54 protein-coding genes and 4 pseudogenes (1 of these 58 only partly in view) are annotated in these 55713 nt (G+C 69.2%); 27 read left to right on the top strand and 31 right to left on the bottom strand.

The window, feature by feature from the left end:
* The 4 genes and pseudogenes from RM423_RS26265 to RM423_RS14825 all read right to left on the bottom strand — a co-directional run.
* Positions 1-126: pseudogene (locus RM423_RS26265) on the bottom strand (IS982 family transposase); the annotation flags it as partial.
* 110 nt (positions 127-236) lie between these two features.
* Positions 237-1535 carry a phenylacetate--CoA ligase PaaK gene (gene paaK / locus RM423_RS14815; RefSeq protein WP_311423814.1) on the bottom strand — a complete coding sequence of 433 codons (1299 nt, stop codon included), beginning with the start codon at positions 1533-1535 and terminating at the stop codon, positions 237-239.
* A 37-nt stretch (positions 1536-1572) separates the two neighbouring features.
* Positions 1573-2553 carry a Sir2 family NAD-dependent protein deacetylase gene (locus tag RM423_RS14820; RefSeq protein WP_311423815.1) on the bottom strand — a complete coding sequence of 327 codons (981 nt, stop codon included), beginning with the start codon at positions 2551-2553 and terminating at the stop codon, positions 1573-1575.
* Positions 2554-2592: 39 nt separating this feature from the next.
* Complete coding sequence (locus tag RM423_RS14825; protein ID WP_311423816.1) at positions 2593-3333, bottom strand: pirin family protein; 741 nt, start codon at positions 3331-3333, stop codon at positions 2593-2595.
* Between the two features lie 53 nt (positions 3334-3386).
* On the opposite strand from RM423_RS14825, the gene RM423_RS14830 reads away from it, so the two are divergent.
* The 5 genes from RM423_RS14830 (at position 3387) to RM423_RS14850 (ending at position 8524) form a co-directional block, all read left to right on the top strand.
* On the top strand, positions 3387-4616 hold the full coding sequence (locus RM423_RS14830) for a PucR family transcriptional regulator (RefSeq protein WP_311423817.1): 1230 nt from the start codon (positions 3387-3389) through the stop codon (positions 4614-4616).
* Positions 4617-4714: 98 nt separating this feature from the next.
* Positions 4715-5878 carry an ACP S-malonyltransferase gene (locus RM423_RS14835; RefSeq protein WP_311423818.1) on the top strand — a complete coding sequence of 388 codons (1164 nt, stop codon included), beginning with the start codon at positions 4715-4717 and terminating at the stop codon, positions 5876-5878.
* A complete protein-coding gene (locus RM423_RS14840; protein ID WP_311423819.1) occupies positions 5875-6843 on the top strand; it encodes a beta-ketoacyl-ACP synthase III in 969 nt (322 codons plus the stop codon). The genes RM423_RS14835 and RM423_RS14840 overlap by 4 nt, the downstream gene beginning before the upstream one ends.
* A gap of 111 nt (positions 6844-6954) precedes the next feature.
* Positions 6955-7200: an acyl carrier protein gene (locus tag RM423_RS14845; protein WP_311423820.1), complete on the top strand. Its 246-nt coding sequence runs from the start codon at positions 6955-6957 to the stop codon at positions 7198-7200.
* Positions 7201-7270: 70 nt separating this feature from the next.
* Positions 7271-8524 (top strand): beta-ketoacyl-[acyl-carrier-protein] synthase family protein, encoded by a 1254-nt coding sequence (locus RM423_RS14850; RefSeq protein WP_311423821.1) that lies wholly within the window; start codon positions 7271-7273, stop codon positions 8522-8524.
* A gap of 17 nt (positions 8525-8541) precedes the next feature.
* Here the strand turns inward: RM423_RS14850 and RM423_RS14855 are convergent, their stop codons facing one another.
* Together RM423_RS14855 and RM423_RS14860 are read right to left on the bottom strand one after the other, a co-directional pair.
* The gene (locus RM423_RS14855; RefSeq protein ID WP_311423822.1) at positions 8542-9054 is read right to left on the bottom strand and encodes a DUF3145 domain-containing protein; all 513 of its coding nucleotides are present in this window, start codon (positions 9052-9054) and stop codon (positions 8542-8544) included.
* Between the two features lie 128 nt (positions 9055-9182).
* Positions 9183-9392, bottom strand: a complete 210-nt coding sequence (locus RM423_RS14860; protein ID WP_311423823.1) for a DUF5302 domain-containing protein — start codon at positions 9390-9392, stop codon at positions 9183-9185.
* Between the two features lie 159 nt (positions 9393-9551).
* On the opposite strand from RM423_RS14860, the gene RM423_RS14865 reads away from it, so the two are divergent.
* From RM423_RS14865 to RM423_RS14885, 5 genes are all read left to right on the top strand, one after another.
* Entirely contained in the window at positions 9552-11780 is a 2229-nt protein-coding gene (locus tag RM423_RS14865; RefSeq protein WP_311423824.1) for a putative bifunctional diguanylate cyclase/phosphodiesterase, read from the top strand.
* Between the two features lie 196 nt (positions 11781-11976).
* Positions 11977-13455: a glutamate-cysteine ligase family protein gene (locus RM423_RS14870; protein WP_311423825.1), complete on the top strand. Its 1479-nt coding sequence runs from the start codon at positions 11977-11979 to the stop codon at positions 13453-13455.
* Between the two features lie 174 nt (positions 13456-13629).
* Positions 13630-15309, top strand: a complete 1680-nt coding sequence (locus RM423_RS14875; RefSeq protein WP_311423826.1) for a sodium:solute symporter family protein — start codon at positions 13630-13632, stop codon at positions 15307-15309.
* Positions 15310-15318: 9 nt separating this feature from the next.
* Positions 15319-15729 (top strand): hypothetical protein, encoded by a 411-nt coding sequence (locus RM423_RS14880; protein WP_311423827.1) that lies wholly within the window; start codon positions 15319-15321, stop codon positions 15727-15729.
* The gene (locus tag RM423_RS14885; RefSeq protein ID WP_311423828.1) at positions 15726-16145 is read left to right on the top strand and encodes a universal stress protein; all 420 of its coding nucleotides are present in this window, start codon (positions 15726-15728) and stop codon (positions 16143-16145) included. Before RM423_RS14880 ends, RM423_RS14885 begins: the two co-directional genes overlap by 4 nt.
* Positions 16146-16202: 57 nt before the next feature.
* Here RM423_RS14885 and RM423_RS14890 read toward each other — a convergent pair whose 3' ends face one another.
* The 6 genes from RM423_RS14890 to RM423_RS14915 form a co-directional block, all read right to left on the bottom strand.
* Positions 16203-16403, bottom strand: a complete 201-nt coding sequence (locus RM423_RS14890) for a DUF7455 domain-containing protein (RefSeq protein ID WP_311423829.1) — start codon at positions 16401-16403, stop codon at positions 16203-16205.
* Positions 16404-16436: 33 nt separating this feature from the next.
* Positions 16437-17465, bottom strand: a complete 1029-nt coding sequence (locus tag RM423_RS14895; protein WP_311423830.1) for an NADP-dependent oxidoreductase — start codon at positions 17463-17465, stop codon at positions 16437-16439.
* A 75-nt stretch (positions 17466-17540) separates the two neighbouring features.
* Positions 17541-17705: a hypothetical protein gene (locus RM423_RS14900; RefSeq protein ID WP_311423831.1), complete on the bottom strand. Its 165-nt coding sequence runs from the start codon at positions 17703-17705 to the stop codon at positions 17541-17543.
* Between the two features lie 159 nt (positions 17706-17864).
* Complete coding sequence (locus tag RM423_RS14905) at positions 17865-18455, bottom strand: FKBP-type peptidyl-prolyl cis-trans isomerase (protein ID WP_311423832.1); 591 nt, start codon at positions 18453-18455, stop codon at positions 17865-17867.
* Positions 18456-18521: 66 nt separating this feature from the next.
* A complete protein-coding gene (locus RM423_RS14910; protein WP_311423833.1) occupies positions 18522-18929 on the bottom strand; it encodes a hypothetical protein in 408 nt (135 codons plus the stop codon).
* On the bottom strand, positions 18890-19609 hold the full coding sequence (locus tag RM423_RS14915; RefSeq protein ID WP_311423834.1) for a YbdK family carboxylate-amine ligase: 720 nt from the start codon (positions 19607-19609) through the stop codon (positions 18890-18892). The genes RM423_RS14910 and RM423_RS14915 overlap by 40 nt, the downstream gene beginning before the upstream one ends.
* Positions 19610-19732: 123 nt before the next feature.
* On the opposite strand from RM423_RS14915, the pseudogene RM423_RS25675 reads away from it, so the two are divergent.
* From RM423_RS25675 to RM423_RS14935, 3 genes and pseudogenes are all read left to right on the top strand, one after another.
* Positions 19733-21183 (top strand): annotated as a pseudogene (locus tag RM423_RS25675) (purine-cytosine permease family protein).
* Positions 21183-22574: an amidase gene (locus tag RM423_RS14930; RefSeq protein ID WP_311423837.1), complete on the top strand. Its 1392-nt coding sequence runs from the start codon at positions 21183-21185 to the stop codon at positions 22572-22574. Before RM423_RS25675 ends, RM423_RS14930 begins: the two are co-directional and overlap by 1 nt.
* A gap of 85 nt (positions 22575-22659) precedes the next feature.
* Positions 22660-23322 (top strand): DedA family protein, encoded by a 663-nt coding sequence (locus tag RM423_RS14935; RefSeq protein WP_311423838.1) that lies wholly within the window; start codon positions 22660-22662, stop codon positions 23320-23322.
* Here RM423_RS14935 and RM423_RS14940 read toward each other — a convergent pair.
* Positions 23298-24299 (bottom strand): YihY/virulence factor BrkB family protein, encoded by a 1002-nt coding sequence (locus RM423_RS14940; protein ID WP_311423839.1) that lies wholly within the window; start codon positions 24297-24299, stop codon positions 23298-23300. The genes RM423_RS14935 and RM423_RS14940 overlap by 25 nt on opposite strands.
* Positions 24296-25066 (bottom strand): uracil-DNA glycosylase, encoded by a 771-nt coding sequence (locus RM423_RS14945; RefSeq protein ID WP_311423840.1) that lies wholly within the window; start codon positions 25064-25066, stop codon positions 24296-24298. Before RM423_RS14945 ends, RM423_RS14940 begins: the two co-directional genes overlap by 4 nt.
* A 594-nt stretch (positions 25067-25660) precedes the next feature.
* Here RM423_RS14945 and RM423_RS14950 point away from each other — a divergent pair.
* Positions 25661-26158, top strand: coding sequence for a hypothetical protein (locus RM423_RS14950; RefSeq protein WP_311423841.1), 498 nt, complete (start codon positions 25661-25663; stop codon positions 26156-26158).
* Positions 26159-26260: 102 nt separating this feature from the next.
* On the opposite strand, the gene RM423_RS14955 is transcribed toward RM423_RS14950, so the two are convergent.
* Together RM423_RS14955 and RM423_RS14960 are read right to left on the bottom strand one after the other, a co-directional pair.
* A complete protein-coding gene (locus tag RM423_RS14955) occupies positions 26261-26563 on the bottom strand; it encodes a hypothetical protein (protein ID WP_311423842.1) in 303 nt (100 codons plus the stop codon).
* Between the two features lie 54 nt (positions 26564-26617).
* Complete coding sequence (locus RM423_RS14960; RefSeq protein ID WP_311423843.1) at positions 26618-27448, bottom strand: hypothetical protein; 831 nt, start codon at positions 27446-27448, stop codon at positions 26618-26620.
* Positions 27449-27652: 204 nt separating this feature from the next.
* Between RM423_RS14960 and RM423_RS14965 the strand changes: the two genes are divergently transcribed.
* A complete protein-coding gene (locus tag RM423_RS14965; protein WP_311423844.1) occupies positions 27653-28429 on the top strand; it encodes an ANTAR domain-containing protein in 777 nt (258 codons plus the stop codon).
* Here RM423_RS14965 and RM423_RS14970 read toward each other — a convergent pair.
* The 4 genes and pseudogenes from RM423_RS14970 to RM423_RS25680 all read right to left on the bottom strand — a co-directional run.
* Positions 28422-28676: a hypothetical protein gene (locus RM423_RS14970; RefSeq protein ID WP_311423845.1), complete on the bottom strand. Its 255-nt coding sequence runs from the start codon at positions 28674-28676 to the stop codon at positions 28422-28424. The two genes, RM423_RS14965 and RM423_RS14970, sit on opposite strands and share 8 nt — an antisense overlap.
* Positions 28677-28793: 117 nt before the next feature.
* Positions 28794-29540 carry a GAF and ANTAR domain-containing protein gene (locus RM423_RS14975; protein WP_311423846.1) on the bottom strand — a complete coding sequence of 249 codons (747 nt, stop codon included), beginning with the start codon at positions 29538-29540 and terminating at the stop codon, positions 28794-28796.
* 133 nt (positions 29541-29673) lie between these two features.
* Positions 29674-30845: pseudogene (locus tag RM423_RS14980) on the bottom strand (ATP-binding cassette domain-containing protein).
* Positions 30846-31029: 184 nt separating this feature from the next.
* Positions 31030-31434: pseudogene (locus RM423_RS25680) on the bottom strand (ATP-binding cassette domain-containing protein); the annotation flags it as partial.
* A gap of 2 nt (positions 31435-31436) precedes the next feature.
* Here RM423_RS25680 and RM423_RS14985 point away from each other — a divergent pair.
* A complete protein-coding gene (locus RM423_RS14985; RefSeq protein ID WP_311423848.1) occupies positions 31437-32147 on the top strand; it encodes a hypothetical protein in 711 nt (236 codons plus the stop codon).
* A gap of 56 nt (positions 32148-32203) precedes the next feature.
* On the opposite strand, the gene RM423_RS14990 is transcribed toward RM423_RS14985, so the two are convergent.
* Positions 32204-34498, bottom strand: coding sequence for a putative bifunctional diguanylate cyclase/phosphodiesterase (locus RM423_RS14990; RefSeq protein WP_311423849.1), 2295 nt, complete (start codon positions 34496-34498; stop codon positions 32204-32206).
* A gap of 3 nt (positions 34499-34501) precedes the next feature.
* A complete protein-coding gene (locus RM423_RS14995; RefSeq protein WP_311423850.1) occupies positions 34502-36550 on the bottom strand; it encodes a putative bifunctional diguanylate cyclase/phosphodiesterase in 2049 nt (682 codons plus the stop codon).
* Between the two features lie 197 nt (positions 36551-36747).
* On the opposite strand from RM423_RS14995, the gene RM423_RS15000 reads away from it, so the two are divergent.
* Complete coding sequence (locus RM423_RS15000) at positions 36748-36951, top strand: hypothetical protein (RefSeq protein WP_311423851.1); 204 nt, start codon at positions 36748-36750, stop codon at positions 36949-36951.
* Positions 36952-36990: 39 nt separating this feature from the next.
* On the opposite strand, the gene RM423_RS15005 is transcribed toward RM423_RS15000, so the two are convergent.
* The 4 genes from RM423_RS15005 to RM423_RS15020 form a co-directional block, all read right to left on the bottom strand.
* Positions 36991-39573 carry an excinuclease ABC subunit UvrA gene (locus RM423_RS15005; protein ID WP_311423852.1) on the bottom strand — a complete coding sequence of 861 codons (2583 nt, stop codon included), beginning with the start codon at positions 39571-39573 and terminating at the stop codon, positions 36991-36993.
* Positions 39574-39624: 51 nt separating this feature from the next.
* Positions 39625-40563: a LysR family transcriptional regulator gene (locus tag RM423_RS15010; protein ID WP_311423853.1), complete on the bottom strand. Its 939-nt coding sequence runs from the start codon at positions 40561-40563 to the stop codon at positions 39625-39627.
* 93 nt (positions 40564-40656) lie between these two features.
* Positions 40657-43023: a glycoside hydrolase family 65 protein gene (locus RM423_RS15015; RefSeq protein WP_311423854.1), complete on the bottom strand. Its 2367-nt coding sequence runs from the start codon at positions 43021-43023 to the stop codon at positions 40657-40659.
* On the bottom strand, positions 43020-43775 hold the full coding sequence (locus RM423_RS15020; protein ID WP_311423855.1) for a beta-phosphoglucomutase family hydrolase: 756 nt from the start codon (positions 43773-43775) through the stop codon (positions 43020-43022). The genes RM423_RS15015 and RM423_RS15020 overlap by 4 nt, the downstream gene beginning before the upstream one ends.
* A gap of 189 nt (positions 43776-43964) precedes the next feature.
* Here RM423_RS15020 and RM423_RS15025 point away from each other — a divergent pair, with 189 nt between their 5' ends.
* The 5 genes from RM423_RS15025 to RM423_RS15045 all read left to right on the top strand — a co-directional run bounded on the left by RM423_RS15025 (position 43965) and on the right by RM423_RS15045 (position 48615).
* Positions 43965-45131, top strand: a complete 1167-nt coding sequence (locus RM423_RS15025) for a Nickel transporter NicT (RefSeq protein ID WP_311423856.1) — start codon at positions 43965-43967, stop codon at positions 45129-45131.
* A gap of 138 nt (positions 45132-45269) precedes the next feature.
* On the top strand, positions 45270-45563 hold the full coding sequence (locus tag RM423_RS15030; protein ID WP_311423857.1) for a hypothetical protein: 294 nt from the start codon (positions 45270-45272) through the stop codon (positions 45561-45563).
* Between the two features lie 32 nt (positions 45564-45595).
* Entirely contained in the window at positions 45596-46435 is an 840-nt protein-coding gene (locus tag RM423_RS15035) for an SDR family oxidoreductase (protein WP_311423858.1), read from the top strand.
* Between the two features lie 180 nt (positions 46436-46615).
* On the top strand, positions 46616-47584 hold the full coding sequence (locus RM423_RS15040; RefSeq protein WP_311423859.1) for an iron-containing redox enzyme family protein: 969 nt from the start codon (positions 46616-46618) through the stop codon (positions 47582-47584).
* Positions 47554-48615, top strand: a complete 1062-nt coding sequence (locus RM423_RS15045) for a glycosyltransferase (protein ID WP_311423860.1) — start codon at positions 47554-47556, stop codon at positions 48613-48615. Before RM423_RS15040 ends, RM423_RS15045 begins: the two co-directional genes overlap by 31 nt.
* Here RM423_RS15045 and RM423_RS25685 read toward each other — a convergent pair.
* The 3 genes from RM423_RS25685 to RM423_RS15055 form a co-directional block, all read right to left on the bottom strand.
* On the bottom strand, positions 48515-48799 hold the full coding sequence (locus tag RM423_RS25685) for a CDGSH iron-sulfur domain-containing protein (RefSeq protein WP_396327728.1): 285 nt from the start codon (positions 48797-48799) through the stop codon (positions 48515-48517). The two genes, RM423_RS15045 and RM423_RS25685, sit on opposite strands and share 101 nt — an antisense overlap.
* Complete coding sequence (locus RM423_RS15050; RefSeq protein ID WP_311423861.1) at positions 48783-49022, bottom strand: hypothetical protein; 240 nt, start codon at positions 49020-49022, stop codon at positions 48783-48785. The genes RM423_RS25685 and RM423_RS15050 overlap by 17 nt, the downstream gene beginning before the upstream one ends.
* Positions 49023-49137: 115 nt before the next feature.
* Positions 49138-50052 (bottom strand): manganese catalase family protein, encoded by a 915-nt coding sequence (locus RM423_RS15055; protein ID WP_311423862.1) that lies wholly within the window; start codon positions 50050-50052, stop codon positions 49138-49140.
* Positions 50053-50286: 234 nt separating this feature from the next.
* On the opposite strand from RM423_RS15055, the gene RM423_RS15060 reads away from it, so the two are divergent.
* The 3 genes from RM423_RS15060 to RM423_RS15070 are packed head-to-tail and all read left to right on the top strand — an operon-like array spanning position 50287 to position 52772.
* A complete protein-coding gene (locus tag RM423_RS15060; protein ID WP_311423863.1) occupies positions 50287-51231 on the top strand; it encodes an AfsR/SARP family transcriptional regulator in 945 nt (314 codons plus the stop codon).
* Positions 51218-51463, top strand: a complete 246-nt coding sequence (locus RM423_RS15065) for a hypothetical protein (protein ID WP_311423864.1) — start codon at positions 51218-51220, stop codon at positions 51461-51463. Before RM423_RS15060 ends, RM423_RS15065 begins: the two co-directional genes overlap by 14 nt.
* Positions 51464-51467: 4 nt before the next feature.
* Positions 51468-52772, top strand: coding sequence for an Nramp family divalent metal transporter (locus RM423_RS15070; protein ID WP_311423865.1), 1305 nt, complete (start codon positions 51468-51470; stop codon positions 52770-52772).
* Positions 52773-52799: 27 nt separating this feature from the next.
* Here the strand turns inward: RM423_RS15070 and RM423_RS15075 are convergent, their stop codons facing one another.
* Positions 52800-53264, bottom strand: a complete 465-nt coding sequence (locus tag RM423_RS15075) for a hypothetical protein (protein WP_311423866.1) — start codon at positions 53262-53264, stop codon at positions 52800-52802.
* Between the two features lie 147 nt (positions 53265-53411).
* Between RM423_RS15075 and RM423_RS15080 the strand changes: the two genes are divergently transcribed.
* Complete coding sequence (locus RM423_RS15080; RefSeq protein ID WP_311423867.1) at positions 53412-53912, top strand: beta-class carbonic anhydrase; 501 nt, start codon at positions 53412-53414, stop codon at positions 53910-53912.
* Between the two features lie 51 nt (positions 53913-53963).
* Here the strand turns inward: RM423_RS15080 and RM423_RS15085 are convergent, their stop codons facing one another.
* Positions 53964-54779 carry a hypothetical protein gene (locus RM423_RS15085; protein WP_311423868.1) on the bottom strand — a complete coding sequence of 272 codons (816 nt, stop codon included), beginning with the start codon at positions 54777-54779 and terminating at the stop codon, positions 53964-53966.
* Between the two features lie 313 nt (positions 54780-55092).
* Here RM423_RS15085 and RM423_RS15090 point away from each other — a divergent pair, with 313 nt between their 5' ends.
* Positions 55093-55713, top strand: partial view of a GAF and ANTAR domain-containing protein gene (locus tag RM423_RS15090; RefSeq protein ID WP_311423869.1) — the 5' portion only. Its footprint extends 87 nt past the window's final position; only the first 621 of its 708 coding nucleotides appear in the window; it begins with the start codon at positions 55093-55095; the stop codon falls past the right edge of the window.

Here is a 55713-nt window from a genome sequence, read left to right on the forward strand (position 1 = left end):
CTCCGCGTCGGTCAACTCGGGCTTGCGACCAGGCAGATGATCACGACTCCAACCCAGCGCGGGCAAGACACGATCGTCGAGCTCGACGTAGAGTGCGGTCAGGAGGGCGTCCAGGTTATTCGTCACAAAATGATCTTCGACGCCCTCCGCCTACCACCTCCGGCAGCGACACGCGCGTGAGCCGCAAACGGACTCACTCATCTAGGCGGCGGCTCCGACAGTTTGCGCCGGGGCCGTCACCGCCGGTCGATCACCCGGACGGCCTTGCCTTGGGACCGCTCGATGATCCCCGGCTCGAGCACCTCGACCGCCACCGTCACTCCGACCCGGTCCTTGATGAGCTCGACCAGCCGGCCGCCGAGTGTTGAACCGCTCGAGTTCTCGCCCCGGGTCTCGACCCGGACAGTGAGTTCGTCGAGGCGGTCGGGTCGGGTCAGCACGCACTGGAAGTGTGGCGACAGCTCCGGCACCGACAGCAGCAGCTCCTCGACCTGGGTGGGGAACACGTTGACGCCCCGGATGATCATCATGTCGTCCGTGCGTCCGGTGACCTTCTCCATCCGCCGGAACGCCGGATATGCGGTGCCGGGAAGCAGCCGGGTGAGGTCCCTGGTGCGGTACCTCACCACTGGCATCGCCTGCTTGGTCAGCGAGGTGAACACCAGTTCGCCGGGCTCACCGTCCGGCAGTATCGCGCCGGTCACCGGATCGATCACCTCGGGATAGAAGTGGTCCTCCCACAGGTGCAGGCCGTCGGGACTGCTCGCAGCCTCTTGCCCGATGCCCGGCCCCATCACCTCGCTGAGGCCGTAGATGTCGAACGCGGCCAGTCCGGACCGGCGCTGCATCTCCTCCCGCATCGCCTCGGTCCAGGGCTCCGCCCCGAACAGGCCGACCCGCAGCGAGCTTGCCGTCGGGTCCAGGCCCTGCCGCTCCATCTCGTCCAGGATGGACAGGAAGTACGAGGGCGTCACCATGATGACCCGGGGCTTGAAGTCCTCGATGAGCTGCACCTGGCGGGCTGTCATGCCACCGGAGACGGGGATGACCGTGCAGCCCAGCTTTTCCGCTCCGTAATGCGCACCGAGACCGCCGGTGAACAACCCGTAGCCGTAGGCGATGTGGACGAGGTCCCCCGGCCGCGCGCCGGCGGCCCACATCGACCGCGCCAAGACGCCGGCCCACACGTCCAGGTCGGCCGCGGTGTAGCCGACGACGGTGGGCTTGCCGGTCGTGCCGGACGAGGCGTGCACCCGCGATACCTGCTCCCGAGGCACGGCGAACATCCCGAACGGATACTTCCGGCGGAGATCCGCCTTGGCTGTGAAGGGAAACCGGGCCAGGTCCGCCAGCGAGCGCAGGTCGTCCGGATGGACCCCGGCCGCGTCGAAGGCCTGCCGGTAATGGGGGACGTTGTCGTAGGCGTGACGCAGCGACCACGACAGCCGGCGCAGCTGCAGGTCCCGCAGCTCCTCGGGATCGAACCGCTCCAGGTCGGCGAACCCGGCCACGTCGTCCAGCCGCGACGGCTGCATGATGCGCTCCCTGCCTGGGCGACGGCTCCGGCTCAGCTCACAAGGCTGCCGAACGGGTCCTGTCAACGGCTCGAGTCGCACGCTCGGCGACTGCGGGAAGTATCTCGCCCAGCGGCGCGTCGATGGTGAGCTGGGCGTACTGGTCCCCGCGTGTCGCCCCCTGGTTGACGATGACCACGCCGATTCCGCGGGAGGCCGCGCGGCGGACGAAGCGGAACCCGGACGCCACCGTCAGGGACGAGCCGAGCACGAGGGCCAGGCCGCTGGACTCGACCAGGGCGTAGCTCGCGGCGACCCGTTCCGACGGGACGTTCTCACCGAAGAAGACGACGTCGGGCTTCAACGGGCCGCTGCCGCAGTCGAGGCAGTCCACCACCCGGAACGTGGCAACCTCGTCCTCGGACAGGTCCACGTCACCGTCCGGCTTGACCGCCTGGTTGCTCGCGAAGTCGTTGTCGCGGTCGCTACCCGAGTCGTTCTCGCGGTTAAAGTCGTTGCGGTGGTCGTTGTCGTTGTCCAGCTGGAGTTCAGGGTTGGCGGCGGTGAGCCTGGCGTCCAGCTCGTCGCGGTCACTGATGGCGCGGCACGCCAGGCACACCACCCGGTCCAGGCCGCCGTGCAGCTCGATCACCGGGTACGCGCCGCCCTCCTGGTGCAGGCCGTCGACGTTCTGGGTCACCACCCCGCTCAGCAGGCCGGCCTGCTGTAGTCGCGCCACCGCCCGATGCCCCGCGTTCGGCTGCGCGCGGGCGATGGTGCGCCAGCCGCGATGGCTGCGCGCCCAGTACCGCTGCCGGGCCCGCGCGCTGGACGTGAACTCCTGGAACGTCATGGGAGTGGCGGGGCGCAGCCGCCCGGTCGCACCGCGGTAGTCGGGTATTCCGGAGTCGGTGGACAGCCCCGCGCCGGACAGTACGAATACGCCGTCGGAGCGGGCGGCCAACACCAGTTCGGTAAGTCGCTCGGCCTGCTCGGCTGGCTTGCCGGGCTGGGGGGTCAGCTGCAGATCAGGACGCACCCGATCAGCGTACGAGCAAAGAGCACTGAACGAAGATGGTCACAGGGCAGCCGCGTGCATCTCCCACACCAGGACCTCGGCCGGCACATCGGCTCGCAGTTGCCGGCCGTCAGCGCCGGTTATCCGTAAGGCGTCGCCGGGCCCCAGCACCATGCGACCTTCAGCACCGCTGACCTGCACCGTGACCGCGCCGCGGGTGACGAACACGTGCACGAACGGAGCTACCGGCAGCGTCACCGAGCCACCTGCCGGCAGCCGGGCCGCGTGCAGGCCCGCCGCGCGCTGATGGAGCCGGATCACGTCCGCACCGTCGTGCCGCGCCAAACCCGAGGCGATGGGCGCGAGCTCGCCACCGGCCAGCAGTTCGCGAACGTCCCGCTGCTCATAGCTCGGGTCCAGACCGGTGGCATCGGGCAGCACCCACGCCTGTACCAGCCGCACCGGCCGGTCGGCGGAATCATTGCGCTCGGAGTGCCGAACCCCGGTGCCTGCCGTCATCCGCTGCACCTGTCCGGACCGCAACACCCCGCTGGCACCAGCGGAATCCGAGTGCGCCAGCGCTCCCTCGACCACCCAGGTCACAATTTCCAGGTCCCGGTGCGGATGCGGATCGAAGCCCGCCCCGGGCGCCAGCACGTCCTCGTTGTGCGCGAGCAGCACGCCGAAGCTGGTGTTGTCCGGTTCGTAGTGCTGACCGAAAGCGAAGGAGTGCCGCGAGTCCAACCACTCGGTCCGGGTCGACAGCCGGCTCGCCGACGGGCGAAGGTCGAACGCGCTCACGGCGCCACCCTATGCGCCACGCCGCCGGCGCAACCCGCCCTATGCTCGTCCGAATGGAGGGCAACCTGAGCGAGGCGACGATCCGGCGGATCGAGCAGTCCTCCGGCGAGCTGGCCACCCGCAGCGTCGCCCGGATGGATGAGCAGCTGGCGTGGTTCCGCCGACTGCCCGCGGACCAGCGCTCGTGGGTCACCCTGGTGGCCCAAGCCGGCATCGCGTCGTTCGTGGAATGGCTGCGCTCCCCGGGCCAGGCACTGCGCCTCACCGGTGAGGTCTTCGGCACCGCTCCCCGGGAGCTCGCACGGCGGGTGTCCCTGCAGCAGACCGTGGAACTCGTCCGCCAGACCATCGCCGTCGTGGAGGAGCACGTCCCCTCCCTCGCCGGCCCCGGCGAGGAGCAGCAGGTCGCCGACGCAATGCTCCGCTTCTCCCGCGAGATCGCCTTCGCCGCGGCGCGGGTATACGCCAGCGCCGCCGAGACCAGGGGTGCCTGGGACGCTCGGCTGGAGGCTCTGGTCATCGACGGCCTGGTGCGTGGCGTCGGCCCCAGCGAGGAGCGCTCACCGGTCAGCCAACTCGCCGCGCTGGGCTGGCGGGCCGAAGGCGCCGTCACGGCCGTGGTCGGCTTCGCCCGCTCGGACCGGAACCCGACCGAGGCGCTGGACTCTGTGCACCGCGCCGCCCGGCGGGCCGGCCTCGACGTGCTCGCCGGTGTGCACGGCGGCCGCCTCGTCATCGTGCTGGGCGGGGTCGGTGATCCGCTCCAGGCCGCACGAACGGTGCTCGATGAGTTCGCCGACGGCCCGGTCGTCGTCGGCGGTGTGGCCAGTCAGGTCTCGGGTGCCGCCTCCGTCACCGCGCTCGCCCTCAGCGGCCTGCGCGCGGTGGCCGGCTGGCCGGCCGCGCCACGTCCGGTGACAGCCGACGACCTGCTTCCCGAGCGCACCATCGCCGGGGACGCCGACGCCCGGCAACAGCTGATCGACACCGTTTACGAGCCGCTTGCCGAAGCCGGGGACGTCCTGCTGAACACGGTGGTGACCTACCTCGACGGCGGCCGTGCGGTCGAGGCGACCGCCCGGGCGCTGTTCGTGCATACCAACACGGTGCGCTACCGGCTGCGCCGCGCCGCCGAGCTCTGCGGACAGGCACCGACCGAGGCCCGAGGCGCGTTCACGATCCAGCTTGCCCTCGTCTTGGGCAGGTTGAACCGGTTTGGCACGCCCAGCGAGGTTGCGCCGATTGGCGAAACCCCTGCACCGCAACCGCTTACATCGTGGTGATGCACCGCAGCGTTTGTACGGACCTTACAAACAACAGGTAAGAACACTGTCCGCGCCGTGCTCGCCCGAAGGGTCCTCCGCAGGGCAACGTGTACGTAGTGATCGCGATACTCGCCCCCGGTCAAGGGTCCCAGACTCCGGGCATGCTCGCGCCCTGGCTCGAGCTGGACGGGGTCGCTGAGCAGCTGGCGTCGTACTCCGAGCTTGCCGGCCTCGATCTGGCCCGCCTCGGGACCACCGCCGATGCCGACGAGATCCAGGATTCCGCCGTCACCCAGCCGTTGATCGTGGCGGCCGGCTTGATCGCCGCCAGCCGGCTGACCTTCACCGGAGTGGTACTCGCAGGGCACAGCGTGGGCGAGGTGACCGCCGCCGCCCTGGCCGGAGCCCTGACTCCGACCGAAGCCGTGGTCTTCGCCGCTCGCCGGGGCGCCGAGATGGCAGTCGCGTGCGCCGAGACCCCGACGTCGATGGTCGCCGTGCTCGGTGGGAACGAGCAGGACGTGATCGCGGCCGTCATCCAGGCCGGCCTCACCCCTGCGAACCGCAACGGCGCGGGCCAGATCGTGGCTGCCGGGCACGTCGACGACATCGCCAAGCTGGTGGAGCACCCGCCTGCCGGAGCGCGCGTCCGCCCGCTGAAGGTCGCCGGCGCGTTCCACACCCAGTACATGCGCTCCGCCGAACAGCGGCTGCGTGCGATTGCAGCCGAGCTGACGCCTACGGACCCACCCGAGATCCTGCTGTCCAACGCTGATGGCGCCGGAGTCACCGACGGGCGCACCGTGCTGGCCCGGTTGGTGGCACAGGTGACCCGGCCCGTCCGGTGGGACCTCTGCCTCAACACGATGCGGGCGCTCGACATCGGTGCGGCCATCGAGCTGCCACCGGCGAAGGCGCTGACCGGAATCGCCAAGCGCGAACTGCCGGGTGTCGAGTTGCTGGCGATGCGCGGCCCGGACGACCTCGCGAAGGCGCAGCAACTGATCGACAGCCAGGTGGACAGCGCGCCCGGGACCGATGGAACGGTCGTCCTGACGCCGGGCAACGGGATCTTCACCCGTGCGCATGGGCTGGCGGAGGGCGTCCCGGTGGCCGGTGGCACCCGGATCGGAACCGTCCGCACGGACCGGGACGAGCTCGCCATCGTCGCCCCGGCAGCCGGCGTGCTCATAGAGTGGCTCAGATCAAATGGAGACATCGTCGGCGCCGGCTTGCCGGTGGCACGGGTGTCGGCGATGTCAGCGAGGACCGAAGGATGACCGTGCAACTTGCCAGCCAGCCGCACCTGCCCGGCAGCAAGGTGGTGGGCGTGGGCCACTACCAGCCACCGACGGTGATGACCAACGACGACATCGTGGCCCGGGGCGTGGACACCAACGACGAGTGGATCCAGAGCCGGGTGGGCATCGCCGAGCGCCGGTTCGCCACCGACGACTCGATGATCGACATGGCCGAGAAGGCCGCCGTGATGGCGCTGGAAACCTCGGGCATGACGGCCGCGGACGTCGATCTGGTGATCCTGGCGACCTGTACCGGTGAGCAGCAGGTCCCGGGCGGGGCAGCCACCCTGGCCGCCCGCCTCGGCATCAAGTCGCCGGGGGCGTACGACCTCAACGCGGCCTGCGCCGGCTTCGTCTACGCCATCGCCGCCGCGTCCAGCGCGGTGACCAGCGCGCAGGCCCGCACCGTCCTGGTGGTGGGCTCGGAGAAGCTCACCGACTACGTCGACCTCTTCGACCGGAGCACCGGCATCATCTTCGCCGACGGCGCCGGCGCGGCCGTGGTCACCAGCAGCTCCGAGCCCGGCATCGGCCCGGTGGTGTGGGGCTCCGACGGCGACAACGCCGCGGCCATCAGCACCGACCGCGAGACCGCGACCCTGCGCCAGGAGGGCCAGACGGTGTTCCGCTGGGCCACCTCGAACATGGGCACCGCGGCGATCGAGGCCTGCAAGGCCGCTGGCCTCACGCCCAGCGAGCTTGCCGCCTTCGTCCCGCACCAGGCGAACCTGCGGATAATCGAGTTGGTCGCCAAGAAGCTGGGCGCCACCAACGCCGTGATCGCCCGCGACATCGTGACCTCCGGCAACACCTCGTCGGCATCGGTTCCGATCGCGCTGTCGAAGATGCTGCAGAACGGTGAGATCCCCAGCGGCGCTCCCGTCCTGCTGCTTGGCTTCGGTGCCGGTCTGACGTACGCCGGCACGGTCATTCTCGCGCCGTAAGCAGTACGGCGCGAGAATGATTCACCGCGCGCACGCGCACCGCGTTCGCCCCGACCGGGGCCGGACGACAACCACCGGACAGCGTTTCGTCCGATGTAGAAAGGTAAACAAGTGGCATCAAACGAAGAGATCCTGGCCGGTATGGCGGAGATCCTGAACGAGGTCGCCGATGTCAACGAGTCGGACGTGACGGTCGAGAAGTCCTTCACCGACGACCTGGATGTCGACTCGCTGTCGATGGTCGAGGTTGCCATGGCCGCTGAAGAGAAGTTCGGCGTGAAGATCCCGGACGAGGAACTGCCCAAGCTCAAGACCGTCGGCGACGCGGTGACCTACATCGCGGCGAACCCGAGCTGATCCAGCAAGCCAGCCAGTCGAGCACTCCCGGGAAGACCACGATCAGCCCCGAGCGCGAAGGAAGCGAACGATGACCGAGACCCTGACGAACACCAGCGACCCGGTGGTGGTTACCGGGCTCGGTGCGACGACTCCGCTCGGGGGTGACGTGGCCTCGTACTGGTCCGCGCTGCTCGACGGCACCTCCGGCGTGGTTGCCCTGCAACAGGACTGGGCCGCTGACATCGCGGTGCGCATCGCCGCGCCGATGGCCGTCGACCCCGCCGAGATCCTGCCCCGGGTCAAGGCGCGCCGGCTCGACCGGGCGGAGCAGGCGGCGCTCGTCGCCGCGGCTGAGGCGTGGAAGGACGCCGGCTTCACCGGCACCAGTGAAGAGAACGGCCTGGACCCGGCACGGGTTGCGGTCGTGATCGGCACCGGTATCGGCGGCGTGACGAGCCTGATCTTCCAGCACGACGTGATGCTCGCCAAGGGTGCCGGCAAGGTCTCGCCGCTGATGATCCCGATGAACATGCCCAACGGACCGGCCGCGTACGTGGGCCTGCAGGTCGGGGCGCGCTCGGGCGTCCACACCCCGGTGAGCGCCTGTGCGTCCGGCGCGGAGGCGATCTCGTACGGCCTGGACCTGATTCAGCTCGGCCGGGCAGACGTCGTCGTCGTCGGTGGCACCGAGGCCTGCGTCCACCCGCTGACCATCTCCGGGTTCGCCCAGATGCGAGCCATGTCGACCCGCAACGACGAGCCCGAGCGGGCCTCCCGCCCGTACGACAAGGGCCGGGACGGCTTCGTGCTCGGCGAGGGCGCCGGAATCCTGGTGCTGGAGCGGCTCTCCTCGGCGCGGGCGCGTGGCCGCGAGCCGTACGCCGTACTCGGTGGCGCCGGCATCACCGCCGATTCCTATGACATCGTCCAGCCCGACCCGGCGGGCAACGGCCAGGCCCGGGCGGCGAGGATCGCCATCGAGCGCTCCGGCGTCGCGCTGGCCGACGTGGTGCACGTCAATGCCCACGCCACCTCCACCCCAGCGGGTGACATGGCCGAGGCCACCTGGCTGGCCGACATGCTGGGGGAGCAGACGGTCGTCTCGGCGACCAAGTCGATGACCGGTCACCTGCTCGGAGCCTCCGGCGCCATCGAAGCGATCGCCACCGTGCTGAGCGTGGCCAACGACGTGGTGCCGCCGACCATCAACCTCGACGACCCGGAGGACGGCCTGGCCGTGGACGTGCCGACAAAGGCCCGTGAGATGACCGTCACCGCGGCGCTCAACGACTCGTTCGGTTTCGGCGGGCACAACGCCGCCCTACTTTTTCACAAGCTGTAGCCGGCTCGGCAGGCGCGCTACACCACTTTGTGGAGCAGGATCACCGGGGAGCCGTCGCCGGCCGTCCGGTAGGGCTCCAGCTCGGCGTCCCACGACGAGCCGAGGATCTCGTGCAGGCCATGGGCGAACTCGTCTGCCGACTTCGCCCTGGTGAGCAGCCCGCGCAGTCGCTCCTCGCCCACCACGACGTCACCGTTGGCCGACACCGCGCTGCGGTGGAAGCCCCGTCCCGGGACGTAGGCGAGCCGCTCACCATCGGTGGAACTGGTGCCCTCTTCGGTGATCTCGAACCGCAGCATCGGCCAAGCGCGCAGCGAGGCGGAGAGTTTCGCTGCCATCCCGATCGGGCCCACCCAGGTCGCCTCGGCACGCAGCTGACCGGGCGAGGCAGGCTGTGCCGTCCACTCCAGCTTGCAGGGTCGGCCGAGTACGCCCGCGAGCGCCCACTCGACGTGGGGCCCGATCGCGGGCGGGCAGCAGTGGACGAACACCACACCTCTGGTGGGTGACGCCACATGAGCAGCAGACATCGCGCACCTCCGCAACTTCGACGGCAACGTCTTCCCCAAGCGCAGCCGTGCGATTTTGAAGCGTGGTACGTACGTGAAGTGCTGATAATACCTACGCGCGGAGTGTGACGCATGCCGGATGGGAAAAGCTAGCCGCCGCTCTTACGACGGAACTGGCGCTTGCCACCGGCGCGGGAATGCACGTCGTGCACCTTGCCGGAGTTGGGCCCGCCGCCGCCGACGCCGTCCGCGTGCTGGCCGCGCTTGCGTTCCAGTGCCTCGCGGAACTTCGACTTGACGTCGTCCTCAGGCGCGTCCGCGCTTTCGTCTGCTGCTGGATCCTGTTGTTCGGCGGCCATGGCACCTACCCTTTCACGCGGGGGAACCGACAATCAAACACGTTAGGGCTCAGCCGGTGGGATGGCCCGAAGGGCACAGCCGGTCGATAACCATCCCAATGTGGGTCATCAGAGCCCCGCCGGGTGGTTCCTGCGTGCAGCTTGTGTGAAACTTTGCCCATGGGCTCGCCGATAGAGGTCACGAACCTGCGGAGGTCGTGGCTCGAACGGCTCCTCAGTGTGGTGCGTGAGCTGGGCACCAGCGGCGATGTCGACGAGACGCTGAGACGCATCGCCGAGGCGACCGTGGAGTTCCTGCAATTCGGCGCGGCCGCCATCAACGTGCTCGGCGAAGACGGCGTCGTACGGATCCAGGCAGTCGCCGGGCCGCCGGAGGTCCGGCAGCTGCTCGGCCGGTCCAGCCCCTTGCAGTACTGGCTCGACATTCTGGAGGCGGCCGAGCCGTGGAACTCGCTGCGGTTCTTCAGCCACGACCGGGACCAGACCATGATGGACCGGGTGGCGAGCTGGGTGCCGGACGGCTCGGATGGCGCGACGCCCGACGTGGACCACGAACGCTGGCATCCCGAGGACGCCCTGCTGGCGCCGCTGATCGGCCCGGAGGGTGCTCTGCTCGGGGTGCTCAGCGTGGACCAGCCGGCCGGCGGGCGACGGCCCAACCTTGAGCAGCGCACCGTCCTGGAGCTGTTCGCCAACCAGGCTGCCGTCGCCATCGCCGACTCGCGGGCGCGTCAGCAGTCCGAGACCCGGCGGCAGGACGCGGAGAACCGCTGGCAGGTCGCCTTCGAACGCAGCCCCATCGGCGCCGCGATCATCAACCTCGACGGCACGCTGGCCCAGACCAACGACGCGCTCACCGCGATGCTCGGTTACTCGCGCGACCAGCTGCTGGGGACGCGCTTCGCCGACTTCAGCCATCCCGACGACGTCAACGGCGACGCGCCGTACTTCCAGGCGCTGCTGGACGGCAGCGAGGACGGCTACGAGACCGAGAAGCGCTATCTTGATGCCGCCGGCGACGTGGTGTTCGCGCAACTGCACGTCGGCGTGATCCGCAACGCCGAGGGCGTCGTCCAGAGCATCGTCGGCCAGCTCAACGACATCAGCCAGCGCAAGAAGGCCGAGGACCAGCTCGCCTACCGGGCCACCCACGACCCGCTGACCGAGTTGCCCAACCGGATCGAGTTCGAGGACCGGCTTTCGGACTGCCTGGCGTCGGGCCGGCCGGCGGGCGTTCTCTACTGCGACCTGGACCGGTTCAAGACCGTGAACGACAGCCTGGGCCACGAGGCCGGCGACGAGCTGCTGATCCTGGTCGCGAGACGGATGCGCGAGGCGCTGCCGGCCGGCTGCACGCTCGGTCGCGTCGGCGGTGACGAGTTCGTGGCGCTGGTCCCCGGCGAGGACGATGCCGAGGCGCTGCGCGAGTTGGGCAGGCGACTGCTTGCCGCCTTGGACGAGCCGGTGGTGATCCGCGGGCACCTGCACACCATCGGCGCCAGCATCGGAGTGACCGTCGGGACGAGCGCTCACGTCCATCCGGACGAGGTGCTGCGCGAGGCCGACATGGCGCTGCTGCGCGCCAAGCGGCGTGGCCGGGCGCGCGTCGAGGTGTATGACCCGACACAGGACAAGCCGGCCACCCTGCAGGACCTGGAGCTCGAGCGGTCACTGCGCCTCGCGCTCGGCGAGAACCGCGGGCTGGTGCCGTACTTCCAGCCGATCGTCGACCTGTCCGACAACATCCCGGTGGGCTACGAGGCGCTGATCCGCTGGCGGCATCCCGAACACGGCCTGATGGACCCCGGCGAGTTCCTCCCGCTGGCCGAGCGGAGCGGCCTGATCGTCCCGTTCGGCTGGTGGATGCTCAACGCCAGTTGCCGGGCGGCGGCCGATACCCGGCTGACCGGCGGCTGGGCGCGCTGGGTCGCGGTGAACGCCTCCGGCAGCCAGCTGGGTCGCGGGCAGCTCGTGGCCGAGATCAAGCACGACCTCGACGCCTATGGCCTGGCCGCCAGCCGGTTGCACCTCGAGATCACCGAGAGCGCGCTGGTGGATGCCTCCCCCGCCGCGATCAAGGAGGTGTGCGAGGTCGCCGACCTGGGCGTCCAGATCGCCTTGGACGACTTCGGCACCGGCTACTCGTCGCTGTCGCTGCTGCGGGATCTGCCGGTGTCCACGGTGAAGATCGACCGCAGCTTCGTAGCCCCGATCACGGTCGACCGGAGCGCGCGCGCCATCGTCCGCAGCGTCATCACGCTGTGCCAGGAACTCGAGATCACCACGGTCGCCGAGGGCATCGAGACCCAGGAGCAGCTCACCTCGCTGCGCGCGCTGGGCTGCACGCACGGCCAGGGCTACCTGCTCGGCCGGCCGGCACCGCTCTAGCGCCGCCGCGATCAGCCGGCCGGCGGACCACGCACCCGTGCTGAGGTCCAGCTCGGCCCCTCGACGGTGTGCCTGGTATCGAAGCCCACGATCGGGGCCGCACTCCGCGGCTACCCGGCCGCATGTCCACGGCGACGAAACTCTGCCAAGCTGTATCGGAATCCATCAGGCCGGAAGCCATCTGGGAGGTGCTGGCATGGGCGAAGAAGTCGAGAGCACCGAGTTCACACGTCAGGACCGGCAGCAATACCGCGAGAAGGTACGCAAGTGCCTCGACGTGTTCGCGCGCATGCTCGCCGAGGCCAAATTCGACTTCGAGCGGCCGATGACCGGCCTCGAGATCGAGTTCAACCTGATCGACGCCGACCACGACCCGGCCATGCGCAACGCCGACGTGCTGCAGGCGATCGCCAACGAGGACTTCCAGACCGAGCTCGGCCAGTTCAACATCGAGATCAACGTCCCGCCGCGGGGCCTGGCGGGGCGCTCGGCCGAAGAGCTCGAAACCGACCTGCGGGCCAGCCTGAACGACGCCGAGCGGCGCTCCAGCGGCGAGGGCGCCCACATCGTCATGATCGGCATCCTTCCCACGCTCACCGCCGAGGACCTGACCGGTAAGTCGCTCAGCGCCAATGCCCGGTACGAGCTGATCAACGAGCAGATCTTCGCTGCCCGCGGCGAGGACCTGCAGATCGCCATCGACGGACCGGAGCGGCTCTCGACGTTCGCCGATTCCATCGCTCCCGAGGCGGCGTGCACGAGCGTCCAGTTCCACCTGCAGGTCAGCCCCCAGGCGTATGCCAGCAACTGGAACGCCGCTCAGAGCATCGCCGGCGTGCAGCTCGCCCTCGGCGCCAACTCGCCGTTCCTGTTCGGCAAGGAGCTGTGGCGCGAGACCCGCATCGCCCTGTTCGAGCAGGCCACCGACACCCGCCCCGCCGAGCTGAAGTCACAGGGCGTTCGTCCCCGGGTGTGGTTCGGCGAGCGCTGGATCAACTCCATCTTCGATCAGTTCGAAGAGAACGTGACGTACTTTCCGGCCCTGCTGCCGATCTGCGACGACGAGGACCCGGCCGCCGTGCTGGGCCGCGGCGACACTCCGAAGCTGTCCGAGCTGCGGATGCACAACGGCACCATCTACCGCTGGAACCGCCCGGTGTACGACGTCTTCCGCGGCAAGCCGCACCTGCGGGTCGAGAACCGGGTGTTGCCCGCGGGGCCCACCGTCGTCGACATCCTCGCCAACGGCGCCTTCTACTACGGCATGCTGCGCTACCTCGCCGAGGAGGACCGCCCGCTGTGGACCCGGCTGTCGTTCGCCGCAGCCGAGGACAACTTCTACGCCGGGGCCAGGCAGGGCATCAGCTCCCACCTCTACTGGCCCGGACTGGGCGAGGTGCCGGCCACCGAGCTGGTGTTACGCAAGCTGCTGCCGATGGCGTACGAGGGACTGGATCGCTGGAATGTCGATCCGGCGGTCCGGGACCGGCTGCTGGGCATCATCGAGCAGCGCTGCATCAAGCACCTGAACGGCGCCGAGTGGCAGGTGCGCACCTTCCATCAGATCGACAGCGAGAAGCGCCCGCTCGATCGACGTGAGGCACTGCGCGAGATGCTCGGCCGCTACGTCGAGCACATGCACTCGAACGAGCCCGTACACACCTGGCCAATCTGAGGCGACCCTTTGCAAACCGCTTACAGCTGGGTAAATTCCAGCTGACGGCTCAAATCGGTAGCCGGTACGGGACCTCAATGTGCCCGCGGCTGCCGAGGCATCGCCGTACCGTGAGCTGGCCCGTGCACTGCACACAGCCTGCCGGTGAGCCCCGGCCGACGGGAAGGTACACCGGTGCTTCGACTCGATGTGAACCTCTTCGACTACACCATTCTGGCCATCTACTTCATCCTGGTGGTCGGTATCGGGGTGATGGCCAGACGCGCCGTCGCCACCAGCGAGGACTTCCTGTTGTCCGGGCGATCGCTGCCTGCCTGGGTCACCGGGCTGGCCTTCATCTCGGCCAACCTCGGCGCCATCGAGATCCTCGGTATGGCAGCCAACGGCGCCCAGTACGGCATGTCGACCCTGCACTTCTACTGGATCGGCGCCGTGCCGGCCATGGTGTTCCTGGGCATCGTGATGATGCCGTTCTACTACGGCTCCCGGGTCCGCACCGTGCCGGAGTTCCTGCTCCGGCGGTTCAATCCCGCGACGCACCTCTTCAACGCCGGCAGCTTCGCCGCGGCCGCGGTGTTGACCGCGGGCGTCAACCTGTACGCGCTGGCCCTGGTCATCAATGCGCTGATCGGCTGGCCGATCTGGGTATCGGTGCTGGTGTCCGCTCTGTTCGTGCTCGCCTACATCACCCTCGGTGGCCTTTCGGGCGCGATCTACAACGAGGTGCTGCAGTTCTTCGTCATCATCGCGGGCCTCATCCCGCTGGTCGTCATCGGCCTGCACAACGTCGGCGGGTACAGCGGCCTGAAAGAGAAGGTAACCCACACCGCGCTCGGTTCGAACTCGTTCTCCACTTGGTCGGGAACCAACGTCGGACACTGGACGAACCCGCTGGGCGACTGGATCGGCATCGTGATGGGCCTGGGCTTCGTGCTTTCCTTCGGCTACTGGACGACCAACTTCGCCGAGGTCCAGCGGGCGCTGTCGGCCAAGGACCTCTCGGCGGCGCAGCGGACCCCACTGATCGGGTCGTTCCCGAAGATCTTCATTCCGGCCCTGACGATCATCCCGGGCCTGATCGCCCTGGTGCTCATTCCGAACCTGGGCAAGACCAAGGACCTCACCTACAACGACGCGATCCCGCTGCTGATGAACCGGTTCCTGCCCAACGGCACGCTGGGCATCGCGCTGGCCGGCCTGCTGGCGGCCTTCATGGCCGGCATGGCGGCCAACGTGAGCTCGTTCAACACGGTGTTCACCTACGACATCTGGCAGACGTACGTGGTGAAGGGCCGCCGGGACAGCTACTACCTGCAGGTCGGACGCGTCGTCACGGTGCTCGGCATCCTGATCGGCATCGTCACCGCGTTCATCGCCTCGGGCTACAGCAACATCATGAACTACATCCAGTTGCTGTTCTCATACTTCAACGCCCCGCTTTTCGCCACCTTCATCATCGCGATGTTCTGGAAGCGGACGTCGCCATGGGCGGGCTTCTGGGGCCTGGTCGCCGGGACCATCGGAGCCGGCGCCATGCACTTCGGCGGCTACCACATCGCCTACTTCTACAAGGGCGGCGTGTTCGATCCGACCCACTCCACGATCAACGCGCAGATGCTCAACTTCTACGGGGCGATCACGGCGTTCCTCGCCGACGTGGTGGTCACCGTCGCGGTCACGATGGTGACCAAACGCAAGCCGGTGTCCGAACTCGCCGGCCTGGTCTGGGGCGTACACGATCCCAATGCCCCCGATCCCGACAGCGTGCCGAAGCCGGCCTGGTGGGCCTCCCCCAAGCTGCTGGCCACGACCTCGATCGGCATCGTCATCGTCCTGTCCATCATCTTCGCGTAAGGAGCAGCCATGTCTGCACGCAAATCAGGAGCGACGGCGGCCTCTTCCGGGTCACCCCGCAAGCGGACGGCCGCCGGCGGCCAGCCGGCAGCCGGCACTCGCACCGGAAACGACACCGGCACCGGCACCGGCACCGGCACCAGTGATGCCCCGCAGTCGGCGGCGTCCAAGCTTTTCGACATCCGGCTGCTCATCGGCGGGCTGTTCACCCTGTACGGGATAATGCTCACCATCGCCGGCTTCTTCACCTCGGACGCTGACAAGCAGAAGGCCAGCAACATCAACATCAACCTGTGGCTGGGCATCGGCATGCTGATCATGGGCCTGCTGTTCCTGCTCTGGCGCCAGGTCAGCCCGCTCCGGGTCCAGGACCACGCCATCCAGAGCGGCGGCACCACCGGCACGGAGCCCCCGCGATGACGGCCCCCGTCCCCGTGGTGGTGGTCGGAGTCGACGGGTCGTCCTCGAGCGGGGACGCCGTACGTTGGGCGGCCCAGCAGGCCACGCTCACCGGGGCGACGCTGCGCGCCGTAGCCAGCTGGCGGTGGCCCAACTACCTGACCCGGCTGCCGCCCACGGTGCATCTTGCCGAGGACACCGCCCAGATCCTGGACGAAGTCCTCGCCGATGCGCTGGCGGGATTCGAGGACCTCGAGGTCGACAAGCACGTCATCGAGGGCCCACCCGGGCCGGCGCTGCTCACCCAGGCCGAGAATGCCTCGCTGCTCGTCGTCGGTGCTCAGGGCCGGGCGGCGTTCCCCGGCATGTTGCTCGGCTCGGTGGCGGAGTACTGCGTACGTAACGGTCCCTGCCCGGTGGTCGTCGTCCGGCCGTAAGCGCAGCCTGCAGGCTGGGAGCCCGCGCGGCAGCCGGCTACCGCGCGGGTGCTCGGCTCAGTCCTTCCGGCCGTCGGCGACCACGACGGCGCCGCCGGCCGTCAGGGCGGCCTCGTTCTCGTCGTAGTGGTGGGCGCACCAGAGCAGGATGCCCCCGCCGGGCATCAGGGTGCCCACGGCGGCGCGCGCAGAGCAGCGGTCGCAGCGGTCGGTGGCGTTGAGAGAGTACCCGTGTTCTTCTTGCGCAAAAGTCGCCATGAGGGCGCTCCCTTCAGGATCGATCGTCGGTGTTCAGGCCCCGGCCGGGTCGTCGGCGAGGCGAACAACCATCTTGCCAGTGTTTGCGCCGCGCAACATCCCGATGAACGCCGGAACCGCGTTGTCGAGCCCGATTGTGACGGTTTCGCGGGCCACCAGCTTGCCCGAACGCAGCCAGCCGCGGACCGCGCCGGCGAACTCGTCCCGCAGCTGGCCGTGGTCCCCCACCAGGAAACCCCGCAGCGTGAGCCGCTTGCCGATCGCCAGCGCGAGGTTGCGCGGGCCGGGAGCCGGCTCGGTGTCGTTGTAGGACGAGATCGCCCCGCAGAGCGCCGCGCGGCCACGTAACCGGAACGCGCCGATGGCCGCCTCGAGATGCTCGCCGCCGACATTGTCGAAGTAGACGTCGATGCCGTCGGGAGCGGCCTCGCGCAGCAACGTACGAACCGGACCGTCGTGATAGTCGAACGCCGCGTCGAAGCTGAGCTCCTCGGTCAGGTAGCGGACCTTGTCGGCGGAGCCGGCGCTGCCCACGACCCGGCCCGCGCCGCGCAGCCGGGCGAACTGCCCGACCAGGCTCCCGACGGCTCCGGCAGCTCCCGAGACGAACACGGCATCACCGGGCTGGAACGCCCCGACCTCGAACAGACCGGCGTACGCGGTCAGGCCGGGCATGCCGAGTACGCCGAGGTAGCGGGAGGACGACAGGCCCTCCAGCGGCTCCAGCCGCCTGGCCTGAGCGGCCGGGAGCAGCGCGTGCTCACGCCAGCCGAGCCCGTGCAGGACCAGCGAGCCCACCGGCAGTTCCGGTGCCGCCGAGGCGATCACCTCTCCCACCGCTCCCCCGTCGACCGGCTCGCCGAGCTGCCACGGCGGCACGTAGGAGGGCACGTCGTTCATCCGCCCACGCATGTACGGGTCCACCGACATCACCAGATTGCGCACCAGCACCTGTCCCGGCTCCGGGTCGGGAAGCTCGGTGGGCACCAGCCGGAAGTCCGACTCCACCGGCTCTCCGTCCGGCCGGGCGGCGAGCAGGATCTCGCGGCTCTTTACGGGCATGGGCAATCACTCCTCGAACGTGGTTGCCACCAGCATGCCGCACGGCACGCTGCCATCCACGCGCTCAGTACCCGCTTACGCGCTCATCGCCTCGGCCGGCACGTACTCCTCGTCACCGGCCGAGTACGGCATCAGCGCGTCCACCTCCGCGGCGGCGAAGTGATACCCCATGTCGCGCAGCCGCTCAGCCTGTCGACGGGCCATGTCGGCCACCGCGTTCTCGAAGTCGTGCGTTTCCATCGGGTCTCCTGCCATGTGGAGCAACGTGCGTTCCCGACGCCTTTTCGTTGCGGGTACCTCCAGCAGACCAGGCCACTGTGACGACGAGGTTCCGCCCCGGTGGACGGAAGTGGTCCAGTGTACCAACCGTGTTAAGTATTGGCCGCCTAAAATCGGCCGTTATTTCACGCCGACGAGGTCGACCACGAAGACGATCGGCGCGTTCGGCGGAATGCTGCCGTCCTGGGTGCCGGTGCTGCCGTAGCCCAGGGCCGCCGGCAGGATCATCACGCGCCGGCCGCCGACCTTCATCGGTGCGATGCCGGTGGTACCCCCGATGCCGCGGGTGAAACCGGGCACGACCTGCCGCAGCGGGAACCCGACCGCGCCACCGTGGTCCCAGGAGGCGTCGAACTGCTTGCCGTCGGCATACCGGACGCCGACGTACTGCACCGTCACCGTCGAGGTCGGCCTCGCGGGCGCTCCGGTTCCCACCACGAGATCCTTCACCTGCAGCGACGCGGGAGCCGTGCTCGACTTGGACGTCACGGCCGGCTTGGCGGTCAGCTCGGAGCCGCCGGTGACCGTCACGCCGTTGAAGGTGATCGGGGCGGTCGAGGACGGGGCGACCGGCGATGCGGAAAACGTCTCGGACGCCTTCTTGCCGTCGCTGGAACAGCCGCTCAGCCCTGCCGCGAGGGTCACCACCGCAACCGCAATCCCCGCAACCCTGGTGGCTGCGCTCGGGCGGATCGAGGCTGTACTGGTCACAGTCGAACTCCTGATGGTGGTGGGCGGGGCCGGCGTCCATCGTAGTCGAGCGAACTGGCGCAGAATTCAGCTCGACAGCGTCCGTCGGCTGGTGTCTGATACGACATCTTCCAGACTCTGCCGCGGCCCGAATGCCACCCGCTGGCGGTCCGCGCCGGTGCCGTGTTCGCGCAGCCGGGTGAATCCGCCCCGGACCAGGCCCTCGTCGCCGCTGCGTTCCAGGGCGGCGGCGAGCAGCTGGAGCAGGTCCTCCAGCAGCGTCCAGGCAGGTACCGGCGCGCCCGACCGCGGGTCGATCAGCTCCCCGCTCAGCCCCGAACGGGCAGCCCGCCAGGACGCGGCGCGCAGCAGTGCCGTCCGGATCGCCGGGGTCGGCTTACCCGACACCCAGTCGGCACTGGCGGTGTCGACCAGCGCCCGGGCCAGTGCCGCGATCAGGACCGCGTCCTCGACGTCGGTACACACGTCGGCCACCCGGATCTCGATGGTCGGGTAGCGCGCCGACAGCCGGGCGTCGAATAGATCATGCCGTCGTCCATCGCCGCGCCGGAGGCGATCAGCTCGCGAACGGCCTGGTCATAGCCGGCCTCGTCGCCGAACGGGTCGGTCGGGCCGGCGGTCGGCCAGCGACCCCACAGCACGCTTCGGAAGCTGGCGTAATCGGTGTCCTGGCCCTGCCAGAACGGTGAATTGGCCGAGATCGCGGTGAGTACCGGAAGCCAGCCGCGAATCCGGTCCAGGACGGCGACTCCCTCATTCCGGGACGCCACGGCGACGTGCACGTGCTGCCCGCAGGTCAGTTGCTGGCGCGCCAGCAGTCCGAATCGCTCCGTCATCCGGGCATACCGATCGTCCGGTGTGGTCTGCGGCTCGACCTTCCACGGGCTGGTCGCGACGGCGGCGATGGTGGCGCCGCGCGCCTGCGCCGCGCGAGCAGCGGCCGAGCGCAGTTCTCTGAATTCGGCGAGGATTGCCGGAATCGAGGTGCTCGGCCGCGAGCCGATCTCGACCTGCTCCTGTTTGAGCTCGTGCTCCAGTGGGTGGTCGCTTCCCGCCGCCGCCTCGACGACCTCAGGCCCGACAGCGGCCGGCCGGCTGTTTCCGCCGTCGATGAGCAGCAGTTCCTCTTCGACTCCCACGGTGCGTAGTGTCACCGCGTCAGTGTGGCGTCCGCGCGTCAAGCGCAGGAAAACAGGGCCGCTATGCCGCGTTCTGCGCCCGATGTGCTCCTGATGTGCTCCTGGATCTTGACCCTGATCTAGGCCAGAGTGATAAGCATGACAAGTTCTCAGCCGCGGATCAGCGGCGTCGAGGTCCGGTCCATCGACTACGTCCCGCTGGACGAGCGGCACGGCAAGTTGTGGCACCTCGGGCCGCTGTGGTTCATGTCCAACGCCCAGATCGCGACTCTGGCGGTGGGGCTGATCAGCATTACCGGGGGTGGCAACCTGCTCTGGTCCCTGATCTCCATCGTGCTGGGCACGCTACTGGGAACGCTGTTCATGGCGTTCCACTCGGCCCAGGGACCGCAGCTCGGCCTGCCCCAGATGATCCAGTCGCGGCCGCAGTTCGGCTATCTCGGCGCGCTGCTGGTGTGGCTGTTCGCCTACGTCCAGTACGCCGGCTTCAACGTGTTCAACACCATCCTGGCCGGGCAGTCGCTGAGCAAGACGGTGCACGGCGCGACCAAGCTGTGGGTCGTCGTGGTGACGGGAATCGCGTTCGTCATCGCCCTCGTCGGCTATGACCTCATCCACCGTGCCGAGCGGTTCCTGACCTACACCTTCCTGGTGATCTTCGGCCTCTTCACCCTCGTGGTGCTGTTCGCGCTGCACTACCCGGCGGGCTCCTTCGACCTCGGCGGCTTCAGGTGGACACCGTTCCTGGCCCAGTTCGGCGTCGTGGCCGGCTACCAGATCAGCTGGGCGATCTACGTCTCGGACTACTCGCGCTACCTGCCGCCGGACGTCACCGTCCGCAAGACCTTCTACTGGACGTACTGGGGGTCAGCACTCGGCGGGGGCTGGCTGATGTGCTGGGTGCGCTGCTCGCAGCCTGGGCGAACACCCCGAAGTTCGACGCGATCGCCTCGATCAACACCGCCGCGGACAAGCTGTTCCCGGGCTTCGGGCCGATCGTGCTGCTGTTCGCCGCGCTCGGCCTGATCTCGGTGACCGCACTGAACATGTACGGCGGGTCGCTGACGCTGATCAGCGCCATCGACTCCTTCGCCAAGGTCCGGCCCACCACGAGCGTCCGTGCGCTCACCATCGGCATCACAGCGGCGCTGTCGCTGGTCGGCGCGCTGCTGGCCACCGACAACTTCCTGTCCAACTTCAACAACTTCCTGCTGCTGGTGCTCTACCTGTTCATCCCGTGGACAGCGGTGAACCTGGTCGACTACTACATCGTCCGGCGCGGGCACTACGCCATCGCCGAGATCTTCAACCCACGCGGCATCTACGGACGGTGGGGCTGGCGTGGAATCGTCTCCTACCTGGTCGGGTTCGTCGTCATGATCCCGTTCTTCGCGGTGGGCACGCTGTTCACCGGGTTCATCGCCGACGCGCTCGGTGGCGCGGACATCTCGCTGTTCATCGGGCTGCCGGTCGCGGGCATCCTCTACTTCGTGCTCAGCCGCTCGATCGACCTCGATGCCGAGCGGCGAGTGGCCGCGGCGGAGCAGGCGGACCTGGAGAGCGCGGCCGCACAGCACCGGCTCGTGTGATGGACGCCTGGGCGACCGCCACGGCCATAGCGGCCGGCAGGACCTCCGCCGTCCAGACGGTGACGGACGCGCTGGGCCGGATCGAGGAGCGCGACGGCGAGCTCAACGCGTTCACCGTGGTCGTGGCGGATTCGGCCGTGGCGCAGGCGGCGGAAGTGGACTCGGGCAGCCGCGGCGGCCCGCTCGCCGGCGTCCCGATCTCGGTCAAGGACCATGTCTGGGTGCGTGGCTTATCCGCCACCAACGGCTCCCGGGCACTGGCCGACTTCGTGCCGGACGAGACCTGCGCCTGCGTCGAGCGACTGATCAACGCGGGCGCCATCATCGTCGGCAAGACCAACAATCCGGAGTTCTGCTACCGCGGCATCACCGACAACGACCTGTACGGGCTGACCCGCAACCCGCGCCGGCTGGACCGGACGCCCGGTGGCTCCAGCGGCGGGGCGGCGGCCTCGGTCGCCGCGGGCATGGTTCCGCTCGCGGTGGGGACCGACGGCGGTGGCTCGATCCGGATCCCGTCGGCGTTCTGCGGCACGTACGGGCTCAAGCCGACGTTCGGGCTCGTTCCGAAACTTCCGGGGTTCCGCGGCTGGCCGACGCTGTCGGTGACCGGGCCGATCGCGGGCTCGGTCCGCGACCTGGCGCTGGCGCTGTCGGTGATGGCGGGACCGTCGGCGCACGACCGGTTGAGCTATCCCGCACCGGCCGCGGACTACCTGACCGGTGTGTCGGCTCCCGCCGGAGGTTCGAGCGGCGGGTGGGCAGGGCTGCGGGTAGCGGTGTCGGCCGACCTGGGCTTCGCCGAGCTGAACGCCGACGTGCGGGCGTCCTTCGGAGCCGCGATGGACGCCCTCAGCGATGCCGGAGCGGTGCTCACCGAGGCCCGGCCGGAGCCGATCGACCCGTGCGCGCTGTGGGATTCCATCGCGCTACCCGAGGGCTTCGCCTCCGAGGAACCGCTGCTCGACGGCGAGCGAGGGAACCTGGTCGGCAAGGACGCCGCCGCCATCATCCGGGCCGGGGCGCGGCTGAGCGCGGCGGACTACCTCGATGCCCAGCACCTGCGCGAGGGTTACCACACCCGCTGGGCGCGGTTCTTCACCGACTTCGACGTGCTGCTGACACCGACCATGCCGGTGACCGCGTTCGAGGTGGGACGGCTGGCGCCGGCCACGGTCAATGGCGCCCCGGTGCCGGAATCTTTCGATGCCTGGTGCGCGCTGGCGTTGCCGGCCAATCTCGCCGGGCTGCCCGCCGTCTCGATTCCGATCGGCCCCGGCAACGACGGCCTGCCGGTCGGGTTGCAGCTGATGGGCCCGCGGTGGTCCGAGGGCACCCTCCTCCGCGCTGCCACAGCCGCCGACGAGGCGTGCCGAAGCTCGCGCGGCTAATTGGTACAGCCGCCGACGAGGCGTGGGAGAAGCTCGCGCGGCTGAGGCGGCCGGCTCTCAGCACAGGTCCCGTACCGTGTGTGCCATGAGTGTGACCAGCGCGATCGTGGAGCCGGTGCTGAACTTTTCAGGCCTGCCGGCCTACAGCCTGGTCGGTGCGCTCGCCTTCGCCGAAGCGGCCGTGTTCGTGGGATTCGTGCTGCCCGGCGAGACGGCGGTGATCCTGGGCGGCGTGCTCGCCTACCGGCACTCCGTCTCGCTCACCGTGATGGCCATCGTCGTGGTGGCCGCGGCGATCATCGGCGACAGCGTCGGCTACGAGGTCGGCAAGCGCTACGGTTCCCGGCTGCTCGCCAGCCGGATCTTCGCCAAGCATCAGGACGCCATCGCCAAGGGGCAGCGGAGCCTGCGCGAGTCCGGCGGCCGTGCGGTGTTCCTCTCGCGGTTCACGGCGTTTCTGCGGGCGGTGATGCCGGGAATGGCTGGCGCGTCGGGCATGCCGTACCGCAAGTTCCTGACCTTCAACGCCCTCGGCGGCCTGGTCTGGGGACTGGGGTTCACCATGCTGGGATACCTCGCCGGCGCGAGCTACCAGCGACTCGAAAGCTACGCGGGCAAGGTCAGCCAGGTGATCCTGGCGGTGATCGTCCTCGGGGTGGTCGGCTGGGTGATCCGGCGGCGGCGCGCCGAGGGTCAGCGGGCCGACACTCAGCGGGCCGAGGCTCAGCGGTCGGACTCCTCGGACTGACCCTCGTGCTGGTCGAAGTCGACCCGCACGCGCTCGAAACCCTTGTGCTTCTCGGTCACCGGATAGGACCGGTACGCGCGCCGGTCCCCCGCGGTGAGCTGGACGGCGTCGGTGAACGGCGTCAGCAGGCTGCGCGGCCACATGCGCTTCGCGCGCACCGCGTTGTACTCCGCGCAGAGGACCAGGCCGAGAGCGCCGAGGTAGATCCAGGCGATCAGGCCCAGCACCAGTCCGAACACCCCGTACGTGGCACTGGCTCCCTTGAGCTCGTGCCCGACGTAGTACGTCCCTACTTCTTGCAGTCCCTGCCACAGGACGGCCGCGGCGAGCGCCCCCGGCCGCACCTGCTGGATGGTGATGTCGCCGGCGGTCATCACCCGGAAGGCGAGCATGAAGAGCAGGGCGTTGACGGCCACCGCTACCACCGTGGTCAGAACCCGGGACCCGGCGCCCAGGTTGGTGCCGTACGCGCCCGCGCCCGTGGTGAGCGCTGACAGCACGGTCGTCGCGATCACGCCGCCACCGACGATCAGCAGCAACAGCAGGCTGATTCCGCGCGCCTTCAACGGGTTGGGCCGGGCATTGCGCGGCACCGCCCACACCTTGTTCATGGCGTTCTGGCTTGCCTGCGCCACCCCCAGGCCGCCGTACAGGGAGCCGAGGATGCCGACCACCAGCGCGAGCACCTTGCCGTGCAGCTGGTGAATGTTGTTCCGGAGCTGGTCGCCGATCACCGGGAACTGGCTCAGCGCCGAGTTCAGCACCTCGTCCTGCAGCTCGCGGTTGCCGTGCAGCGCGTAGCCCAGGATGGTGACGAGCAACAGCAACAACGGGAACAGCGACACGAAGGCGTAGTACGTGATGAGCGCGGCGAGGTAGTTGCCCTGGTCGTCGAAGAACTTGTACAGCACCGCCAGCGGCAGCCCGGCCCAGCGGTGGCGTTGCTGGAAGCGATCCAGCGTTGAGGTGACGCTCACCGGCGGGGGCCGGAACCCTGCCGAGGTGGCAGGTCGGCCGACTCGGCGGCGCTCCTGAGAACCCGCTCCAGCATCGCTGGCGTGAGCTTGCCGGTGAAGGTGTTCTGCTGGCTGACGTGATAGCAGCCGATCAGGTCGAGGTCCGGCACATCCGGACCGGACAGGGTGCGGCGCGCGCCGTGCCCGAACACCGGTCGGGGGCGCGGGATGACCCAGCCAGCCGCCGCCAGCACCGGAAGCACCGCCTGCCAGGCGAAACCGCCGAGCACCACCATGCTGCGCAGCGTCGGACGGAGCAGCTGCAGTTCGGCCGCGAGCCAGGACCGGCAGGTGTCGCGCTCAGCGGGCGTGGGCTTGTTGGCCGGCGGCGCGCAGTGCACCGGGGCGGTGATGCGGACGCCGTACAGCCGCAGGCCGTCACCGGCCGCGACGGAGGTGGGTTGGGAGGCCAGCCCGACGGCGTGCAGGGCCGCGAAGAGGACGTCTCCGGAGCGGTCACCGGTGAACATCCGGCCGGTGCGGTTGCCGCCGTGCGCGGCCGGGGCCAGGCCGATGATCGCCAGCGCGGCGTCGGCGGGACCGATCCCGGGCACCGGCCGGCCCCAGTAGTCCCAATCCCGGTACGCGCTGCGCTTGACCCGGGCTACCTCTTCACGCCAGGCGACCAGTCGTGGGCAGGCCCGGCACTGGGACAGCGTCGCGTCGAGTTCGGCGATGCTGGAAACCTGCGACGCGCTGACCACACTCGCCGCGTCGGGGATGCCCATGCGGTCGATGGTACGGGCGCCCACGTGGTTCGATCGGTCGCCCGCTGGCCCCATTGACAGCGACCGTCACGCCTTGAGCGACCGTCACACTTCGAGGCAGCGACACCTCAGGCACCGGCGGAACGCGATGGCTGTCTCGCTGCCGCCGGTACGGCTCACCCATCGGTGTCCGACGACGCGGCACGTCATACCGGGCGGCAGCAGCGGCACGGCGCTGCAGCTGGATATCTCGCGCGAGCGAAGGACCGCGTGCCTGTTCGTGGCGGGCGGTGGGTCGGACCATTGACGAGCCATGGGTGGCGCCTCTCACTGCTCTCGGCACGCGTCGCACGCACGAGAGGTCTTAGGTGGCGCACTGCCGAGCCGCTTCTCAGGTTAGCGCATAACGGAAATCTTGCCCCCACTTCACCCAGCAGTAAGCGAACCGTCTAGCTCGTGACCGGTGGCCGGAACACCCGATCGGCTCGCGACCGGCTTCGGGGACACCGACCAGAGGGGAGCGCTCCCACAGCAGGATTCCCCCTCTGAGCAAGGAAGAAGTCGATCACCGTCCGCGACCGCAGTTATGTCGGCTGTCACCTCTATGCTCGCCCGGTGATCGCAACATCCGCGCCGCTGAGCGTGCTCGCCGACTCCGTCGGAGATGGCCCCCTGCTGGCCGCACTCATCTCAGCACTGGTCGCGCTCGTCGTCGCGCTGCTGACGCAGGTTCTGGTTTCTCACCGTGACTCAGTCGCTCGGCGCTACGACCGACGGCGGGCCGCCCTGCTTCTGGGGCAGGACGCGGCACTTGCGCTTCGTGGGCGCCTCATCGATCTGGGGCGGGTTACCCGCCGGGATGCCGGTCAGCCCTCAGCGGAGCTTGCCGAGGCCGAGCGCCGCTTCGATGACGCGCGGGCACTGCTGGATGTCTCGCTCACCAGGATCGATGATCCCGAGGTGGTACGGGCGGCCACCCTGTGGCGCGATCACGCCCAGCAACGCCACATCAGCACCCTGGACGTCACAGAGACGGAAGAAACCGCGAGCTGGATGCAGTTCAACGTGCTGATCGGCAAGGCGCTGACGTCACGGCAGGGACTCAGCGGCTGAACCTCACCACCGCCCAGGACGGCGCCGTTCGTGCTGAGACGCCGGGCAACAAGCTCGGCCGGGCAGGCCGGGCAGGCCGTCGGGCGCGGCTGGCGGCGTGGCTCAGGCGGTGGCCACCGGCACACCGCGCCGCAGCGTCAGCCGCTCGCTCGCTCCGATCGCCTCGGCCGCGCTGCGCAGGTAGCCGGCGAATTCGTCCGGTGCGTCCATCACGATGAGTTGTGCGGCATGACCACCGCCCAGTAGCCGTGACACGAGTTGGGCCGCGAAGGACCCAGTACCACTGAGCAAGCCACTGCCGTCTACCAGCACCGTGTCGCCCGCGACCGGTCCGAGCTTGTCCGCCATGTCATCGGCGAAGTCACGCCCAGCCACCAATCGCGGCAAAACGAGAGTGCGCGTCACGATCTCATCCCCCAACTCGATCGAATTGTCACAGACTCGAACCTCATTGTCGCACTAGTTGACATCACAAGACAGCCTTTGCAGCGCGTGCCGGGATGCCGGAACGCGTCCTTCGAGTAACGTGCCGACCCATCGCGGCTCCGTCTCGGAGTGCCAGACGTCGGTCGCACTGAGCTGCACCGTCGCGGTACCGGAGGCGAGGAACACCGCCCCGCCGAGCGCCGACACCTGCTCGATGGTGTTGGGCAGGCCGCAACCGCGGGTCGCGTCCTCGTCCTTGAGCCGGCTCTCACCAGAGATCGCCAGGCCCAGCGCGGACCTGTCGTCGTACGCCCCGCGGCCGACAAGGGTGCCCAGCAGTCCGACCCCGCAGTCCGCCACGGCGAAACGCAACTGCTCGAGCTGCCCGATCGCCTGAGCGGCCATGAACCCGGTCGCCTGCGCGTGGTCACACACGTTGGCGCCGATCTCGGCAAGCCCGTTGTGCAGTGCCGCGGCGGACCGCGCGTCGAGCGGGTACACCCGGTCATGCACCAGCCCGGCCATCCGCTCGGCGTCGGAGCGGCACGTCAGCTCGGTGATTTCAAGCAGGCTGTCGTGCCGGTCGCGCTCCCGGGTCTTCGGAAGCTCGTGCGAGCCACCGAACTTGTCGATGATGGTTCCCAGCCGCATCCGCGCGGCATAGCTGGCCAACTGCCCCGACGGCCCCAGCAATCGAAACGGAACGCTCGCCCGATGGGACGCGTGCGCCATCGCTGCCACTCCGACGAGATGCAACGGGTCGATCCAGGACACGTCGCGCAGGTCCACCACCCGAACACCGCGCACCCAGCGAGAAGCGAGCGCCTCGAGCTGGCTCGGACCAGCGGATGAGTCAGTGACCACCGGGCGTCCAGCTCCCTTCGACGTTGGAGTGCCCAGCCTAAGGTCGGCCACCGACAGTTTCGACAGACCGCGACTGCTTCCGTCCACATCTGACGCTGTGCTCACGGTCGGCTGAGTATCGTTACGACGGGTTCTAACGGGTCAGCCCGCCGTGGCTCATATGCGGCATCGCAGCACACGCCGCTGACCCAATCAGGAGAACCCATGAGTGTCACTCCGATCCTTCTCGACAACCGCGAGCCGACCATGCAGCTCGAGGACTCCTCACTTTCCGCCGTCCTGCATGTGCTCGGCGCCGTCGAATCGTCGGCAGATCCCAAGACGGTGTTCCTCAGCGTGGCCCGCGCTGCCGTCCCCGTGGTGTGCGACTCAGTCACCGTGATGCTCGAAGCCGACCGGGAGCAGCGCCTGCACTTCAGTCATCCGGCCGGGGCAACTGAGCCCGCTCCGGTCGGCAGCACCCTCGCCGACGGCCTCGGGCGCCATCACCTCACCGGAGACAGTGTGATCACCCCCATCGAGAACCCAGGGGCCGGAGACCAGAAGAGCTATCGTGGCGCATTGATCATGACATACCAGGGGTACCGGCCCTCGTCCGCTCAGGCGCTGATCGGGCACTTGCTCGTGACGCAGGCGAACTCGATCGTGCAGCGTGAGCGGCTCGCCGACAAGGCGGCACACCTCGAACGGGCGCTGGCCAGTAACCGCGAGATCGGCTCGGCAATGGGCATCCTGATGATCAACCACAAGATCACCGGCGACCAGGCCTTCGACCTGCTCCGCCGCACCAGCCAGCACGGGCACCGCAAGCTCAGCGCCGTCGCGTACGAGGTGGTCCAGATGGGCATGCTCGAATTACCCGCGGACGTCTCAGCGTCGGACACCGCGCCGGCCCCCACGCCATCGCGTCGAGCGCGGACTGCCGGCTCCGCGGCTCGTCAGTCGCCGAGGCCTGGAGCACGGCCAGCGTTACCTACCTGATCTTGACAGTGTTCCGGTAACCCACTGAGCAGGGTTCGCCCCGCTCCAGAAGGTGTTCGTTGAGGGCCTGCGCGATCACATTGTGCTGGTGCAGGTCCGGAACGAGCACTCCGAGCACGTACGCCTCCGTCTCCAGCCGGCCTGCCACCCCGCCGACCGAGATTTGGCACAACCACAGCTCCTCATGCGACAGCCCTGACGCGGCGAGGCCGTCGGCAAGGCTCAGGTCGGGCGTACTCGGGTACATCAGTTCGCTCCTACGCGGGCCAGCTGTCGCAAACAGCTCCGAAGACACCAGCGCGCCCATGGAGTGGACCCCGGCTATTACCTGAATATGGCACGGCGCAGGTGAGCCCGGGATAAGTTAGCGGCCGGGCAGGTGTCCGGTTCTGGTCAGATCGTCGGCGATGTCATTCAGCTTGCGGTTGGTGTCCTGGCTGGCCCGCACCAGCAGCCGGAACGCCAGCGCCGGCGGCAACTTGAACCGCTCCATCAGGATTCCCTGGGCCTGCCCGATCGTCTCGCGCGTCCGCACTGCCGCTCGCAGGTCGTGCCGGGCCTGCTCACTGGACATCGCCACCGCCGCGTGGGCCGCGAAAAGCAGCGCGACGTGCTCGGACTCGTCGTCGAAGGCATTCGGCTTCTCGCTGGTGAGGTTCAACGCCCCGAGGCCATCGCCGCTGACGAACAGCTGCACCGCCAACATGCTTCCGACGCCGAGCTCGCGCGCCCGCGTCACGAAATCCGGCCAGCGGGTCTCGACCGTCAGATCCGACAGCCGGACGGTCTCCTGCTGGTAGAGGCTGTCCAGACAGGGGCCCTCGCCGCTGTCGTACTGCGCATGGTCGATCGCGCGCGGCAGCTCGTCCGTCGCGGCCAGCGTCCGCACCTCGCGCCCGCGCCGGATCTGGGAGATGCTGGCGTGCTGGGCTCCGGGCACGGTGTCGACGGCCGCCTCGACGATGCCCTTGAGCGTCTCTTCGACGCCCGCTTCGTGCTCCAACAATCTTGCCAGCTCGCTCAACCGGTCGGCGAGCTCGTCCTGCCCGACCGCGCTGCCGCCATTTTCCGCGGACGGTCGGCCCCGGCCGTCCAGGGGACTCTGTTCCACGCTCATAGGCCTCCCCTCATCGAGGATGGGCCGGGCAAGAATCAACCTGGCGCACCGCGCCGCATTCCCGCGACGACCTCAGTGTGCCCTATCTGAAGCGATTAAGCGCTTACGGTACGTCGCTGTACCGCGCTCACCCCTCGCTGACCACCCCACCGGCCATCGACAGCTGCCGGCTGGTACGTACGGCCGCCAGCATCTGCCGATCGTGGGTCACGAGCAGCACGGTGCCGGTAAAGCAATCCAGCGCCGATTCCAGCTGCTCGATCGCCGGCAGGTCCAGATGGTTGGTCGGCTCATCCAGGACCAGCAGGTTGACGCCTCGAGCCTGCAGCAGCGCCAGCGCGGCCCGGGTGCGCTCCCCCGGCGAGAGGGTGTCGGCCGGCCGCCGCACGTGCTCCGAGCGCAGTCCGAACTTCGCCAGCAGGGTGCGCACCGACGCGTCGTCGAGCTCGGGAAGATGCTCTCCCACAGCCCGGGCCAGCGTGGCGTCGGAGTCGAAGAGGCTGCGCGCCTGGTCGACCTCACCGACCACGACTCCCGCGCCCAGGGTGGCCGTCCCCTCGTCCGGGCTGAGCCGGCCGAGCAGTAGGCCAGCAGGGTGCTCTTGCCCGATCCGTTCGGGCCGGTGATGGCGATCCGGTCCGCCCGGTCGACCCGCAGGTTCACCGGTCCCAGGACGAAGTCGCCGCGTCGCACGACCGCCCCGTTCGCCACGGCCACCACCGCCCCCGACCGCGGCGCCTGCGCGATCTCCATCCGTAGCTGCCACTCCTTGCGCGGCTCGGCGACCTCCTCCAGGCGCTCGAGAAGCCGCTGGGTCTGGCGCGCCTTCGCGGCCTGCTTCTCGGTCGACTCGCTGCGGAACTTGCGACCGATCTTGTCGTTGTCGGTCGCCTTGCGGCGGGCGTTGGCGACCCCCTTGTCCATCCAGGAACGCTGAGTGTGCGCCCGCTGCACCAGGGACTCCCTGCGGTCGGCGTACTCCTCGTAGTTCTCGCGCTCGTGCCGGCGTTCGATCTCGCGCTCCTCCAGATACGCCGCATAGCCACCGGAGACGTGCCTGGTGGCGTGCTGGGCAAGGTCGAGTTCGAGCACGCTCGTCACGGTTCGGGCGAGGAACTCCCGGTCGTGGCTGACCAGCACCGCGCCGACCCGCAGGCCGGTCACGAAGCGCTCCAGCCGGTCCAGCCCGGCGAGGTCCAGGTCGTTCGTGGGCTCGTCGAGCAGCACCGCGTCGAAGCGGCTGAGCAGCAGCGCCACCAGCCCGGCACGGGCCGCCTGGCCGCCGGACAGTGCGGCCATCGGAGCAGCGAGATCGACGCCCAGGCCGACGTCGGCGACCACCGCGGGAGCCCGGTCGTCGAGATCCGCGCCGCCCAGGCCGAGCCACCGCTCGAAGGCCGCGCTGTAGTCCTCGCCAGCGCCGGGCGCCCGCCGCCAGCACGAGCGCCGCCGCGTCCATCCGGGCCCGGGCCTGCCGCACCCCGGTGCGACGGCCGATAAAATCGGACACGCTCTCGCCCTGCCGGGCGCCGCGCTCCTGGGCAAGGTAGCCGACGACCGCGGCGGGCGGGTTCAGGATCACGGTTCCGGCGTCCGGTAGGAGAAGGCCGCCCAGGATCCGCAGCAGGGTGGATTTGCCCGCGCCGTTGACACCGACGAGGCCCACGACGTCCCCGGGCGCGACCACCAGGTCGACATCGCTGAAGAGGACCCGGTCTCCCGATGAGGCCGCCAGACCGGCAGCTACCAGGGTTGCGCTCACGGCCTGCAGGGTACCCGCCACGCCGCGCCGCGCCGGTGTCCGCGAGTCGGTGTGGATTATCGACCTTGTGCACCCGTATGCTCGCCTTCTCGGCGGCGCTGCTGCCGAGGCCGAGGGGAGCGTCACGGGTGGAAACAGCCGCTTTGCTGAGTTTGCACTTCGACCCGCAAGGCGACCTGCTCGCAGCGGCCCGGAACTGTGAGGCCGAGGTCTTTCTGGGCGCGTACGGCAATACCCGGCAGCAGCTCGAGGACGAGTACGGGCCCTACGAGGACGCCTCCGTCTTCATCGCCGTGGCCCATGCCGGTGGCGACGTGCTCGGCACCTGCCGGTTGATCCGGCCGACCGGCGCGGGACTGAAGACGATGCACGACGTGGCGCGAGAGCCGTGGTCCGTCGATGCCGCCCGCGCCGCCCGCGCCGCCCGGCTGGACCTGACCCGGACCTGGGACGTGGCCACGCTCGGTCGCCGACGCGGCCTGAAGGGCCCCGGCAAGCTGGCGGGCGCGGCACTGTTCCACGGCCTGGTGCAGGCCATCCGGGCCAACGACATCCGCTCGACCGTGATGATCATCGACCAGCGGGTCCGCGTCCTACTCGCGGCGGCGGGCATGACCGGGCAGCCACTGCCGGGCACCAGCCCCGCGCCCTATCTCGGCTCGACCGCGAGCACCCCGGTGTACCGGCACTGCGCCGAGGCCTTCGACCAGCAGCGGCTGGCCAACCCGGACGCGCACCGGCTGTTCAACGACGGCATCGGGCTCGACGGCATCACCGTTCCGCCACTGCGGGATTTCGTGTTCCGCCAACCACAGCCGGCACTGGCCACCGCGTCCTGACGGGCAGCCGACCGGCTCAGCTGTTTTCCGAAAGCCTCAGCCCTTTTCCGAAGCGCTCACTGATCCGCGCTGCCGTCGGCCCGCATCGAGGCCATGCCGTCGTCAGCCAGCCGCGACCACTCCCGCACCCAGCCCTCGACCTCGCCGGCGGGCATCGGCCGGGCCACGTGGTAACCCTGCAGGACGTCGACGCCCATGGCGATCAGGTCGGCCGCGGTGGCGGCGTTCTCGACGCCCTCGGCCACCGTCCGCAGGCCCAGCGCGTGCGCCATCTGGAAGGTCGAGGCCACGATCATGCGGCTGCGGCTGTCGGTGCGCATGGTGGAGATGAAGGACCGGTCCATCTTCAGCTCCTGCACCGGCAGGTCGCGCAGGTAGGACAGTGACGAGAACCCGGTTCCGTAGTCATCGATGGCGATCTGCACCTTGTGGTTGCGGATGCCGCGCAGGATCGTCCGCGCGCGCTCGGGCTCGGCGATGAACGAGTCCTCGGTCACCTCGATGACCAGGCTGTCGGGAGGCAGCTCCGCTTCGGCGATGGCCTCGAACAGCCGGGGCAGAAAGGCTCCACTGAGCAGCTCCGGCGGCGCGCAGTTCAGTGACACCCGCGGGTCCAGCCCCTTGTCGCGCCACCGGCGCAGATCGGCCACCACCATCCGGCCGACCGCGTCGGAGAGCTGCAGCATCAGCCCGTCCCGGCGCGCGGCCGGCAGGAAGGCGATCGGCGAGAGCAGTCCCTGCTGCGGGTGCTGCCACCGGACCAACGCCTCCAGGCCGCATACCCGCTGGGTCGCCGCGTCGATCTGCGGCTGGTAATACACGACGAGCTGACCGTCCGGAATGGCCCGCCGCAGGTCCTCGGCGAGCTGCAGCTTGTGCCGGGAGAAGTCGTCACTGTGCGCGTCGTAGATCACCGCACCCGAACGGGTGGACTTGGCCTGGTACATCGCCACGTCCGCGCGGCGCAGCAGCTCGACGCTGGCCACGTCGCTCCCGGTCCGGACGGTCACGCCGATGGACGCGCTGGTGCTGAGCTCGATGCCATCGACCAGCGTCGGCTCCAGCAACACGTCCCGGATGGTCTGGGCCATCTCGAGCAGCTCGATCACGTCGTCGTCGGGAACCACGATCGCGTACTCGTCGCCGCCCAGCCGGCCGATCAGCACCGAACTAGGCAGCGCCTCGCGCATCCGGTGCGCGGCGAGCTGCAGAACCGAGTCGCCGGCCGCGTGCCCGAGGGTGTCGTTGACCTCTTTGAACCCGTCGAGGTCGAGCAGCATGAGCGCCAGCGGCCCGTCGGTGGCCAGCGCTCCCTCGAGTTCGGCGATGACCGAGCGCCGGTTGGGCAGCAGCGTCAGGTCGTCCGTGCGCGAGAGGGCGAATGCCTCGGCCGCGCCGTTGGCCTCGCGCAGTGCCAGCACCAGCCGACCGCCCGCGGCGAGCAGCGTGACCACAGCCGGAACGGTCAGGTACGGACCGAGCCCGCTCTGCGGCCGGAACGCCAGCACGGCGATCGCGGCGGCGGCGGCCACCACCATCAGGCCGGGGCCGGCCCGGCGTGGCAGCGCCTTGTGGACGTGGGTCCGGCTGGAGCACGCGGTCTCGACGACGAGTGCGAAGCCGGCGGCCCACAGCAGACCGTCCAGCACGCCGAAGCCGTACGTTCCCGCCGACACGTGCACCACGAAGCTGAGGTCGGCGACGGCGAACAGCAGCAGTCCCAGGCACAGCATGACGGCCTGCGAGATTCCCCAGCGAATCCGCAGCACGACCTGCGCCACCACCAGCAGGGCCAGGGCGACGTCGATCATCGGGTAGAGCAGCGCGAGCAACGAGGGCACGCCGTCGCTGCCGAGCACGCCGGCGACCGGGGTCATCAGGGTGCTGCCCGCCAGGCAGGCGGTGCCTCCGCACACCACGATCGCCTCCAGCCAGGCGTCCAGAGCGGTGTTCATGCGGTGCGCCGTGTCCAGCACCAGGTAGCCGGCCAGTGCGAGGTACGAGGCGAGGAAGAGCCACTCGCCCGGCGCGGGAAAATGCGTCACGTCCGGGCGGAAGCTGGCGTTGAGCACCGTCGACCCGGCGCCCCACAGCAGCAGCGCCGCGAACAGCACCAGCAGCGAGCGGCGGCGTCTCAGGCCGGCCACGGCGGCCACGGCGACCCGGAGCAGCAGCAGCACGAAGAACACCGCCAACGTCACGACGTGGACGGTCTGGACGCCGGTGCCCGAGCCGGAAACCCCGAGGACGTTTATCAGGAAGCCCGCGGCGATCACCACCCACACCGCGACGCCCAGCAACCGGACGCTCCGCAGCGCCACCGCGGTGCGCGCCGACGATCTGTTCGACATGGTTCAGACCGCTTCGGCTGGTTCGGAAAGGGAGGTGGGCAGGGGTGCCTGGAAGCTGCGCGCCCGCAGCCATTCGGTGGCCTGGCCGGCTGTCATCGGCGCTTGAATGTACCAACCCTGGGCGCCGTCGCAGCCGAGGTCGCGCAGCGCCAGCCACTCCGCCTCGGTCTCGACGCCCTCGGCGATGGCCGGCATGCCCAGGGCGTGGGCCAGGTCCACGATGGCCCGGACGATGCCGATCGCGGCCGGGCCCTCCGACAGCTTCGACACGAACACGCGGTCGATCTTGAGCTCGTCGACGGGGAGCGACTGCAGCCGCAGCAGGGATGAGTAGCCGGTGCCGAAGTCGTCCAGGCTCAGCGTCACGCCCATGGCGTCCAGCCTGCGCAGGCCCGCGTTCAGCCCCTCGGACCCCTGGGCCACCACGCGCTCGGTGATCTCCAGCTGCAGCATTCCCGGCGGCAGGGCGTGCTGGCGCAGGCCGGAGGAGACCAGGTCGCCGAGCCGGTCGCCGAGCAGGTCGGTCAGCGACACGTTCACCGCGACCGGCACCGAGAAACCCTGCGTCCGCCATTGCGCGATCTGAGCAAGCGCGAGCATGACCACCCGGTCGGTGAGCAGATGCATGCTGCCCGAGCGCTCGGCCAGCGGGATGAACTCATCCGGTGGGACGAAGCCGCGTTGCGGGTGCTGCCACCGTACGAGAGCCTCGACTCCCATCAGCGTCGAGTCCCGCAGCGACACCTTGGGCTGGTACTGCAGGGTGAGCAGGTCGTCGTCCAGCGCCTGACGCAACTCGCCCAGCAGGGTCAGCCGGTCGGCGGAGTTGTGATCGCGATACACCGAGTACGTCGCCACCCCGCTGCGCGTCTCCTTCGCCACGTACATCGCGACATCGGACAGGCGCAGCAGGTCTTCGGCGTACAGGGCATGCTCCGGGTGCATGGCGAGTCCGATCGAGGCCTCCACCTCCAGCAGCATGCCCTCGAGCTCGATCGGGCTCAGCAACGAGTTCCGGATGCGCTCGGCGACGCCGCGCACCTCGGCCTCGTCGGCCTCCGGCACAATCACCGCGAACTCGTCACCACCCAGGCGTGCCAGGTGGTCGCCGGCCCGGACGGCCTCGCGCAGCCGGTCGGCGAAGCGGATCAGCAGTTGGTCGCCGACATGGTGGCCCAGGGTGTCATTGACCTCTTTGAAGTGGTCCAGGTCGATGAGGAGCAGCCCGAACGGGCGGCCGTCCCGGCGCGAGCGGTTGAGCTCCGCGGCCAGGGAAGCCTGCAGATGGATGCGGTTGGGCAGCCCGGTGAGTGGATCATGACCGGCTTGATGCTCTTTCTCCAGCGACATCTGGGCCATCTTGTAGACCAGCACGAGTGGAATCAGCAGCAGCGGCAGCAGCTCCCAGGCGGTGCTGGCGACCGCGACGACGAGTGGGGACAGGGCGAGCACCGAGAAGGTGGTGGCAGTGTAATGCGGAAAGTCGTCCAGCAGGAATGCGCGGAACGAGCTGGTCCAGGCCAGCGCACCGGCGACCAGGACCAGGTTGGTGAAGAAGTACACGACACAGGCGCCGAGCATCCAGCCGAGGTCGGTGCCGCTGAGCTCGGTGAGCGGGTGGTCCAGCGAGGGCGTTCGGGAGCTGAGGACCATGACCAGCCAGGCGGCGGCGAGCGAGAGGTTGTACTGGCCGACGTTGAAGGCGACCTTCCACGGGACCTTCCGGGCACGGACGTCGGCCGCGGTCGAGGCGATGCTGATGACCACGACGGCGGGCCAGAGTCCCCAGAGGAACAGGATCGCGCAGGTGAAGGCTGTGGACATCACGACGCCCTGCGGATCGTGGCCGCGGCCCTGTACCAGCGGCCGCAGCTCCAGCACCACCAGCAGCACCGCGGTCATCGCGAGCGGGGCGCCGGCGACACTCAGGGATGAGACGGCCACCGCGTGCACCGCGTAGACCAGCAGGCTCCAGCCGAGAATCACCGACGGATACCAGAAGAGCGTGAACAAGGACGCAGTACGCAGAGATGGACGGCTGTCGCTCGACATGCTCGCCTCCCCTCGGGCGTCTTATCGGCTCGTAATCGACAAAGGTGAGTGTTCCACCAGAGCTCGGAGTATAACTTAACAGCACTCTCACGACCTCTTCAGTGCCGCGAGCCGCCTGGAAGACGCACGGCCAGAGTCGAAAAGCCGGGGCTAGAGTCGAAAGGAGACCGGCGACAACGACGACTGCGGAGGCTGCGATGTCCAACCCCATCGACGAAGAGACGTACGGCGATCGGGCCGAGCACGACCCGAAGGACGTCCAGCACGGCAACCCCGGCAAGCCGCAGTCCTACTACCTCTCCCAGGGCACCGAGGAGACCGAAGCCGACCCGAGCGACTTCGGCGACGACCCGGGCGAGGTCGTGCCGGGGACGGTGCGCCCGACCAGGGACGAGAGCTGAGTTCGTTCGCCTTCGCCGGGCTTGTGAGCTCAGGTCAGCTCAGCTGAGACGGGCGGCCAGATAGGGCGCGGTCCGGCTCACCTGGCTGCCGGCGACCTCGTCGGGACGGCCCGCGGCGACGATGCGGCCACCGTCGGCACCGGCTCCCGGCCCGAGGTCGATCACCCAGTCGGCGCCCGCGACGACACCCATGTCGTGCTCCACCACGACCACCGAGTTGCCCGCGTCGACCAGCCGCCGCAGCTGCCCCATCAGCTGTTCCACATCGGCGGGGTGCAGTCCGGTCGTCGGCTCGTCCAGCAGGTAGAGCGTGGAACCACGGCTGGCCCGCTGCAGCTCGGTGGCGAGCTTGATCCGCTGCGCCTCACCGCCGGAGAGTTCGGTGGCGGGCTGGCCCAGCCGCAGGTAGCCCAGGCCCACCTCGGCCAGCGTGCGCAGGCTGCGCACCGCCGAGGGCAGGTCGGACAGAAAGGCCAGCGCGTCGTCCACCGTCAGGTCGAGTACGTCGGCGATGGTGCGGCCGCGGTAGGTCACCTGCAGGGTCTCGGGGTTGTAGCGCGCGCCATGGCAGGTCGGGCACGGTGCGTACGTGCCTGGCAGGAACATCAGCTCCACCGCGACGAACCCCTCCCCCTGGCAGGTCTCACACCGTCCGGCCTGGACGTTGAAGGAGAACCGGCCGGCGGTGTAGCCGCGCGAGCGGGCCTCGTCCGTGCCGGCGAAGACCTTGCGGACGGCGTCGAACAGACCTGTGTACGTCGCCAGGTTGGAGCGCGGGGTGCGCCCGATCGGTTTCTGGTCCACCCGCACCAGCCGATCGACCAGGGCAAGTCCCTCGGCGTGCCGGCTCACGTGCTCCAGCATCGCCAGCGTCGAGTCGGCGGTGTCCTCCGGATCGGCCACGTCCGGTTCGGCCTCGTCACCGCCGCCCGCGGGATCACCCCGGCCGGCCGCTGCCAGGTGGTGTGCGATCACGTCGCCGAGCACCTTCCCCACCAGGGTCGACTTGCCTGAACCGGAGATGCCGGTGACCGCGGTGAAGACCCCGAGCGGAAAGTCCGCGTCGAGCTTGTCCAGGTTGTGCAGGGTGATTCCGCGCAGCCGGAGCCAGCCGGTCGGCTCCCGGCGCGCCGGGGCCGGCGTCCCACGCTCGTCACCGGACGGGAACAGGAAGCGGCGGGTGACCGACTCCGGCACCTGCCGCAGTCCGGCCACCGGCCCGCTGTAGACGATGCGGCCGCCACCCGCGCCGGCGCCCGGGCCGACGTCGACGATCCATTCCGCCCGCTGGGCGATCTCCATGTCGTGCTCGACGACGAACAGCGAATTCCCCGCCGCTATCAGCCGATCCAGCACCGCGAGCAGCGGTTGGGCGTCGGCCGGGTGCAGGCCCGCGGACGGCTCGTCCAGCACGTACACCACGCCGAACAGGCCGGAGCGGAGCTGGGTGGCCAACCGTAGCCGCTGCAGCTCGCCCGCGGACAGCGTCGGTGTCGCGCGCCCCATGCTCAGGTAGCCCAGCCCCAGCTCGTCCAGCACTTCGACGTGTGCGACCAGATCGCGCGCGATGACGACGGCGACCTCGGCCGCCCCCGCGGCGGCACCGGCTTGGGAGCTCCAGGAGACCCGGTCGAAGGCCCCCGCCTCGGCGAAGGTCGTGGTCGGTCGTAACAGAGTCGCCAGCTCGCGTAAGGGCAATCGGGCCAGCTCGGCGATGTTGTGGCCGGCGAAGGTCACGGCGAGGGCGTCCGGGCGCAGCCTGCCACCGTGGCAGCTGGGGCAGTCTGCCGTCCGGACGAACCGCAGCATCCGCTGCCGCATGGTCGGGCTCTTGGAGTCGGCCAGGGTGTGCAGCACATAGCGCTCGGCGCTGACGTACGTCCCCTCGTACGGCCGCTGGATCCGGTTCGCCTCGCGCACCGGGTGCACCGTGACGACCGGCGTCTCGTCGGTGAACAGGATCCAGCGGCGATCAGCCTCGGGCAGCTCTCGCCACGGCTTGTCGATGTCGTAGCCCAGCGTGGTCAGGATGTCGCGGTAGTTCTTGCCCAGCCACGCGCCCGGCCAGGCCGCGATGGCGTGGTCGCGGATGCTCAGCGACGGGTCCGGGACGAGCGACTCCTCGCTGACCTGGTGGACCCGGCCGAGGCCCTGGCATTCCGGGCACGCACCGACCGCGGTGTTCGGCGAGAAGGTATCGGAATCCAGGCGATGTGCGGTTCCGGCCGGGTAGGAGCCGGCCCGGGAGAACAGCATCCGTAGCAGGTTCGACAGCCCCGTGACGGTTCCGACCGAGGAGCGCGAGGTGGCCGACCCCCGTCGCTGGTTCAGCGCGACCGCGGGCGGCAGTCCGGTGATCTCGTCCACCTTCGGCGCGCCGGCCTGCTGGATCAGCCGGCGGGCGTACGGCGCGACCGATTCGAAGTAGCGCCGCTGCGCCTCGGCGTAGATGGTGGCGAAGGCCAGCGACGACTTGCCCGATCCGGAAACGCCGGTGAACGCCACGAAGGCGTTCCGCGGAACGTCGACATCGACCGAGCGCAGGTTGTGCACCTGCGCCCCGCGTACCCGGACGAACGGATCGGACGGGCCGGGCTGCGCCGGTTGCTGAGAGCTGACCACCGGGCGAGCATCGCAGACTCCCGGATCGGACCGCACCCGGCTGCCGCCGGCTTACCGGTGGCGTCTGCTCACGGCTAGTGCCACCAGCTCGCGCGCGGCTCCCGCCGGCAGTGTCGGGCCGCCTGACCACACCGCCCGCAGTGTCCGGTCCAGCCGCAATCCCTCGGTACGCACCGCCTTCAGCCGCCCCGCGGTGAGGTCGTCGATGACCGCCAGCTCGCTGAGCACCGCCGGCCCGGCACCGGCGATCACGGCTGCCCGGACGGCCGCGGTGGTGGACAGCGACAACGCCGGGGCCGCCGTCTCCGCGCCGTCTCCGAGCACCGCCCGGACCGCGGCGTCCAGCGCGCTCCGGGTGCCCGAGCCCTCTTCGCGGGTGACCAGCGCTGTGCCGGCCAGCTCCCGGGCCGTGACCGGACGCTGGCGGCGCGCCCACGGATGGTCCGGTCGCACCACGATGAGCAGCTCGTCCGTGCCAACGCTGCGGCTGTGCAGTCCCCTGGGCGCGGCGGGCCCCTCGACGAACCCCAGCTCGGCGGCTCCGGATCGCAGGTGCTGCACGACGGTCTCGCTGTTCGTCGCGGTGAGGACAATCTCGGTGGCGGCATGACCTCGCCGCGCGGTGTCGGCATTCATCGCGACGAGCCAACCCGGCAGCAGCTGCTCGGCGATCGTCAGGCTGGCACTCACCCGCAGTCGCCCGAGCCCGTCCCGCCGCAGCGTCGCCAGGCCTGCGTCCATCTCGGCGGCCAGCTCGAGTAGTCGCGCCGCCCACTCGGCCACCACGACGCCGGACGGGGTGAGCGTCGAGCCGCGCGGCGTCCGGGTCACCAGCACCACACCGGTCTGTGCCTCGATGGATCGGATCCGCGCCGACACCGCCTGCTGGCTGACGCCCACCTCAGCGGCGGCGGAGTTCAGGCTGCCGGTTCGGGCGACGGCAAGCAATACCTCGAGCGCGGCCAGATCAGGCAGGTGCGCGCTGAGCATGACGGCCCTTCCGAGGTTACCAACGAGGTTTGTATGCCTGAAACTCTAACCACATCACATCCGATTGGGACGGCTGCGTCGCAGCCCCGGCCGTCACTCCGAGGACAACGCCCGCACCGGCTCACGCCCGGCGGGTTGCCGTGGCGCCGGGCCGGGTGGCTCGAGCGCGGGCACCTTCAGAGTCACCGCGCTTGCCGTGGTCAGCGTGAACTCCTCGCCGTGGTGATGTAGCCGCACGCTGGTGTCCGGACCGTCCTCAAGCGCGTAGGTCGCCTCGTCCCGCCCGATCGTGACGCGCACCTTGCAACCACGCCAGCGGATCGCGAACCGCAGCCGTGACAGCGCCGGCGGCAACCTCGGCGCGAAGGTCAGTTCGCCGTCGTGATCGCGCAGCCCCCCGAACCCGGCGACGAGTGCCAGCCAGGCACCGGCCAGCGACGCGATGTGCAGGCCGTCGCCGGTGTTGTGCTCGATGTCGCGCAAATCCATCAGCGCGGCCTCGGTGAGGTAGTCGTGCGCCAGGTCCAGATAGCCGGTCTCGGCAGCCATCACCGCCTGAGTGCACGCCGACAGCGAGGAGTCGCGGACGGTCAGTGGCTCGTAGTACCGGAAGGCATTCACTTTCTCCTCATGCGTGAACGAGTCCCCACACCAGTGCATCGCCAGCACCAGGTCGGCCTGCTTGGCGACCTGCTTGCGATAAAGGTCGAAGTACGTCTCGTGCAGCAACAGCGGGTAGCGGTTGGCTGCCGCGGTGGCCTCGAAGTCCCAGACCTGGTGGGCGTTGGCGCCCCGGTACTGCTCGGGAATGCCGTGCCTGGCATCGCGCGGGATCGACATCGCCTGGGCAGCGGCCCGCCAGGATGGCGGCTCCTCGCCGGCAACGGTGAGCTTCTCGGCCTCGGCCGGCCAGCGCTCGCACACCTCCGCGGCATAGCGCAGGTTCCTGGCGGCCATCAGGTTGGTGTAGGTGTTGTCGTCCACCAGCGCGCTGTACTCGTCCGGCCCGGTCACGCCGTCGATGTGGAACTCCTCGTCATCGCCGAAGTAACCCAGCGACATCCACAGCCGTGCGGTCTGCACCAGGATCGGCAGCGCCACCGAGCGGTCGAAGGGCTCGTCGCCGGTCCACTGCACGTATCGAGCCGCCGCCACCGCGACATCGGCGTTGACATGGAAGGCGGCCATCCCGGCGGGCCAGTAGGCCGAGGTCTCCTGGCCGCGGATGGTCCGCCAGGGGAACGTCGCCCCGCTGAGATTCAGTGCCCTGGCACGCTCGACCGCCACGTCGAGGGTCGACAGCCGCCAGCGCAACTCGTCGGCCGCCGCGTCCGGCGCCGTCGCGGTGAGCACCGGCAGCACGTAGCTCTCGGTGTCCCAGAACGCGTGCCCGTCGTAGCCGCTGCCGGTCAGGCCCTTGGCCGGGATGGCGCGCTGCTCGGCCCGGGCGCCGGACTGCAGCACCTGGAACAGGCCGAACCGCACCGCCTGCTGGACGGCAGGGTCGCCGTCCACCTCGACGTCCGCGCCGTCCCAGAAGTCCTGGACGTAGCGGTGCTGCTGTTCCCGCAGCTCGTCCCAGCCGGTCTGGGACACCGCCGACAGCGCAGCGTCCACCTGATCGCGCAGGGCCGGCAACGAGCGCTGGCTGGACCAGCCGTACGCCACGAATTTGGTCACCCCCAGGCGCTCTCCCGGATCGAGCTGGGTGCCGATGGTGGTCCGGGCCCAGTCCGGCTCGACATAGGTGTGCGAGCCGACGCGGTGACCACCGTGGACGACGTGGTCCATCGCGGCGGCCATCCGCAGCTTGCTCGCGGCGGTGCTGTGAATCAGCAGGGCACGGTTTCCGCTGGAGCTGTGCTCCTCGGCCTGCAGCGCGTGCTCCAGCGCCGCGGCGATCCGGGGGTCCTTGGACTGCCGGGGAATGTGCTCGTTGGCCACCAGCTCGGACTGCAGCACCACCCGGGTGGGGCGCCCGACGGCCTCCACCTCGTAGTGGATTGCCAGCACGGCGCGCTGGGTGAAGGACACCAGCCGGGTGGAGCGCACCCGGATGACGCGGCCCGAGGGCGACGCCCACTCGACGACGCGGTGCAGCAGGCCGGAGCGGAGGTCGAGGATGCGCTCGTGGTGTCGCAGCTCGCCGTAGCGCAGATCGAAGGGCTCGTCGTCCACCAGCAGCCGGATCAGCTTGCCGTCGGTCACGTTGACGATGGTCTGCCCGTCCTCCGGATAGCCATAGCCGGCCTCGGCGTAGGGCAGCGGACGGGCCTCGTAGAACGAGTTCAGGTACGTACCCGGCAGGCCGCTCGGATCACCCTCGTCGAGGTTGCCGCGCACGCCGATGTGGCCGTTGGACAGCGCGAACACCGACTCCGACTGCGCGAGTTGCGCCAGGTCAAGTCCCAGTTCCCGCAGTGCCCAGGGCTCGACCGGAAAGCGCCGCTGCGGGATCACGCCTGCGCTCCGGACGTCGGCTCGCCGGATAACAGCTCGGCGAGGTCCCGGACGACCACGTCCGCGCCGTGCGCTCGGAGCTGGTCCGCCTGACCGACCCGGTCGACGCCGATCACGAAGCCGAAGTTCCCGGCCCGGCCCGCCGCCACTCCGGCCAGGGCGTCTTCGAAAACCGCCGCCTGGGACGGCTGGACCCCGGCGAGCTTGGCGCCGGCCAGGAAGGAATCCGGCGCCGGCTTTCCGCGCAGGTGCTGCTCGACCAGGGTCACCCCGTCGACGCGTCCCTCGACCAGCTCGGCAAGACCGGTGACCTCGAGCACCTGCCGGGTGTTGGCGCTGGAGGACACCACGATCCGGCGCAGGCCCGCGTCCCGGACGGCCTGCAGGTAGCGCCGCGACCCCTCGTAGACATCGACGCCGTCGGTGAGGATCCGTCGTTGCACCTCGGCGTTCTTGCGGTTGCCCAGGCCGTAGACGGTCGCCTCGTCCGGCCCGTCGTCCGGGCTGCCCTCGGGAAGGTGGATGCCGCGGGAGGCCAGGAAGTCCCGGACGCCATCCTCGCGGGGCTTGCCGTCCACGTACTCGTCGTAGTCGTGCCCCTTGTCGAAGGGCGTGAAGTGCTCCGGGTCCCGCTGCTTCAGGAACTCGTCGAAGGCCTGCTTCCACGCGGCCGCATGCACGGTGGCGGTCCGGGTGAGCACGCCGTCGAGGTCGAACAGGCAGGTCGTCACGTCGTCGGGAAGTCCTAGCAAGGTCGATCTCCTCTGGCCGGGGCCGTCGCCCTGCGCCTGCTGGCGAGGGCGACTCGTGCGAATTCAGGTTAGCGGCGTTGCGGCCGGGATCTTGGTGAAACGGCGGCGCGAACCGCTACCCGCTACTATTGCAAGACATTTGCAGGAAGCCCCTGCGGATGAGGCGGACACCCTGGGAGCGGCGCGACGATGACTGCGGACACCGAGGTCCAGCCCGATCCGTCATCGAGCCCGCCGGGAGCCGCCACGGGGCAGCAGCGGGCCAGGTTCAGCCGGGACGAGATACCCCGGCTCGCGGCACTGTTCGGCTTCGTCGCCGCCCTGCACGTGATCGGGTTCGGCCTCTTCTACTACTACAACTCACAGCCGCGGCTGCACTCCCTCGGCGACGGCAAGGGCAACCTGGTCTTCGCCGGGGCAGCCACCCTGGCGTACGGGTTCGGCCTTCGGCACGCCTTCGACGCCGACCACATCAGCGCCATCGACGACACCACCCGCTTCCTGCTGCAGAAGGGCAAGCGGCCGCTCGGTGTCGGCTTCTTCTTCTCGCTCGGCCACTCCAGCATCGTGTTCGCGCTCTCGGTGGCGATCGCCTTCGCCTCCAAGGCCGCGAGCAGGTTCCAGGCCAGCTTCAGCAATACCGGCGGGATCATCGGCACGGTCGTGTCCGCCACGTTCCTGTATGCGATCGCCGCGCTCAACCTGGCCGTGCTCGTCGGCATCGTGAAGATGTGGCACAAGGCCAAGCGCGGGCAGTACGCGCCGGACGAGCTCGAAACCCTGCTGGCCAACCGCGGCTTTCTGAACCGGATCTTCAAGGGCCGCTACAACAAGTTCATCAACCATTCCTGGCAGATGTACCCGGTCGGCATCCTGTTCGGCCTGGGCTTCGACACCGCCACCGAGGTCGGCTTTCTCGGCCTGTCCGCCACCGCGGCCGTAGCCGGCACGAGCGGCGGCACCACCCTGCCGCCGCTGGCGATCATCTCGCTGCCGGTCATCTTCGCGGCCGGGATGTCGCTGATGGACACCTTCGACGGGGTGTTCATGAGCAAGGCCTACGGCTGGGCATTCGTCACGCCGATCCGCAAGATCTACTACAACATCACCACGACCGGGCTGTCGATCTTCGTGGCGTTCGTGATCGGCTCCATCGAGGTCCTCGGACTGCTGTCGGACAAGCTCGCCCTGCGCGGCCAGCCCTGGGACTTCATCTCCGGCATCGACATCAACACCGCCGGGCGGATCATCGTCGGCGTCTTTCTCGTCGTGTGGATCGGCGCGGTGCTGTACTACAAGGTCCGCAAGATCGACGAGCGCTACGCCGACGTCCTGAACCAGGAGCACTCCGCCTGAGTTTGGTCGTATTTCAACCTGCGTTGTATGGTGAATCTTGGTTCGGCCATGATCCCGCCAGATCGTCCTCGCCCTTAGCGGTATCGCGCAGACAGCGCCGTCGTCGCATCGGCAGGACATGCCTCGAAAGCCGGTTTGATGACGGCACCTCTGTTTCCCTCGTTTCCCGCAGCCGGACCCGAGCTGTTCCCTCCCAGCCCGTTCGACGTCCCGCTCTGCCTCGACCTGGTCGCCGGCCGGCACGCCAATCAGCTGAGCGTCGCGGGCGCCCTCGATGAGCAGTGCGCCGGTCGGCTCGGCATGGTCCTCGATCGCCTCAGCCAGCTCATGCGCCCGACACTCGTCCAGCTCCACCGGGTGCGGAGGGCGGACGAAGACGTCGCGATGCGGCAGTGCTCCGGTGAACGAATTCTGCCTTTCCCAGCAAGCTGAAACGAACCACTACGCACAGAGAGAGCACACCGATGAACCAGCCAGCGCAGCAGCAGGATGTCCCCGGCGTCCAGTCGGAGATGACGCCCCGGCCGGATTGCGGCGAGGAGAGTTACCGGGGTTCCGGCCGGCTCGAGGGTAAGTCCGCCGTCATCACCGGTGGCGACAGCGGCATCGGCCGCGCGGTCGCGATCGCGTTCGCCCGGGAGGGCGCCGATGTCCTGATCAGCTACCTCAACGAGGACGAGGACGCCAAGGACACCGCTCGGCTGGTGGAAGAGGCCGGTCGCAAGGCCGTGCTGGTGGGCGGAGACCTGTCCAAGGCGCAGCACTGCCGGGAGCTGATCGCCAAGGCCGTCAGCGAGTTCGGCAAGGTCGACGTGCTGGTCAGCAATGCCGCGTACCAGATGAGCCACGAGTCGCTCGACGAGATCAGTGAGGAGGAGTGGGACTACACCCTCGACACCAACATCTCGGCGCTGTTCCACCTGGCAAAGGCGGCCGTTCCGCACATGCCCGCCGGCGGGTCGATCATCGGGAGTTCGTCCGTGAACTCCGATATGCCCTCCCCCAGCCTCGCGCCGTACGCGGCCACCAAGGCGGCTATCGCCAACTTCACTGCCAGCCTCGCGCAGATGCTCGGGTCCAAGGGCATCCGCGCCAACAGCGTGGCGCCCGGACCGGTGTGGACCCCGCTCATTCCGGCGACCATGCCCCCGGAGAAGGTCGAGAGCTTCGGCAAGGACGTTCCGCTGGGTCGGCCGGCTCAGCCTGCCGAACTTGCGCCGGTGTACGTGCTGCTGGCCTCGGACGAGGGCAGTTACATCAGCGGTGCCCGAATCGCGGTCACCGGCGGCAACCCGATCCTGTAGAAGTACGACCCCGTAGAACTGCGCTTTCCCGGCGCACCACCGGCCGCACAACCTCGCTGGTGGTGCGCCGTGGTGCGCTGCAGCTATTGTCAGACCTGGGTTCGACCACGCAGCCTTCACCTTGACCGGCAGATGTCACGTGCGGAGGTCCCTTTGATCAAGTCTCAGCAACCGTGCGCCATGCAGCTTCCCGACGGTCGCGGCCAGCTCTCCGACACCGCCCTGACACTGCTGCGGGGCGGGTCCGCGGTGCTGCCGCAGGACTTTGACCAGCAGGTTCTTGACGATTCGGATTTCCAGCTGGCGCTCTGGTGTTGTTACGAGCTGCATTACCGCGGTTTCGACGGCGTGGCTGACGAGCGCGAATGGGACCCTCGGGTGCTCGAATTCCGCGCGCTGCTCGAAGCGCGGTTCCTGAGCGCTCTTCGCGACGCGGTTGAGGTAGAGCCGGTCGAATCGGTCGGTGATATCCCGGCAATGCTGGTCAAACTGGTTGCTGACGACGACGGTCCGCCGCTGTCGCTGTACTTGCAGCGCAGTGCGACGGCCGAGCAGTTCCGCGAGTTCGTCCAGCACCGCTCGCTGTATCACCTCAAAGAGGCCGATCCGCACAGCTGGGCGATTCCCCGCCTGCACGGCCGAGCGAAGGCGGCGCTGATCGAGATCCAGAGTGACGAGTACGGCGGCGGATCACTGGAGCGGATGCACTCGCAACTGTTCCGCCAGACCATGCGCGGCCTGGGGCTGACCGACGGCTACGGCGACTACCTGAACCGGGTCCCTGGCGTGACGCTGGTGATCAGCAACCTGATGTCCATGTTCGGCCTGCACCGGCGCTGGCGCGGGGCAATCGCCGGCCACCTGGCCGTGTTCGAGATGACGTCCTCCATTCCGAACCGGCGGTACGCGCGCGGTATCCGCCGGCTCGGCGGCGACGATTCTACCGCCCGCTTCTACGACGAGCATGTCGAGGCGGACGCGGTGCACGAGCAGATCGCGGCCTACGACCTCTGCGGCTCCCTGGCCGAGGACGAGCCCGCCCTTGCCCAGGACATCGTCTTCGGCGCGGCCGCGGCGCTGTACCTGGACGCCAGCTTCGGCGGGTACCTGCTCGACCGGTGGAGCGCCGCAGCCCCGACGTTGCTGTGAACTCCCCCGCCGCGCCGACATCTCCCGCCGTGCCGCTGTCCTACGTCCTGCCGCTGAAGTGGACCGATGACCGTGAGCTGCCCGAGCTGACCCGGTACCTGCGTTGGCTCAGCACCGTCGCCGAGGTCATCGTGGTGGACGGCTCGGACGAATCGCTCTTCGGCCGCCATCACGCCGACTGGAACGGCATCACCCATGTGCGCCCGGCGCCGTGGGCGCACTGTCTCAACGGCAAGGTCGCCGGGGTGCTCACCGGGGTGAGCGTGGCGCGGCGGGAGAAGGTCGTGGTCGCCGACGACGACGTCCGTTATGACCCCACCGGCCTAGCGCGGGTGGGGCGATTACTCGACACCCACGACCTGATCGTTCCCGAAAATTACTTCGATCCGGCGCCGTGGCATGCCCGATGGGACATGTCGCGCTCGCTCATCAACCGTGCCGTGTTCGGCGGGGATTACCCGGGCACGCTGGCCTTCCGGAAGAGCACGTTCCACTCGGCCGGGGGCTACGACGGCGATGTGCTGTTCGAGAACCTGGAGCTGATGCGGACGCTCACGGCGGTCGGCGCGCGGGCGCGGCGCTGTCCCGACCTGGCGGTGCGCCGGTTGCCGCCGACGACCGCCAAGTTCGTCAGCCAGCGCGTGCGGCAGGCCTACGACAGCACCGCCCAACCCGGGCGCTTGGTGGTGGAGCTCTCGGCGTTGCCGGCGGTGATTGCCCTTGCGGCGGCGCGTGGCCCGCGACAGGCGCTCGCCGTGGCTACCGCTGCCACCATGGCTGTGGCGGTCGCCGGCCGGCTGCGCCGTGGCGGCGACGTGTTCCCGGCCAGCACGCCACTGCTCGCGCCACTGTGGGCGGCCGAGCGCGCCGTCTGCAGCTGGATCGCCCTGGCGCGCTATGTCCGGGGCGGGGTGCGTTACGGCTCCGGCGTCATCCGGATTTCGGCTCATTCGCCGTCGGAGCTGCGGCGTCGGCAGGCGGGACGTCAGAGAACCGGCTCAGCTTGTGTGAGTCATCGCAGTACGGCTTGATCGCGGACAACCCGCACCGGCACAGGGCCACCGTTGCCCGGGTCCGCGGAAGCGGGTTTCCATCGCGTCCGATCATCTCGAAGTCGCCGCGCACCAGCAGCGGCCCGTCCGGATAGAACTTCAGCTGGGCAGCCGGCTCGACGCCGACCGCGTTCAGGGCCGCACCGTCACTGGGTTGCTCCATTCTCCAAAGATATCGTTGCGCCGCCGCCACCGGCAGCACTGGCGCCGTTAATGCCACCGATACCACTGTGAGGACGGCGATGGTGCCGTACGCCGAGCTGGAGTCCCACGATGGCCAGCACCAGCACGGCGGACAGTAGTTGCGGCAGGGTTCCGCGAACAACGGCGGCCACCACCGCGAGCAGGCACAGCAGGTTCATCGGGCGCAGCAGGACAGTACGCATGGCTTGCTCCATCTGGATTATCGAAAGAAGATCGGGTGCCTCGGCGGCGCGAAGTCCGTCCGCGCCGCCGAGGGGAAGGTGCTGGATCTGCCGGTGCTTGCTGCGAGGGGCGCGACTAGCTCAGGGCGTCCTTGACCTTGTTGACCACGTTCTGCGCTCCCTGTAACCGCGCTCCCGCGGCGTCGCCGGGCTTACCCATGCCCTGGCTGCCGTCGTAGGTGGCGAACAGCTTCGGGTCCGGCGGCGGCAGCAGACCGGTGTCGTCGGTGAGCAATACCGGCTCGGCCTGGTAGATGATGTCCTGACCGCCGACCAGGGTCTGCCCCTGCGCCCAGCGACCCTCGCCGGCCTGGCTTCCCTCCGAGAAGCTCCAGAACGTGTGGTTCTGAACCTGGTCCTCGTCCTCGCTGTTGGAGTCCTCGATCAGGTCTGAGAACCCGTCCGCGATGAGTTGCTCGATGCCGAGCAGCCACTGCTGCTGGTGGAAGGTGTCGCGAGCGAGGTTGAACTTCAGCATCTCCTTGACGCCCGAGTCGTCGGTCATGTTGTAGATACGGCTGGTCATCAGCCGGCTCTGGCCCTCGGCCGCGGCGTTGGAGCGGAAGTCGGTGAGCATGTTGCCGCTGGCCACGATGTATCCGGCGTTCCACGGCACTCCGGCCGAGTCGCGCGGCACCGGGCCGCCGCCCGCGACGATGGCGTGCTGCGGGTTCATTCCGCCGATCACGGCGGCCAGCGAGGGGTTGGTGGCGACGGCGTGTTCGGTCACCTCGGACGGGGCGCCCTCGAGCAGCCGGGCCAGCATCGTCGACAGCATCTCGACGTGCCCGATCTCCTCGGTGCCGATGTCCATGATCATGTCCTTGTACTTGCCCGGGACCCGGCAGTTGAACCCCTGGAACATGTACTGCATCATCACCGTCATCTCACCGAACTGACCGCCCAGGATCTCCTGGAACTTGGCCGCGAACAGCGCGTCCGGCTTCTCCGGCTTGGCGGTGAACTGCAATTCTTTGATGTGGCGGTACATAAGCCCTCCCGGGTTCGGCGTGTTTCGACGTGGGCCTTCACCATGGCGAGCGCCCGTCCCGCTGCCGTGACACCGATCGCCACCCGCACGCCACGCCCGCGTCACCGCCGTGTCACCGCGGGTATGGGAACGATCCACAGCATCGATAAAGCCGGTCCGGCGCGGCATGATGAACCGAGAAAGCGCGCGGCGACGTTGACCAAAACGCATCCCACTCGCGCCGGGGTTTCGTCCATGACACAGTCCGCAGTCGCTCAGCGCAGGCCACAGCTATCCGTCCTCGGTGGTTTCGAGCTCACCGTCGGCGATGAGCCGTTGTCGTTGTGCGCGTCGGGTGAGAAGCTCCTCGCCTTCCTCGCCGTCCACGGCCGGTTCCGCCCCGTACGCCGCACGGCGCTGGCCGAACGGCTCTGGTCCGACACCGACCCGGCCAGGGCCTCGGCGAGCCTGCGTTCGGTGCTCTGGCGACTGCCCCGGCCACAGGGCGTGCAGCTGGTACGGACGTCCTCGGCGAGCCTGCACCTGGCCGATGACGTCACGGTCGACCTCTGGCACGCCGAGGACACCGCCCAGGCGATCGCTGCCTCGGCGGTCATGGGCGAGACGGTCACGGGCCAGACGGTCACGGGCCAGACGGTCACGGGCCAGACGGTCACGGGCCAGACGGTCACGGGCGAAACGGACAGCGCGGCGGCTCTCGCGGACCGCGCGGCAGCTCTCGCGGACCGCGCGGCAGCTCTCGCGGACCGCGCGGGCTGTGACCCGGTGACTTCGCTGGGCGGCGACCTGCTTCCGGGCTGGTCCGATGACTGGCTGATCCTCGAGCAGGAGGCTTTCCGGCAGACCCGGCTGCACGCCCTGGAGCAGACCTGCGCACGGTTGCGCCACTGCGGGCACTACGCCGCCGCCCTTCGCGCCGGCTCAGCCGCCGTGCGCTGTGAACCACTTCGCGAGAGCGCGCACCGGCAGTTGATCAAGGTGCACCTGGCGGAGGGCAATCACGCCGAGGCTCTGCGTCAATACCAGAGCTTTCGCCGGCTGCTGGCCTACGAGCTCGGGCTGCCGCCGTCGGCGAGCATCCGGAGTCTGGTCGCCCCACTGCTGGGCAGGCCGATCGACCACCAAGGACGCGAGACCTCTCAGCAGCCGGCACCGGAGGCGACACATGAACGACGCTGACCAAGCTGCCCCGCACAACGCCGGCCTGCTCATCAGGATCTGGGTCGAGCCCACCATGCCGGATCTGGTCAGGGCGCGATTCCTGAGCTTCCACCAGCAGGATCCGCCCACGAGCTGGGCCACGGCCGCGGGCGAGGACGCCTTGATCTCGGCGTTCACGCGGTGGCTGCACGAAGAGGTCGGCTGCCGCGGCGAGCACGTAACACCTGGTTCGACACCGGACCAGGCCTGATGCGATGACCTCGACGATCGAGCCGGCCGTCAGCTCCGGACCACCGCTCGGCGCTGAGGGTCGTACCGGTGGAAGGCCCAGCGGTCGGCTGCACAGCCGGATCCGCTCCGGATTGCCGTTACTGGGCCCGGCATTCGTGGCGGCGATCGCCTACGTCGATCCGGGTAACTTCGCCACCAACTTCTCCGCCGGCTCGCGGTTCGGCTACCTGCTGCTCTGGGTGATCGTAGGTGCCAACGGAACCGCCATGATCATCCAGAGCCTGTCCGCGAAGGTCGGCCTCGCCACCGGGCAGAACCTGCCGCAGCTGAGCCGGGAGCACTTCCCCCGCTCGATCGGACTGTGCCTGTGGGCCCAGGCCGAACTGATCGCCATCGCGACCGACCTCGCTGAGGTGATCGGCGGCGCGCTGGCGCTGCGGTTGCTGTGCGGCTTGCCGCTGCTCTACGGCGGGCTGATCACCGGCGGCGTCGCGTTCGCGCTGCTCGCCCTGCAGAGTCGCGGGGCGCGGCGGTTCGAGGTGGCCATCGCCGGGCTGCTCGCGATCATCCTGGTGGCCTTCCTGATCAACCTCGTCCGGGCCCATCCAGAGCCCGCGGCGGTGGCCGGCGGGCTGCTGCCCCGGCTGGACGGCGGCGACAGCGTCCTGCTGGCAACCGGAATCCTCGGCGCGACCGTGATGCCGCACGTGGTGTACCTGCACTCGGCCCTGACCCAGACCGCGACCAGGTCAGGCGATACCAGGTCAGGCGATGCGGTGCGGCGCCGCCGGCTGCTGCGAGGCCAGCGAGTGGACATCCTGCTTGCTATGGGCCTGGCCGGCATCGTGAACGCCGCGATGCTGGTCATCGCGGCAGCGGTGCTCCCCGGCGCGGGCAACGCCGACACCTTGGAGGGAGTGCACGCCGGGCTGGGCTCAGCCATGGGAAGCGGAGCCGCGCTGCTGTTCGCGGTCGCGCTGCTGGTGTCCGGACTGGCCTCGTCCGGGGTCGGAACGTACGCCGGCCAGATCATGATGGCCGGTTTCCTGCGCAGGCAGATCCCGCTGCTGGCTCGCCGGGGTATCACGCTGGCACCGGCGCTGGGCATCCTCGCGATCGGCGTCGACCCGACCCGCGCACTGGTGATGTCACAGGTCGCGCTGTCCTTCGGTATCCCGTTCGCCCTGGTGCCGTTGATCCTGATCACCCGGACCCGCGCCATCATGGGCGAGCTGGTCAACGGCCGGTTGATGACCGCGACCGCCAGCTCGCTCGCGGCCCTGATCAGTGCCCTGAACCTGTACCTAGTCTGGCGCACGATCAGCTGAGCTGGCGGTGCTGGAGCGGTACGGCCCTCAGCCGGGCACGGTGAACGCGTAGGTGGCGACGTGATGCCCCGACCAGCTGGCCGGGTCGCTCGGGCGGCCAGCCTGCTTCGTTCCCACCACGGACAGGACGTGCGTTCCATCGGGCAGTGGCGGCACCTGGAAGCGGTAGCGGAAGACGCCCTGCGCGTCCGCCTCGCCGCGGTCGAACACCGCCGTGGAGCCGGACAGCTGCAGATCCACCGTCTCGTAGGGCGAGAAGCCCGACGCCACCACGTCGATCACCCGCGCCGGGGCATCGGTCGCCCGCGCGCCGGGCCGCTGGTGGCCCGGATCGTAGCCCGCGGCTCGCTCGTCGGCGTAGGACAGCCGGGGGGCGCCGTACACCCGCTCGTTGTCGGCGAGCAGCGCCACCGGCACGGCCAGCGACAGCCCTCCTAAGAACGCCACGGCGACCGCGCCACGGCGGACCGAGCGGACGGAGTCTCGCGCCATCTGATCTCCTCCACTCCTGCTGACACCTTCCTATCGGCACGCCGGCCCGAGCTTGAGGCAACGGCGGCGGAATTTCCGATGATGGCCGGCTCGGAGGCGGCCCACCGAGCGGCGGGCTCGAACCGGCGTCCTAGTAGGGTCCGACGCGTGAGTACCGACGACACCTTCGATGACGTGCTGACAGCCAACGAGGACTATGTGGCTACCTTCCGGCTGGCCGGGCTGGCGCCGGTCGCGGCTCGGGGGCTGGCGGTGCTGACCTGCATGGACTCGCGGATCGAGCCGCTGTCGATGCTCGGACTGGCCCCCGGCGATGCCAAGATCCTGCGCAACGCGGGCGCTCGGGTGACCGATGACGTGCTGCGGACGCTGGTGCTCGGCCGCTACCTGCTGGGCGTCGACCGGGTCATGGTGGTCGCCCACACCCGGTGCCGGATGGCGGGCGGCAGCGAGCAGGAGGTGCACGATGCGGTGCTGGCGGCGGGCGGTCCCGACACCCGGAGCATCTCGTTCCTGGTGGCGCCGGACCAGCCCGCAGCGGTCAGGACGGATGTGCAGCGCGCGCGCTCGTGGCCCTATCTGCGGGGCACCACCGTCGGAGGGTTTCTGTATGACGTGGACACCGGACGCCTCTCCCAGCTCTGCTGAACTACGGCAGAGCTGGGAGGGCGGTTCAGCTTGCTCAGTGCTCCAGCCGGCTCAGTGGTTGATCTGGAACCAGGGCTGGGCCCAGCCGGAGTAGGTCTCGCCCCACTTGCTCTTGACCTCGGCAATGGTCGTCTGGGTCAGGGTGCCGCTGCCGTGAATGTCGTTGGACACGAAGTTACCCCCGCCGATCGAGAGCATCACGTGACCGTAACCGCTCGAGCCGCCCGAGAAGAACGCCAGGCCGCCAGCGGGTACGTTGCTGTCGCCGGCATGCTTGTACGACGACGGGATCGCCAGCCAGTGCGAGCGCGCGCTGGTGGATCCGCTCGCGGACCAGCCGTAGGCCAGCGCCACCACGTGGTCGCAGCGACCGGCGTAGTCGGAGTGGTAGGACGTGGTCTCGTGTGACTTTGCCCAGCTCGCGGCCTCCGCGCAGGTGTTCGGATCACCGAGGCCGCTGGTGGAGCAACTCTGGGTGAGGGTGCCACCACACAGCGGCGCGATCAGGGTGTCCGAGCCGGTGTAGACGTAGGTGTCACTGACGTAGCCGCCCTTGGCCGGGATGTGGTCCCAGATGTTGGCGGTTCCGTACGTCCCCCAGACGGTGTCGCCGTAGGTCTGGCAGTCGATCGTGATGCTCGCGCCGTCGGCCACCGAGCCCACGCCGGTGCCGCTGACGTGCGGGGTGGAGCGGACCGTCAGCGAGGGTCCGGATGTGTTGACCGTGCCGCTGGCGGAGGCATTGGCCGCCGTCATCGAGACGCCGAAGCCGCTGACCAGCAGGGACGCGGTAGCGGCCACGAAGGCCAGTCGGCGGCCGAGGCGCGAGCGGAAACGCGGCGATGCGAGCGGGGTGGGGTCGGACATGCTTCTCCTCTGGTGGCGGATGCGGGCTCCGTCGTGTGGCATCTGGCAAATCGGGCAACCAGGACAGTAGGTGACCAGCGCGCGAGGCGCAAGGGCAGCTAGCTGCCACACCTCGACCGGAGCGGCGCGCAAGCGGCGATCGCCTCATCGCCTCCGATTGGATCGGGCGCGCTTTCCAAGGAATACAGGCCTGTTCTTCATCGGCGGTCGCGTATGGTGCGGCATTCCCGTCATCCCTATGTCACCATCTAGCTGACAGCGGGTCGCCGGTCGAGAAAGCGCTGGCGCCGAAGAAAGCGAAGGTTCGACGAGGATGGCAGCACAGCAAGACGCGTTTGGGCCGGCGCAGGCATTCGCGCACCTCGCCAGGGAGCTCGCCGAGCAGCCCGACGCAGCCGCGGCCGCGAACCGGATCGTGGACATGGCGTCCAAGGTCCTCGGCTGCGCCGGAGCCAGCCTTCTCCGGCTCACGGACAAATCGAAGTTGCAGCTGGTTGCCGGCAGCGACCTCGATCTGCTCACCATCGCGGCGGCGACCGCGAACGCCCATGACAGCGGCGTGGCAAAGCAGGTACTGCAGGACCGTGTCGTGGTGCTCAGCAACGACCTGCGCGCCGACCCCCGCTGGCCGGCGTACACCCGGGAACTGACGGCGAGAACCTCGATCCGCAGCGCCCTCGGGTTCTATCTGCACCTCGACAACGTGGGCCTGGGCGCGCTGACCCTGTACTCCGACCGGGTCGACTTCTTCACGCCGGAGCTCCGCACGGCCGCCGGCATCTACGCCGACCACGGCGCGATCGCGCTGGCGCGAGCCATGAATCACGATGAGGCCGCGAACCTGCACATCGCCCTGAGCAGCAGCCGCAAGATCGGCATCGCGCTGGGCATCCTGATGACGACCCACCACGTCAGCGAGAAGGATGCCTTTGCA

Source organism: Jatrophihabitans lederbergiae, assembly GCF_031845305.1.
Taxonomy (GTDB): domain Bacteria; phylum Actinomycetota; class Actinomycetes; order Mycobacteriales; family Jatrophihabitantaceae; genus Jatrophihabitans_A; species Jatrophihabitans_A lederbergiae.

Excerpts from the sequence above, each read along its gene's own strand:
- RM423_RS15030 (WP_311423857.1), top strand. The coding sequence starts at position 45,270 with ATGACGGCACCTCTGTTTCCCTCGTTTCCCGCAGCCGGACCCGAGCTG.
- RM423_RS14855 (WP_311423822.1), bottom strand. The coding sequence starts at position 9,054 with ATGTCTGCTGCTCATGTGGCGTCACCCACCAGAGGTGTGGTGTTCGTC.
- RM423_RS14995 (WP_311423850.1), bottom strand. The coding sequence starts at position 36,550 with ATGTCGAGCGACAGCCGTCCATCTCTGCGTACTGCGTCCTTGTTCACG.
- RM423_RS15035 (WP_311423858.1), top strand. The coding sequence starts at position 45,596 with ATGAACCAGCCAGCGCAGCAGCAGGATGTCCCCGGCGTCCAGTCGGAG.
- RM423_RS15010 (WP_311423853.1), bottom strand. The coding sequence starts at position 40,563 with ATGCTCAGCGCGCACCTGCCTGATCTGGCCGCGCTCGAGGTATTGCTT.
- RM423_RS14970 (WP_311423845.1), bottom strand. The coding sequence starts at position 28,676 with ATGTACCCGAGTACGCCCGACCTGAGCCTTGCCGACGGCCTCGCCGCG.
- RM423_RS15000 (WP_311423851.1), top strand. The coding sequence starts at position 36,748 with ATGTCCAACCCCATCGACGAAGAGACGTACGGCGATCGGGCCGAGCAC.
- RM423_RS15075 (WP_311423866.1), bottom strand. The coding sequence starts at position 53,264 with ATGGCGCGAGACTCCGTCCGCTCGGTCCGCCGTGGCGCGGTCGCCGTG.
- RM423_RS14880 (WP_311423827.1), top strand. The coding sequence starts at position 15,319 with ATGTCTGCACGCAAATCAGGAGCGACGGCGGCCTCTTCCGGGTCACCC.
- RM423_RS15085 (WP_311423868.1), bottom strand. The coding sequence starts at position 54,779 with ATGTCCGACCCCACCCCGCTCGCATCGCCGCGTTTCCGCTCGCGCCTC.
- RM423_RS14865 (WP_311423824.1), top strand. The coding sequence starts at position 9,552 with ATGGGCTCGCCGATAGAGGTCACGAACCTGCGGAGGTCGTGGCTCGAA.
- RM423_RS14900 (WP_311423831.1), bottom strand. The coding sequence starts at position 17,705 with ATGGAAACGCACGACTTCGAGAACGCGGTGGCCGACATGGCCCGTCGA.
- RM423_RS14830 (WP_311423817.1), top strand. The coding sequence starts at position 3,387 with ATGGAGGGCAACCTGAGCGAGGCGACGATCCGGCGGATCGAGCAGTCC.
- RM423_RS15070 (WP_311423865.1), top strand. The coding sequence starts at position 51,468 with ATGACCTCGACGATCGAGCCGGCCGTCAGCTCCGGACCACCGCTCGGC.
- RM423_RS14990 (WP_311423849.1), bottom strand. The coding sequence starts at position 34,498 with ATGTCGAACAGATCGTCGGCGCGCACCGCGGTGGCGCTGCGGAGCGTC.
- RM423_RS15025 (WP_311423856.1), top strand. The coding sequence starts at position 43,965 with ATGACTGCGGACACCGAGGTCCAGCCCGATCCGTCATCGAGCCCGCCG.
- RM423_RS15040 (WP_311423859.1), top strand. The coding sequence starts at position 46,616 with ATGCAGCTTCCCGACGGTCGCGGCCAGCTCTCCGACACCGCCCTGACA.
- RM423_RS14860 (WP_311423823.1), bottom strand. The coding sequence starts at position 9,392 with ATGGCCGCCGAACAACAGGATCCAGCAGCAGACGAAAGCGCGGACGCG.
- paaK (WP_311423814.1), bottom strand. The coding sequence starts at position 1,535 with ATGCAGCCGTCGCGGCTGGACGACGTGGCCGGGTTCGCCGACCTGGAG.
- RM423_RS15050 (WP_311423861.1), bottom strand. The coding sequence starts at position 49,022 with ATGCGTACTGTCCTGCTGCGCCCGATGAACCTGCTGTGCCTGCTCGCG.
- RM423_RS14895 (WP_311423830.1), bottom strand. The coding sequence starts at position 17,465 with ATGCCCGTAAAGAGCCGCGAGATCCTGCTCGCCGCCCGGCCGGACGGA.
- RM423_RS15065 (WP_311423864.1), top strand. The coding sequence starts at position 51,218 with ATGAACGACGCTGACCAAGCTGCCCCGCACAACGCCGGCCTGCTCATC.
- RM423_RS14870 (WP_311423825.1), top strand. The coding sequence starts at position 11,977 with ATGGGCGAAGAAGTCGAGAGCACCGAGTTCACACGTCAGGACCGGCAG.
- RM423_RS14885 (WP_311423828.1), top strand. The coding sequence starts at position 15,726 with ATGACGGCCCCCGTCCCCGTGGTGGTGGTCGGAGTCGACGGGTCGTCC.
- RM423_RS15060 (WP_311423863.1), top strand. The coding sequence starts at position 50,287 with ATGACACAGTCCGCAGTCGCTCAGCGCAGGCCACAGCTATCCGTCCTC.
- RM423_RS14945 (WP_311423840.1), bottom strand. The coding sequence starts at position 25,066 with ATGGGCATCCCCGACGCGGCGAGTGTGGTCAGCGCGTCGCAGGTTTCC.
- RM423_RS14890 (WP_311423829.1), bottom strand. The coding sequence starts at position 16,403 with ATGGCGACTTTTGCGCAAGAAGAACACGGGTACTCTCTCAACGCCACC.
- RM423_RS25685 (WP_396327728.1), bottom strand. The coding sequence starts at position 48,799 with ATGGAGCAACCCAGTGACGGTGCGGCCCTGAACGCGGTCGGCGTCGAG.
- RM423_RS14850 (WP_311423821.1), top strand. The coding sequence starts at position 7,271 with ATGACCGAGACCCTGACGAACACCAGCGACCCGGTGGTGGTTACCGGG.
- RM423_RS14930 (WP_311423837.1), top strand. The coding sequence starts at position 21,183 with ATGGACGCCTGGGCGACCGCCACGGCCATAGCGGCCGGCAGGACCTCC.
- RM423_RS15055 (WP_311423862.1), bottom strand. The coding sequence starts at position 50,052 with ATGTACCGCCACATCAAAGAATTGCAGTTCACCGCCAAGCCGGAGAAG.
- RM423_RS14840 (WP_311423819.1), top strand. The coding sequence starts at position 5,875 with ATGACCGTGCAACTTGCCAGCCAGCCGCACCTGCCCGGCAGCAAGGTG.
- RM423_RS14935 (WP_311423838.1), top strand. The coding sequence starts at position 22,660 with ATGAGTGTGACCAGCGCGATCGTGGAGCCGGTGCTGAACTTTTCAGGC.
- RM423_RS14965 (WP_311423844.1), top strand. The coding sequence starts at position 27,653 with ATGAGTGTCACTCCGATCCTTCTCGACAACCGCGAGCCGACCATGCAG.